Annotated in this window: 52 protein-coding genes (2 of these 52 running past the window's edge); 23 read left to right on the top strand and 29 right to left on the bottom strand. The window is 61.2% G+C overall.

What is annotated here, in order from left to right; all coding sequences use genetic code 11:
• The 9 genes from QMK52_RS22930 to QMK52_RS22970 all read right to left on the bottom strand — a co-directional run.
• A protein-coding gene (locus QMK52_RS22930) for a sugar ABC transporter substrate-binding protein (RefSeq protein WP_005787737.1) crosses the window boundary here: on the bottom strand, positions 1-627 show its 5' portion. Its footprint begins 309 nt before the window's first position; 627 of the gene's 936 nt are visible here — the first part of the coding sequence; the start codon lies at positions 625-627; the stop codon falls past the left edge of the window.
• Between the two features lie 49 nt (positions 628-676).
• Positions 677-853 carry a hypothetical protein gene (locus tag QMK52_RS22935; protein ID WP_005787736.1) on the bottom strand — a complete coding sequence of 59 codons (177 nt, stop codon included), beginning with the start codon at positions 851-853 and terminating at the stop codon, positions 677-679.
• 126 nt (positions 854-979) lie between these two features.
• Complete coding sequence (locus QMK52_RS22940; RefSeq protein WP_320403467.1) at positions 980-2,008, bottom strand: Gfo/Idh/MocA family oxidoreductase; 1,029 nt, start codon at positions 2,006-2,008, stop codon at positions 980-982.
• A gap of 150 nt (positions 2,009-2,158) precedes the next feature.
• Positions 2,159-3,169, bottom strand: coding sequence for a Gfo/Idh/MocA family oxidoreductase (locus QMK52_RS22945; RefSeq protein WP_320403468.1), 1,011 nt, complete (start codon positions 3,167-3,169; stop codon positions 2,159-2,161).
• 19 nt (positions 3,170-3,188) lie between these two features.
• The gene (gene iolD, locus QMK52_RS22950; RefSeq protein WP_320403469.1) at positions 3,189-5,120 is read right to left on the bottom strand and encodes a 3D-(3,5/4)-trihydroxycyclohexane-1,2-dione acylhydrolase (decyclizing); all 1,932 of its coding nucleotides are present in this window, start codon (positions 5,118-5,120) and stop codon (positions 3,189-3,191) included.
• A gap of 10 nt (positions 5,121-5,130) precedes the next feature.
• Complete coding sequence (locus tag QMK52_RS22955) at positions 5,131-5,946, bottom strand: TIM barrel protein (protein WP_005787730.1); 816 nt, start codon at positions 5,944-5,946, stop codon at positions 5,131-5,133.
• Between the two features lie 26 nt (positions 5,947-5,972).
• Complete coding sequence (iolB, locus tag QMK52_RS22960; protein WP_005787728.1) at positions 5,973-6,761, bottom strand: 5-deoxy-glucuronate isomerase; 789 nt, start codon at positions 6,759-6,761, stop codon at positions 5,973-5,975.
• 3 nt (positions 6,762-6,764) lie between these two features.
• A complete protein-coding gene (gene iolE, locus QMK52_RS22965; protein ID WP_320403470.1) occupies positions 6,765-7,652 on the bottom strand; it encodes a myo-inosose-2 dehydratase in 888 nt (295 codons plus the stop codon).
• Positions 7,653-7,739: 87 nt separating this feature from the next.
• Positions 7,740-9,677 carry a bifunctional 5-dehydro-2-deoxygluconokinase/5-dehydro-2-deoxyphosphogluconate aldolase gene (locus QMK52_RS22970; protein ID WP_320403471.1) on the bottom strand — a complete coding sequence of 646 codons (1,938 nt, stop codon included), beginning with the start codon at positions 9,675-9,677 and terminating at the stop codon, positions 7,740-7,742.
• A gap of 284 nt (positions 9,678-9,961) precedes the next feature.
• Here QMK52_RS22970 and QMK52_RS22975 point away from each other — a divergent pair, with 284 nt between their 5' ends.
• Positions 9,962-10,870 (top strand): MurR/RpiR family transcriptional regulator, encoded by a 909-nt coding sequence (locus QMK52_RS22975; RefSeq protein ID WP_005787722.1) that lies wholly within the window; start codon positions 9,962-9,964, stop codon positions 10,868-10,870.
• Positions 10,871-10,877: 7 nt separating this feature from the next.
• Here QMK52_RS22975 and QMK52_RS22980 read toward each other — a convergent pair whose 3' ends face one another.
• The gene (locus QMK52_RS22980) at positions 10,878-12,290 is read right to left on the bottom strand and encodes a PLP-dependent aminotransferase family protein (RefSeq protein ID WP_320403472.1); all 1,413 of its coding nucleotides are present in this window, start codon (positions 12,288-12,290) and stop codon (positions 10,878-10,880) included.
• A gap of 92 nt (positions 12,291-12,382) precedes the next feature.
• Here QMK52_RS22980 and QMK52_RS22985 point away from each other — a divergent pair, with 92 nt between their 5' ends.
• A complete protein-coding gene (locus tag QMK52_RS22985) occupies positions 12,383-13,618 on the top strand; it encodes a multidrug effflux MFS transporter (protein WP_320403473.1) in 1,236 nt (411 codons plus the stop codon).
• 101 nt (positions 13,619-13,719) lie between these two features.
• Here QMK52_RS22985 and QMK52_RS22990 read toward each other — a convergent pair whose 3' ends face one another.
• Complete coding sequence (locus QMK52_RS22990) at positions 13,720-14,625, bottom strand: hypothetical protein (RefSeq protein WP_005787714.1); 906 nt, start codon at positions 14,623-14,625, stop codon at positions 13,720-13,722.
• A gap of 392 nt (positions 14,626-15,017) precedes the next feature.
• Between QMK52_RS22990 and QMK52_RS22995 the strand changes: the two genes are divergently transcribed.
• Entirely contained in the window at positions 15,018-15,701 is a 684-nt protein-coding gene (locus QMK52_RS22995) for a response regulator transcription factor (RefSeq protein ID WP_005787712.1), read from the top strand.
• Positions 15,679-17,070, top strand: coding sequence for a HAMP domain-containing sensor histidine kinase (locus QMK52_RS23000; protein WP_320403474.1), 1,392 nt, complete (start codon positions 15,679-15,681; stop codon positions 17,068-17,070). The genes QMK52_RS22995 and QMK52_RS23000 overlap by 23 nt, the downstream gene beginning before the upstream one ends.
• 36 nt (positions 17,071-17,106) lie before the next feature.
• Here the strand turns inward: QMK52_RS23000 and QMK52_RS23005 are convergent, their stop codons facing one another.
• On the bottom strand, positions 17,107-18,702 hold the full coding sequence (locus QMK52_RS23005; RefSeq protein WP_194440548.1) for a L,D-transpeptidase family protein: 1,596 nt from the start codon (positions 18,700-18,702) through the stop codon (positions 17,107-17,109).
• A gap of 40 nt (positions 18,703-18,742) precedes the next feature.
• Between QMK52_RS23005 and QMK52_RS23010 the strand changes: the two genes are divergently transcribed.
• Positions 18,743-19,456: a murein L,D-transpeptidase catalytic domain family protein gene (locus tag QMK52_RS23010; protein ID WP_005787707.1), complete on the top strand. Its 714-nt coding sequence runs from the start codon at positions 18,743-18,745 to the stop codon at positions 19,454-19,456.
• A gap of 30 nt (positions 19,457-19,486) precedes the next feature.
• Complete coding sequence (locus QMK52_RS23015) at positions 19,487-20,233, top strand: creatininase family protein (protein WP_005787706.1); 747 nt, start codon at positions 19,487-19,489, stop codon at positions 20,231-20,233.
• Between the two features lie 76 nt (positions 20,234-20,309).
• Here QMK52_RS23015 and QMK52_RS23020 read toward each other — a convergent pair whose 3' ends face one another.
• The gene (locus QMK52_RS23020; protein WP_320403475.1) at positions 20,310-20,651 is read right to left on the bottom strand and encodes a hypothetical protein; all 342 of its coding nucleotides are present in this window, start codon (positions 20,649-20,651) and stop codon (positions 20,310-20,312) included.
• Positions 20,652-20,696: 45 nt separating this feature from the next.
• On the bottom strand, positions 20,697-21,341 hold the full coding sequence (locus QMK52_RS23025) for an ATPase (protein ID WP_122733506.1): 645 nt from the start codon (positions 21,339-21,341) through the stop codon (positions 20,697-20,699).
• A gap of 137 nt (positions 21,342-21,478) precedes the next feature.
• Between QMK52_RS23025 and QMK52_RS23030 the strand changes: the two genes are divergently transcribed.
• Positions 21,479-21,763, top strand: a complete 285-nt coding sequence (locus QMK52_RS23030; RefSeq protein ID WP_005787700.1) for a hypothetical protein — start codon at positions 21,479-21,481, stop codon at positions 21,761-21,763.
• Here the strand turns inward: QMK52_RS23030 and yfcF are convergent.
• Positions 21,722-22,354 carry a glutathione transferase gene (yfcF, locus tag QMK52_RS23035; RefSeq protein ID WP_005787698.1) on the bottom strand — a complete coding sequence of 211 codons (633 nt, stop codon included), beginning with the start codon at positions 22,352-22,354 and terminating at the stop codon, positions 21,722-21,724. The two genes, QMK52_RS23030 and yfcF, sit on opposite strands and share 42 nt — an antisense overlap.
• A 94-nt stretch (positions 22,355-22,448) precedes the next feature.
• Complete coding sequence (locus QMK52_RS23040) at positions 22,449-22,991, bottom strand: DUF924 family protein (protein ID WP_032803862.1); 543 nt, start codon at positions 22,989-22,991, stop codon at positions 22,449-22,451.
• A 71-nt stretch (positions 22,992-23,062) separates the two neighbouring features.
• Here QMK52_RS23040 and QMK52_RS23045 point away from each other — a divergent pair, with 71 nt between their 5' ends.
• Positions 23,063-24,217, top strand: coding sequence for a DUF1624 domain-containing protein (locus QMK52_RS23045; RefSeq protein ID WP_005787694.1), 1,155 nt, complete (start codon positions 23,063-23,065; stop codon positions 24,215-24,217).
• 297 nt (positions 24,218-24,514) lie between these two features.
• On the opposite strand, the gene metE is transcribed toward QMK52_RS23045, so the two are convergent.
• Positions 24,515-26,803, bottom strand: a complete 2,289-nt coding sequence (metE, locus tag QMK52_RS23050; protein WP_320403476.1) for a 5-methyltetrahydropteroyltriglutamate--homocysteine S-methyltransferase — start codon at positions 26,801-26,803, stop codon at positions 24,515-24,517.
• A gap of 288 nt (positions 26,804-27,091) precedes the next feature.
• Here metE and QMK52_RS23055 point away from each other — a divergent pair, with 288 nt between their 5' ends.
• The 3 genes from QMK52_RS23055 (at position 27,092) to mddA (ending at position 30,419) form a co-directional block, all read left to right on the top strand.
• Entirely contained in the window at positions 27,092-28,189 is a 1,098-nt protein-coding gene (locus tag QMK52_RS23055) for a carboxynorspermidine decarboxylase (RefSeq protein WP_320403477.1), read from the top strand.
• Positions 28,190-28,217: 28 nt separating this feature from the next.
• Positions 28,218-29,462, top strand: coding sequence for a saccharopine dehydrogenase family protein (locus QMK52_RS23060; RefSeq protein ID WP_320403478.1), 1,245 nt, complete (start codon positions 28,218-28,220; stop codon positions 29,460-29,462).
• 189 nt (positions 29,463-29,651) lie between these two features.
• The gene (mddA, locus tag QMK52_RS23065) at positions 29,652-30,419 is read left to right on the top strand and encodes a methanethiol S-methyltransferase (protein WP_320403479.1); all 768 of its coding nucleotides are present in this window, start codon (positions 29,652-29,654) and stop codon (positions 30,417-30,419) included.
• A 235-nt stretch (positions 30,420-30,654) separates the two neighbouring features.
• Here mddA and glsB read toward each other — a convergent pair whose 3' ends face one another.
• Together glsB and QMK52_RS23075 are read right to left on the bottom strand one after the other, a co-directional pair.
• A complete protein-coding gene (gene glsB / locus QMK52_RS23070) occupies positions 30,655-31,563 on the bottom strand; it encodes a glutaminase B (RefSeq protein ID WP_005787684.1) in 909 nt (302 codons plus the stop codon).
• 55 nt (positions 31,564-31,618) lie between these two features.
• Entirely contained in the window at positions 31,619-31,963 is a 345-nt protein-coding gene (locus QMK52_RS23075; RefSeq protein WP_005787683.1) for a hypothetical protein, read from the bottom strand.
• A gap of 301 nt (positions 31,964-32,264) precedes the next feature.
• On the opposite strand from QMK52_RS23075, the gene QMK52_RS23080 reads away from it, so the two are divergent.
• Entirely contained in the window at positions 32,265-33,347 is a 1,083-nt protein-coding gene (locus QMK52_RS23080) for an LLM class flavin-dependent oxidoreductase (protein ID WP_194440668.1), read from the top strand.
• 73 nt (positions 33,348-33,420) lie between these two features.
• Here QMK52_RS23080 and QMK52_RS23085 read toward each other — a convergent pair whose 3' ends face one another.
• On the bottom strand, positions 33,421-34,215 hold the full coding sequence (locus QMK52_RS23085) for a class II aldolase/adducin family protein (protein ID WP_005787679.1): 795 nt from the start codon (positions 34,213-34,215) through the stop codon (positions 33,421-33,423).
• Positions 34,216-34,321: 106 nt separating this feature from the next.
• Positions 34,322-35,227: a LysR family transcriptional regulator gene (locus QMK52_RS23090; RefSeq protein WP_005787677.1), complete on the bottom strand. Its 906-nt coding sequence runs from the start codon at positions 35,225-35,227 to the stop codon at positions 34,322-34,324.
• Between the two features lie 213 nt (positions 35,228-35,440).
• Here QMK52_RS23090 and QMK52_RS23095 point away from each other — a divergent pair, with 213 nt between their 5' ends.
• From QMK52_RS23095 to QMK52_RS23115, 5 genes are all read left to right on the top strand, one after another.
• A complete protein-coding gene (locus QMK52_RS23095; protein ID WP_005787676.1) occupies positions 35,441-36,052 on the top strand; it encodes a cysteine dioxygenase in 612 nt (203 codons plus the stop codon).
• Positions 36,049-37,632, top strand: coding sequence for a rhodanese-related sulfurtransferase (locus tag QMK52_RS23100; RefSeq protein ID WP_320403480.1), 1,584 nt, complete (start codon positions 36,049-36,051; stop codon positions 37,630-37,632). The genes QMK52_RS23095 and QMK52_RS23100 overlap by 4 nt, the downstream gene beginning before the upstream one ends.
• 82 nt (positions 37,633-37,714) lie before the next feature.
• A complete protein-coding gene (locus QMK52_RS23105) occupies positions 37,715-38,689 on the top strand; it encodes an ABC transporter substrate-binding protein (RefSeq protein WP_005787673.1) in 975 nt (324 codons plus the stop codon).
• Positions 38,690-38,750: 61 nt separating this feature from the next.
• Positions 38,751-39,920, top strand: coding sequence for an acyl-CoA dehydrogenase family protein (locus tag QMK52_RS23110; protein ID WP_320403481.1), 1,170 nt, complete (start codon positions 38,751-38,753; stop codon positions 39,918-39,920).
• Positions 39,917-40,861 carry a D-isomer specific 2-hydroxyacid dehydrogenase family protein gene (locus tag QMK52_RS23115; RefSeq protein WP_005787669.1) on the top strand — a complete coding sequence of 315 codons (945 nt, stop codon included), beginning with the start codon at positions 39,917-39,919 and terminating at the stop codon, positions 40,859-40,861. The genes QMK52_RS23110 and QMK52_RS23115 overlap by 4 nt, the downstream gene beginning before the upstream one ends.
• A gap of 44 nt (positions 40,862-40,905) precedes the next feature.
• Here QMK52_RS23115 and QMK52_RS23120 read toward each other — a convergent pair whose 3' ends face one another.
• The 5 genes from QMK52_RS23120 to QMK52_RS23140 form a co-directional block, all read right to left on the bottom strand.
• Positions 40,906-41,787, bottom strand: a complete 882-nt coding sequence (locus QMK52_RS23120; protein ID WP_005787668.1) for a LysR family transcriptional regulator — start codon at positions 41,785-41,787, stop codon at positions 40,906-40,908.
• 240 nt (positions 41,788-42,027) lie between these two features.
• Entirely contained in the window at positions 42,028-42,645 is a 618-nt protein-coding gene (ycaC, locus tag QMK52_RS23125; protein WP_005787666.1) for an isochorismate family cysteine hydrolase YcaC, read from the bottom strand.
• Positions 42,646-42,669: 24 nt separating this feature from the next.
• Positions 42,670-44,508, bottom strand: a complete 1,839-nt coding sequence (locus tag QMK52_RS23130; RefSeq protein ID WP_005787664.1) for an amidohydrolase — start codon at positions 44,506-44,508, stop codon at positions 42,670-42,672.
• Positions 44,505-45,095 carry an antibiotic biosynthesis monooxygenase gene (locus tag QMK52_RS23135; RefSeq protein ID WP_005787663.1) on the bottom strand — a complete coding sequence of 197 codons (591 nt, stop codon included), beginning with the start codon at positions 45,093-45,095 and terminating at the stop codon, positions 44,505-44,507. Before QMK52_RS23135 ends, QMK52_RS23130 begins: the two co-directional genes overlap by 4 nt.
• Before the next feature lie 124 nt (positions 45,096-45,219).
• Positions 45,220-46,125 carry a LysR family transcriptional regulator gene (locus QMK52_RS23140; protein WP_005787661.1) on the bottom strand — a complete coding sequence of 302 codons (906 nt, stop codon included), beginning with the start codon at positions 46,123-46,125 and terminating at the stop codon, positions 45,220-45,222.
• 203 nt (positions 46,126-46,328) lie between these two features.
• Between QMK52_RS23140 and QMK52_RS23145 the strand changes: the two genes are divergently transcribed.
• Positions 46,329-46,727, top strand: coding sequence for a helix-turn-helix domain-containing protein (locus QMK52_RS23145; RefSeq protein ID WP_005787660.1), 399 nt, complete (start codon positions 46,329-46,331; stop codon positions 46,725-46,727).
• A 58-nt stretch (positions 46,728-46,785) separates the two neighbouring features.
• Positions 46,786-49,557, top strand: coding sequence for an ATP-binding protein (locus tag QMK52_RS23150; RefSeq protein ID WP_005787658.1), 2,772 nt, complete (start codon positions 46,786-46,788; stop codon positions 49,555-49,557).
• Here QMK52_RS23150 and QMK52_RS23155 read toward each other — a convergent pair.
• Together QMK52_RS23155 and QMK52_RS23160 are read right to left on the bottom strand one after the other, a co-directional pair.
• The gene (locus QMK52_RS23155; protein ID WP_320403482.1) at positions 49,504-51,009 is read right to left on the bottom strand and encodes a winged helix-turn-helix domain-containing protein; all 1,506 of its coding nucleotides are present in this window, start codon (positions 51,007-51,009) and stop codon (positions 49,504-49,506) included. The genes QMK52_RS23150 and QMK52_RS23155 overlap by 54 nt on opposite strands.
• A 95-nt stretch (positions 51,010-51,104) precedes the next feature.
• Positions 51,105-52,055 (bottom strand): GlxA family transcriptional regulator, encoded by a 951-nt coding sequence (locus tag QMK52_RS23160; RefSeq protein WP_005787655.1) that lies wholly within the window; start codon positions 52,053-52,055, stop codon positions 51,105-51,107.
• A 181-nt stretch (positions 52,056-52,236) separates the two neighbouring features.
• Here QMK52_RS23160 and QMK52_RS23165 point away from each other — a divergent pair, with 181 nt between their 5' ends.
• Together QMK52_RS23165 and QMK52_RS23170 are read left to right on the top strand one after the other, a co-directional pair.
• The gene (locus QMK52_RS23165; protein WP_005787654.1) at positions 52,237-52,959 is read left to right on the top strand and encodes a pirin family protein; all 723 of its coding nucleotides are present in this window, start codon (positions 52,237-52,239) and stop codon (positions 52,957-52,959) included.
• Between the two features lie 145 nt (positions 52,960-53,104).
• Positions 53,105-53,491 carry a hypothetical protein gene (locus QMK52_RS23170; RefSeq protein ID WP_194440538.1) on the top strand — a complete coding sequence of 129 codons (387 nt, stop codon included), beginning with the start codon at positions 53,105-53,107 and terminating at the stop codon, positions 53,489-53,491.
• Between the two features lie 128 nt (positions 53,492-53,619).
• Here QMK52_RS23170 and QMK52_RS23175 read toward each other — a convergent pair whose 3' ends face one another.
• Entirely contained in the window at positions 53,620-54,579 is a 960-nt protein-coding gene (locus QMK52_RS23175; RefSeq protein WP_194440537.1) for a GlxA family transcriptional regulator, read from the bottom strand.
• Between the two features lie 109 nt (positions 54,580-54,688).
• Here QMK52_RS23175 and QMK52_RS23180 point away from each other — a divergent pair, with 109 nt between their 5' ends.
• Both QMK52_RS23180 and QMK52_RS23185 read left to right on the top strand, forming a co-directional pair.
• Positions 54,689-55,231, top strand: coding sequence for an acyl-CoA thioesterase (locus QMK52_RS23180; protein WP_320403483.1), 543 nt, complete (start codon positions 54,689-54,691; stop codon positions 55,229-55,231).
• 175 nt (positions 55,232-55,406) lie between these two features.
• A protein-coding gene (locus QMK52_RS23185) for a hypothetical protein (RefSeq protein WP_320403484.1) crosses the window boundary here: on the top strand, positions 55,407-56,538 show its start. 2,645 nt of this gene lie beyond the right edge of the window; only the first 1,132 of its 3,777 coding nucleotides appear in the window; it begins with the start codon at positions 55,407-55,409; the stop codon falls past the right edge of the window.

Consider the following 56,538-nt stretch of genomic DNA (forward strand, 5'->3'; position numbering starts at 1 on the left):
CAGCCAGTCGTTGACCAGGGTCATGCCCCGGTCACGCAGCCAGGCGCCGGTCTGCTCCTGCTCGATCTTGATGTCCGGGTACTTGGCCAGCACTTCCTTGACACCCTTGGTGCGGTTGGTGGTGGAGTTGTTCGCCAGGTCACCCAACAGGATCACGACCTTGCCCTTGCCGCCGAGTTTTTCGGCGATGTACTGCATTTGCAGGCGCCCGGCCTCGACGTCATCGGAGGTCACTGCCACCACGTCCTTGGGCAAGTCTTTCTGGTCCGGGCGGCGGTTGACGAACACCAGCGGAATGCCCGCCTTGGTCGCAGCCGCAATGATGTTCTTGGTCGAAGCGGTATCGACCGGGTTGACGATAATGGCGTCGACTTTCTGGCTGATAAAGTTCTCGACCTGGCTCAATTGCTTGACCACATCGGCCCGCGCGTCTTCAAACTGCAATTGCACGCCATCGCCCTTGGGGTAGGACTTGGCTTGCTTGTCCATGTCTTCGCGCAGATAGGTGAGGAAGGTGTCATCGAACGCAGACATCGTGACGCCCACCTTCAGATCGGCGGCGCCGGCAACGCCACTGGCCAGCAGCATGGACAGGGCCAGCGCGGTAAAACGGATCGGGGTCTTCATGAACGGTCTGTCTCCACTTTTTTGTTGGTTTTTTTCGACGTTGCGTTTATCAGGACTCGGCTGTCAGTCGCACCACTGGCGCCCCTGGAATGCAGCACACCAGCGCGCCCTGGTTTTCGACGCACAGCACGTTAAGGAAGGAGAAGTAGAACGGCCGGGCGCGGGGCAGTCCGCGTGGCGCTTGGGCGGGGCGTAAAACTCGAAGTACAGCGTTGAAGATTTTCATCTGACGGTACCTGGTTGTTTTTGATCTTGTTTTTGTTGAGTCGCCCGCTGGGTCCGGGACGTACTTTATGCAACCTGGAAACGACTGTATTAGAAAATAATTTCCATATCAACATGTTTTAGAATTTTATTCTATTTTTGTCGAAACCACTTGCAGGCGCTCGGCGCTCAGGCGTGCGGCGTCCAATATACGGGTGGTTTCCAGCGCGTCATAGGCGCTTACCGGCAGCGGCCCCTGCCCTTGCACCGCCAACTGCAACTGGCGATAGAACTGTGTCCAGCAGCCCTTCTCCGACGGCACCCGCTCGCGTTCCGAGCCTTGTTCGAACCAGCCCCAGCGTCGATGCTCCTCCGCGCCCCAGTGCTCGCCTTCGGTCTTCGGCGATTTACCGGCGATCAGCGCTTCTTCCTGGCCATCCAACCCTTCGACGGTGTAGCAACCCAAGGTGCCACTGACACGAAAGCGCGGCGCCTGGCTGTTCTGCAAGGCGTTGCCCCACAGGTGGGAAATCACGCCGTTGGTGTGGGTCAGGGAAACAAAGAAGCCGTGATCCACGCTGGGGTGTTCAGGGGTGTAGTGCAGTTGGGCGAACACTCGGTCCACCGGGCCGAACAGTTGCAGCGCCTGATCCACGAGATGGCTGCCCAGGTCGCGCAACCAGCCGCCGCCACTGGAATTGCCCACGGCTTGTGGGCTGTAGCGTTCTACACGAGATTCAAAGCGGGTGATGGTGCCCAGGGCGCCGGCATCGATGAGTTTGCGCAGAGTCAGGTAATCCGAGTCCCAGCGCCGGTTCTGGTAGACGCTGAGCAGCGAGCCCTGGCGCTCGGCGGCAGTGATCAGGGCTTGGGCTTGTTCGGCGTTGGCCGCAAAGGGTTTGTCGCTGACCACCGCCACGCCGTGTTCGATGGCTTCCAGTACCAACGCCGGGCGACCTTTGAGGGTGGTGGAAATCACCAGGGCGTCGACGCCGGCTTCGACGATCTGGCCGATGGAGTCGAAGGCTTTGACACCTGGAAGATCAGTACTCAATTGCTGGCGACGTTCGGGTGAACGCGTCACCACGCCGACAAAGGTGGCCCCAGGCAGGGTGGCGATCAGCGGCGCATGAAAAAAGCGCCCGCCGTGGCCGTAGCCCACTAGTCCGATCCGCATGCTCAACTCCAGAATTGATTTGGGAACCCAAGCAACTGTGGGAGCTGGCTTGCCTGCGATAGCAGTGTGTCAGGCACTGAATCTGCCACTGATAGACCGCTATCGCAGGCAAGCCAGCTCCCACAATGTTAACCACATTTCTTCAGTGAGTTAGCCGTAGAAGTGTGGGCGATCCGGCAAGCTCACCAGCACAATCTGCCCGCTGCCCTGGGCTTCAATACACGCATCCGCCGCCACCGCCGCCGCATACCCATCCCACGCCGACGGCCCGCCGACCTGCCCAGCCCGTACGCTGTCGATAAACGCCTGCAACTCCACGTCATAGGCACCGATAAAGCGATCCTTCCAATCCATCAGGATCGCATTGGACAGCTTCGCACCGCTGCGCAGTTGCACCTGGGACGGCTCCGGCAACTTGGCGATGCCGGTCTCCCCCACCACTTCGCACTGGATGTCGTAGCCGTATTGGCAGTTCACAAATACCTCCACGTCGATACGCGTGCCCTTGGCAGTTTCCAGCAGCACGATCTGCGGGTCGCGCAGGTGGGCCAGGGCCTTGCTGGTCTTGCGCGGGAACACCACCTGCACGGACACATAGTCGTCATTGAGCAGCCAACGCAGCACGTCCAGTTCGTGGATCAGGGTGTCGGTGATCGCCATGTCGGTGTTGTAATTCTCGCCCACCGTCGGGTTACGGTGCGCGCAATGCAGCATCAACGGCTCACCGATCTGGCCGCTGTCGATCACGGCTTTCAAGGCACGATAGCCTTCGTCATACGGACGCATGAAGCCCACCTGCACCAGGCGCTTGCCATGGGCCACTTCGGCCTCGACGATCTTGCGACAACCTTCGGCGGTGACCGCCAGAGGTTTTTCACAGAACACCGGTTTGCCGGCGGCGATGGCGGCCAGCACGAATTCTTCGTGGCTCGGGCCCCATGAGGTCACAAGGATCGCTTCGACCTCTGGCGAGTTGATCAGCGCATGGCCGTCCGGGTACACCTCGGCGTCCAGCTTCAAGTCCGCCACCACCTGCGCGGCCTGCGCAAGGTTGATATCAGTGACCGCCACCACCTGGCTGTTGAGCAAGGTCTGGCTGCAACGACGGATATGGTCCCGGCCAATGGCGCCCGTACCAATCACTCCAAGCTTCAAAGACATGTAAACACTCCTCTTGTTGTTAGTACTGCCGGGCCTTGGCCAGGTGCTCATTGAGTTTTTTTGCCGCTGCATTAGTGCGTTCACTGGTGGACACCTGCGCCACACCTACCCGCCACCACGACAGGTAGCCGTGGACCATGGTCTTGGGCAGCACCTTGATATCGATCAGCGTCGAGACAGTTTGCGTGCGCGCGTCGGCCAGGGCCGCTTCCAGCTGCTCTACCGTGCTGACCTTGTAGGTCTTGCAACCATAAGCCGCCGCACTCATGGCGAAATCCACCGGCACCAGGCCGCCGTCGAGCTTGCCGCTCTCGGGGTTGCGGAAGCGAAATTCGGTGCCGAAGCTGTCCATGCCATTGCCGATTTGCAGGTTGTTGATGCAACCGAAGGCCATGTTGTCGAGGAGCACCACGTTGATCTTGCGCCGTTCCTGGATCGAGGTGGCCAGCTCCGAGTGCAGCATCATGTAGGAGCCGTCACCGACCAGGGCGTAGACCTCTTTGGTCGGCTCGGCGAGCTTCACGCCCAGGGCGGCGTTGATCTCGTAGCCCATGCACGAATAGCCGTATTCGACGTGATAGGTATTGACGCCCTTGCTGCGCCAGGCGCGCTGCAAGTCCCCGGGCAGGCTGCCGGCGGCAGCGACGATGATCGCATCGTCGGCGAGCGTCTGGTTGAGCACGCCCAATACGCGGCTTTGGGTCAGGCAGGAGCCGGTCAGCTCGATAAACTCGCGCAGTACGGCGCGGTCCAGCAGGTCGTCAACTTCCGGCACAAAGTCATCGCCTGAGTATTGCACCTGATGCACGCGATCCACTTCGGCATCCAGTTGCGCCCTGGCGTCAGCGATCTGCTCGCCCCAGCCGGAACGGTAATCGCCGAGGGCATCGGCCAGCGCTTCAAGCGCGACTCTGGCGTCCGCCACCACTTGCATACCGTCCAGCTTCAACGCGTCGCAGGTGCTGACATTGAGGTTGAGAAAAGTCACCTCGGGGTGCTTGAACAGCGATTTGGACGAGGTCGTGAAGTCGGTATACCGCGTGCCGATGCCGATGATCAGGTCCGCCTCGGGGGCCAGCAGGTTCGCCGCCAGGCAGCCGGTTTCGCCGATGCCGCCGACGTTCAGCGGATGGCTGGAGACCACCGCGCTTTTACCGGCCTGGGTTTCGGCAAAGGGAATCTCAAAGCGCTCGGCAAAAGCTTGCAGCGCCGCATTGGCGCCGGAGTACTTCACCCCGCCGCCACAAATGATCAGCGGTTTGCGCTTGCCGCGAAACGCCGCCAGCGCATCGCCGATCATCGCGGCGGTGGCCGGGCGCCGGTCGATACGGTGCACGCGCTTTTGCAGGAAGTAGTCGGGATAGTCCCAGGCCTCGGCCTGCACATCCTGGGGCAACGCCAATGTCACCGCGCCGGTTTCGGCGGGGTCGGTGAGCACGCGCATGGCGTGGATCGCCGCCGTCATCAACTGTTCGGGGCGGTTGATGCGGTCCCAGTATTTGCTCACGGCGCGGAACGCGTCGTTGGTGCTGATGCTCAGGTCGTGGAACTGCTCGATCTGCTGCAGCACCGGGTCGGGCTGGCGGCTGGCGTAGACATCGCCGGGCAACAACAGCAGCGGTATGCGGTTGGCCGTGGCGGTGGCTGCGGCAGTGAGCATATTCGCAGCGCCAGGGCCGACCGAGGCCGTGCACGCATAGATCTTGCGGCGCAGGTGCTGCTTGGCAAACCCGATGGCGGCATGGGCCATGCCTTGTTCGTTGCGGCCCTGGTGCACCACCAGGTCGCCGCTGTCCTGCTCAAGCGCCTGGCCAAGGCCCAACACATTGCCATGCCCGAAAATAGTGAACACCCCGGCAACGAACTTGCTCTGTACGCCGTCGACTTCGATGTATTGGTTATCCAGAAACTTCACCAGGGCCTGGGCCATGGTCAATCGTGTGGTGCTCATGTCGCGCCCCTTATCGTTTTTGCAGGTGGGCGATGCTTGCCCCCAATGCCTGCCGGATATCCGCCAACCCATGCACGCTTTCGGCAAACGGCTCGAACGACAGATAGCCGCTGTAGCCGGTGCTCAGCAAGGTGTCGATCTGCGCCGCATTCCCGAGAATATCGTCCTCGCCCACCAGCACGCGGTGGCCGTCGCGGATTGAGTCAAGCGGCGCCTCGCGGTCTTCCACCCCGGAGATATGCACCAGCCCGGTCAGTTCCGGGAAGAACTCATGCTCGCCGGCCAAATGATGGTGAAAGGTGTCATGCACCACACGAAATACATCCAGGCCACCGATGGCCTTGATTGCATCCACTGCCACGCGCTTGCGGCGCAGGGCGGATACTGCGAAGCCCAGGGGTTCGATGAAACCGAGAATCCCGTACTCACGCAGGATCAACGCCAGTTCGCTCAACGCGGTGCGCAAACCAGCGGCGCGCTGCGCGTCGTTACGCGTATCGCCAGGCTGATTGAACGGGCACATCACCAGGCCCTGGGCCCCGCACTCACGGGCGTAGGTGGCCAGTTCGATTGCCTGAGCGCGGCGTTCGTCGTTCCACACATCAAAAGGGTACAGCGCGTTGATCGACAGCACCTTGATGCCCTGCGCCGCGCACAACTCACGCACGCGGGCGGCGGACATGCCGTATTCGATTTCGCGGTTTTTGAGGTCGTTGCGAATCTCGATGGCATCGCACTGGAGGGCTTTGGCCAGCTGGATAAAATCCGCCAGGGGCAAGTCAGGCGCGACCATACGGTTAAGGGCAAAACGTAGCGGCGACTTCATTGTTGTTGTTCTCCGTCCAAAACCGTTTAAAGGTCCAGCAGCCAACTGTGCTGCGGGTCGTTATGGAAATGCCAGGCGCGCTTGGGGCCGGCCATGACATTGAGGTAATAAGACTCGTAGCCATACGGCACGCTGACCGGGTGATACCCCTTGGGCACCACCACCAGGTCGCTGTTTTCCACGGCCATGGCCTGGTCGATGCTGCGGTCATCGGTGTACACGCGCTGGAACACAAAGCCCTGGGGTGGATTGACCTGGTGGTAGTAGGTTTCTTCCAGAAAGCTCTGGTGCGGCAGGTCATCGGTATCGTGTTTGTGCGGCGGGTAACTTGAGGAATGCCCCGACGGTGTGCGCACTTCCACCACCAGCAGCGAATGGGCCGGCTCACTGTCGGGCAGGATGTCGCAGACGTAGCGGGTGTTGGCGCCTTTGCCGCGCACACTGCGTTTGCACTGCTCGGGGCGGATCAGGCGCGGGGCAAAACCCGCCGCACCCGGCGCCGCACACACGGCAATCTGTACATCGCTCAGGGCCGTGACCTGGGCGTCGGTGCCCGGCGGCAAATAGGCGGCGAACGGTGATTTGTCTTCGAACACCGACTGGCGATCACCCAGGTTCTGCCAATTGAAGCCTTCGCCTTCGATATTCACCCGACCGCTGAGCAGCACCAGGCACAGCTCCTGATCACCTGCGCTGACCGGCAAGGTTTCGCCCAGGCTCAAGCGGTAAGCGGCGAAGCCTACGTACTCCAGGCGCCCCGCCTCCAGGGCAACCATGGTTTGCCCGCGTTTGCTGCTTTTGACCAACAAGCTCATCACTCAAACCCTCTCGTTGAGAAGCGCACGCAAGGTGTCATAGCCCTTCTTCGCGTAGATATAACTGGGCGCCACGGCCGGGTCCTGCTCGGCTTCCACCACCAGCCAGCCTGTGTAGTTCGCAGCCAGCAGCACGTCCAGTAACGGTGCAAAGTCGATATCGCCGTCCCCGGGCACGGTGAAAGTGCCGTTGACGATGCAATCGGGAAAACTCCACATCTGATTGCGCGCCAATTGCACCACGGGTTTGCGCACGTCCTTGAAATGCACATGGCAAACGCGGTCGATGTGCTTGCGCAACACCTCCATGGGTTCGCCGCCGCCCATGTAGCAGTGGCCCGAATCGAACAACAGGCCGACTTCCGGCCCCGTGCGTTTCATCAACTGGTCGATGTCTTCGGGAGACTCGACGTAGGCGCCCATATGGTGGTGGTAGGCCAGGCGCACGCCTTGAGACAAGGTGAAACGCGCCAGCTCGGTGAGCTTGTCGGCGTACGCCTGCCAGGCCTGTTCGCTATGAAAACGCGGACGCTCTATCAGGCGAATGCGTGAACCCTGGATCGAATCGGCGACTTCGCCGTATACCAGTACGTTGGCGCCGTTTTGTTTGAGCAGTTCGACATGGCCGGCAATGGCCTCGATCTCCTCGGCCACCGAACGACGGGCCAGGCGGCTGGAGTACCAGCCCGAGACCAGCGCCAGGTCATAGGGACGCAGCACGTCGCCGACGCCCTTGGCATCCTTGGGAAACTTGCCATTGAGTTCAAAACCTTCGTAGCCGATGTCCTTGCCTTCACTCAAGGCCGTGCTCAGCGGCGTTTCACCGCCAAGGGCCGGGAGGTCGTCGTTGCTCCAGGAGATCGGGTTGATGCCAATTCGGATTGCGGGCATGGCTGCACCTTTTATTGTTTTCTCTAGAGATCACTGAGATCTGCTTTATGTGGGAGGGGGCAAGCCCCCTCCCACATTTGACCTAATTCAATTTCGAGCACTGCGCCAGGCGTTGATGAGTTGTTCGAAGGTAGCCTGTACCTGCTGGATCAAGGTCTCATCATCGATCTCCCCCGCCATCCACGCCCGGCTCGGCTCCTGGAAGATCGTGCGGCCGACGGCAAATCCGCGGCAGGTGGTGCTCATGCGCGCTTGTTGAAAACCGTCGGCAAGACATTCAGCCGACGCGTTCAGGCCAAGCAACACCACGCCACGGCAGTACGGGTCGCGCTCCTGGATCAGTTCGTCGAGCTTTTTCCAGTCAGCGGCCGACTGCGCTTCGATCTTCCACCAGGCCGGGTAGATGCCCAGGTTGTACAGGCGCTTGAGGCTGCGATACAAAACGTCGGGATAAGTGGAGGGGTGATCCTTGGGCGGGATGACTTCCAGCAGCAGTTCATGGCCGCTGACGATGGACGCCTCATACACCGCCTTGAGTTGCGCTTCCTGTTCCAGGCGCAGCATCGGCTCGTCATCGGGGTGAAATTGCACCAGGCATTTGATGATCTGTTCCTGGGGCCAGGCAATCAGGTTGCTGCCCACCGAGCGACCGTGTTCGAACGCCAGGGGCCGTGAGTTCTGCACTTCGACCGGGCGGGCAATCCACCAGCCTCGGCCGCTGGCGGCATTGAGGGCATCCTGGCCAAAACGCTGATCGGCAAGCAGGCCCACGTCGGCCTCGATGCCCTGCTCGGCGAGCTTGGTCTCCACACGTTCGATGGCCTGGATAAACAGCTGCTTGATGGCGCTGATTCGCGTCAAGTCCTGGCCGCCTTTTTGCGCCAGGTCCACCAGCTGCCAGCGGTGGTCGAAGGCAAACACGAACAGTTGCTGCCAAGCCTTGCGCGGCACCGTGACGCGGTGCAGGCGCTGCAGGGTCGCATCCTGGTCGGGACGGGTGACCGGCACCGGGCTGTTGAACAGGTAATCGAGTTCGGCGGGCGTGGGCATGGCCGGCGCACAGGCGTGCCGCGAGACCACCAGGCCGCCACAGGCATTGGCCAACTGGCTGCAACGCTCGTCGCTGGCGTCGTTGAGCCAGCCACTGAGAAAGCCTGACATGAAGGCATCGCCAGCACCCAGCACATTGAGCACTTCAACGCGCACACCGGGATAGATCGCACCGTCTTCCAGTCGGGCGGGAATCGCGCCGTGGATCACCGTGCAGCCTTGCGGGCCGAGCTTGACCACCAGGGTCGCCGGGGTCAGTTCACGTACCGTGCGCAGGGCGGTGAGCAGGTCTTCACTGCCACCGGCGATGAGGAATTCTTCTTCAGTGCCGACGATCAGGTCGAAACGCGCCAGGATTTTCTGCACATGCTGGCTGACATTCTGGTCGGCAACAAAACGGGTTTCACCATCGGCCTTGCCCGCCAGGCCCCACAGCACCGGGCGGTAGTCGATATCCAGCACCCGTTTGACGTTGTGTTTGGCCGCGTAATCCAGCGCCTGGATGCTGGCCTTGTACACACCGTCGGTAGAGAAATGCGTGCCAGTGATCAGCAGCGCCTTGCTCGATGCAACAAAGGCTTCGCTGATGTCTTCGGCGCGCAGGGCCATGTCGGCGCAGTTTTCGCGGTAGAACACCAGGGGAAAGGTTTCACGGTCTTTGAGACCCAGCAGCACCAGGGCGGTGAGGCGTTCGGGGTCGACCTTGATGCCGCTGACATCGCAACCTTCGCGGGCCAGGGATTCGATCAGAAAACGGCCCATATGGTCGTCGCCCACCCGGCTCAGCATCGCCGACTTGAGCCCCAGCCGGGCAGTGCCGAAGGCGATGTTGGCGGAGGAACCGCCGAGGTATTTGGCAAAGCTGGACACATCCTCAAGCCGCGCACCCACTTGCTGCGCGTAGAGGTCGACGCCTAGGCGCCCCAGGCAAATCAGATCCAATTGACGCCCACTGGCAAAACGAGTCTGGCCCATGCTGGCTCCTGTTATTTTTATCAGCCTGCGTTGTGCCGCCGTAGTGGCGGCAAACGCTCTTGGTGGGAGCAGACTAGAACGTCCGACGGCGGCAATCAATATTTATTCCATAATTATTTTTAGTGGAATATATTTTCCAATACGTCAGCATAGCGGCACGCCAGCGCCCGTGCATCGTTTCAGCAGGCCACGCGGGCCGTGATGCCGAGGTATTTTTTTGCGCCTACCCTGTAGACTTGCGCCACCCATCAGCGCATCAGACGAACACGCCAGAAGGATTGCCCATGTCCCGCACCGATCCCGAGACCACCCTGGAAGAAACTGTCGCCAGCCCTCCGATCAATGCCGAACGCCTGTTGCAGCTGATCACCGACGAATACGAAAGCCTGCCGCGCCAGCTCAAGCGCATCGCCAGTTACATGAGCCAGCAGAGCGACCGGATCATGGTCGATCGCATCAGTGACATCGCCCGTGAATGCGAAGTGCACCCCTCGGCCATCGTGCGGTTTTCCCAGCGTTTCGGCTTCAGCGGTTTCAGTGAAATGCAGGCGCTGTTTCGCGAGGCCTATACCCACAAGACCACGCCGGTACAGAACTACCAGCAGCGCATCCGCAGCATGATCGCCAACAAGTCGCAGAAAGCCAGCGGCGGCGACCTGGCGCGTGAGTGTGTCAACGCCACCCTGTCCGGCATCGAACGCCTGGGCCTGGAACTGGACGATGCGGCCTTCGAGAAAGCCGTGGACCTGGTGGTCAATGCCGACAACATCTATGTGGTCGGTGTGCGCCGTTCCTTTGCCGTGGCCGACTACCTGGTCTACAACCTGCAGCACACCAACAAGCGCATCCACCTGATCTCTGGCCTGGGCGGCAGTTATCGCGAGCAGATGCGCAGCGTTCGCGCCAATGACCTGGTGATTGCCATCAGTTTTACGCCCTACGGCAAAGAGACCCAGCACTGCCTGCGCATTGCCCAGCACCACCAGGCCAAGACCTTGATCATCACCGACAGCAACCTGTCGCCGCTGGCCAAGCGCGCGAATGCGGTGCTGTTGGTCAATGAAGGCTCATCGTTTGCCTTTCGCTCGCTGAGCGCCACCTTGTGCCTGTGCCAGGCGTTGTTTATTGCGGTGGCCTATCGGTTGGAATTGAAGGTGGATGAAATTCATGAGCAGGTCGGGTTCGACGACTGACGCGCTCCTACAGCAATTGCGCCAGAGCCCGGCCGTGGAAGCGGATCTGCGCGAGGGTCAATGCGGTGTAGCCGACAATCACGGCGGGCGGCAACGTTACATCGACACAAAACTTGCCCAGTGGCTGCAAGCTCAGCCCGGCGTCGGCGGCGCGGGCGCAGAAGTCCGCCTCTGGCACCCCTGCCGGTAACCACAGCACAAAATGCAGCCCGGCCTGCTCGCCAGTGACCGTGACGTCCGGCGGGAGGCAGGCGAGCAAGGCATCACGCCGTGCCTGATAGGCCTGACGCGAAGCGCGCAAATGCCGCACAAACGCACCGCTGCCCAGAAAGTCCACCAGGCCCGACTGATCGCTGGCGCCCACCGAATGCCCGGTCAGTTGCAGGGTGCGCAGCAGTGACGGACGCAGGGTTTTGGGCACCACCATGAAACCGACTCGCAACCCTGGAAACAGGTTCTTGTTGAAGCTGCCGCAGTAGAGCACGCGGCCGTTCGCATCCAGGGACTTGAGCGCGGCCAAAGGTGCGCTGTTGTAGTTGTACTCGCTGTCGTAGTCGTCTTCGACCACCCAGGCATCCGCTCGACTTGCCCAGTCCAGCAGCGCCAGGCGGTGCGACACCGACAGGGTCACGCCCAGCGGGGCCTGGTGCGCGGGGCTGACATACACCAGTCGTGCGTGGGCAGGCAACTGAGCGGTATCGAGCCCTTCGGCGGTGACCGGGATCGACTGCACCTGTGCACCGGCCAGGTTGAACAGACGCCGCGCCGGGGTGTAGCCGGGGTCTTCGACGCAGGCCAGGTCACCCGGTTGGAGCAGCGTGCGGGCGATCAGGTCAAGGCCATGACGAATACCCGTGGTGACAATCACTTCATCCGCCTCGCAGTGCATACCGCGATAACGGCGCAAGTAATCCGCAATGTGCTCACGCAGGGCCGGTAGCCCACCAGGATGCGCGGCCTCCAGTACACCAGGGCCTGCGGCCAACAACCCACGGGCGACGCAACGCGCCCAGGCTTTGAGGTCGAACAGGCCGGCATCCGGGCGCCGTGCGACAAAGGGCACATGGCTCTGTACCCCGGCGTGGGGTGGGTCGGGGTCAACCGGGCGGCGCAGCATTTGTTTTGACGCCGGGGCCGCAATGAATTGCTCGGGAATCACCGCGCGCACCCGCGTGCCAGAGCCCGCCACGCGCTGCACATAGCCTTCGCTGTGCAAGCGGTCGAACACGGCCTCAAGGGTGCCGCGCGAAACCTGCCAGCGCTCGGCCAGGCTGCGGGTCGATGGCAAACGGCTGTCGGCCGGCAACTGCCGAGTCAGGATCGCCCCCCGCAAAGCATCATAGGCGCCCTGCTGTTTACCCTCGCCCAAGTTGTCCGGGCGCGGCAAGTCAAGGTTGGAGGCGGCTTTTCCTCGGCTCATAGTGGTCCAGTCCTTCCATGCACAAGTGGTTCTGCGGATTAAACCACAACGCCGCTAGAGTCCGGGCTCTACCCCTCGCGAAGTAACCGCCCATGACGCAACGCATTCTCGCTCCCAGGTTCTGGCTAACGCTGCTGACGGTCCTGGTGGGCTTGCCGCGCCTCACCCTGGACCTGCACTTGCCCGCCCTGCCCGCTATGGCCGACTACTTCCAGACCTCCGATAGCCAACTGCAGCTGGTACTGACGCTCTACACCCTCGGATCGGCGATTTCCTTGCTGGTCAGCGGCCCGCTTACCGACCGCTTCGGCCGGCGTCCGGTGTTGCTGGCCGGGTTGACGATGTATGTACTGGCAACCCTCACCTGCGCACTGGCCGACAGCCTGGGGGTATTGATCATTGCGCGGCTGTTCCAGGCCCTCGGCGGGTGTTGCACCACGGTAATAGGCCGGGTGATCGTGCGCGACTATTTTGCCCCGCAGGAGCAGGCGCGCTTGCTGGGGTTGATCTCCATGGCAATGGCGGTCTCGCCCATGGCCGCGCCGGTGCTTGGCAGCGTGCTGTTGCCCCTCTTGGGTTGGCAGGGTTTGTTTGTGTTGCTGGCGGTGATTGGCAGCCTGTTGTGCCTGGTGGTCCAGCGCCGCCTTCCGGAAACCCGTCCGCCACAAGTGGCCGCCGCACCACCCACCCACTTGCTACGCATCTACGGCCAACTGCTGCGCGACCGCTATTTCCTGCGTTATGCCTTGGCGATCGGCTGCGTGTACAGCACCTATTTTCCGTTTATCAGCGAGTCTTCGGCGTTGCTGCAACGCGGCTTTGATTTATCGCCGAGCGCCTACGCCCTGGTATTTGCCGCAACGATCAGTGGCTATATGTTCGGCGCCAACCTGTTCCGCCGCCTGGTAGCGCGGTTCGAGGCAGACCGCTTGATCAGCTTCGCCATCGGCCTGAATGTGCTGGGCAGCGTACTGCTTGCGACGGCCACGACACTGCTGGCGCAGGATTGGCTGGCGATTGTGTTGCCGATGGTGGTGATCATGGTGTCGGTGGGGCTGACGATGCCCGCCTGCCAGTTGTCGGTGTTGCAGCCCTACGGCGCAATTGCCGGTACGGCGTCGGGGTTGTTCTTTTTTATTCAGATGTTTGTGACGGCTGTGAGCAGTTGGGCCACCGGGCTGCTATCGGATGGCACTGCACAACCGTTGGTAATCATGACATCGCTGGCCAGCACCTTGCTGGTCATCAGTTGGCTGACGTTGCGCAAAACGAAAAGTGGGAAGGAGCAAAGCCCTTCCCACCCTTTACCGAGCCAGGCCCGGGTTTAGTGCATGAAGATCGCGATCAGAATGATCACCGGAATCGGCACGCCGAGGAACCACAGCAGTAATGAGCGCATGATGCTTTCCTTAAATGAATGGGCCTTGAATTAACGAACGTAGTTTTCGGTTTCGACGTACACCACGGCATCCCGGCGGCGACCGCCGAAGGTGGCAGCGAAGCTGGCGAAGAATGCACCGATCAACAGCGCCACGAAGGTCCACAGCGAGGTATAGGCAGCCACTTTCGCGGCGGTCTCGGCGGCCTGCTTGGCTTTGAGCTTGGCGTCTTCGATGGCTTTACGGGCATCGCCGTACACTTTATCGATACGCGCTTCGGCATCGGCCTGGCTGAGGTTGGTGCGCTGGGTGATCAACTGGGCCAGGTAGGCACGGTCTTCGGCGGCCAGTTGACCGTCATTGCTCAGGGTGCGGGCGAAGATACGGCCGACCACGGCATGGGCCGCATCGTCGCTGACCGCGGCTGGGCGGTCATCGCGGAACAGGCTGTCGACGTAGTAGCCGAAGTCGCCGCTGTCGGCACCTTTGGCTGCGCTGCCGGCTGCTTGGGTCAAGCCACTGGCGGCGCCCGACGCAACGCTGGCACCGGCTTTCACACCACCACTGACGACACTGCTGACCGAACCGACCACCAGCATTGCCGTGATCAATGTGGCCACGGCCCACGCCAGGAAACCATGGGCGGTATCGCGAAAGTACACTTCATCGCCATGCATGTTGGCCCACTTCACCCGCAACCGGCCGGCGATGTAGCCACCCAGGCCCGAAGCGACGATCTGGGTAAAGGCCAGCCAGACAATCGTGGAAATGCCAAGGCCCTTGGCACTGATACCGCTATCGGCCCACGGCGACACCGCCGAAAAGCCCAGGCCGAAGCCCAGCAGCACCAGAATCAGTGACAGCGCAGCCGCCGCAGCGGCCCCGGCGAAGATCGCCCCCCAGGAAACCCCGGAGAGCGTGCTTGACTCTTGCAGCGCGGATGAGGATGTGATCATTGTTGTTTTGCTCCAGGCATGAAAAATAGTGTTACAAGTCTCAAAAGGGACAGTGCAGGCACCATGCCAGTCGGCCAATAATTTAAATTCCTTGCATTTCAACAAGTTAATTAAATTGAACTTACTAAGGTCATGCAAGTTGCAAGAACCGGCCGTTAAGGGCGGGCGATATGCATTCATGTGGGAGGGGGCTTGCTCCCGATAGCACCGTGTCAATCAACAAACTCTTGCCTGAGACACCGCTATCGGGAGCAAGCCCCCTCCCACATCGATTCGTGCCAGTCATGAACAGGTGGCAGTTTTGCCAAGATGAAGTTTTATTTAGGAAACATTCAGCAACTTCTTGGCAAAATGACCTCCACTTCTAGTGTGAACGCTCACCAGGTAATCCTATGACCCGCATTTTGACCATCGAGGATGACGCCGTAACGGCCCGCGAGATCGTCGCCGAGCTGAGTAGCCATGGACTGGACGTAGACTGGGTAGACAACGGCCGCGAGGGCCTGGTCCGCGCCGTGAGCGGCGATTACGACCTGATCACCCTCGACCGCATGTTGCCCGAACTGGATGGCCTGGCCATCGTTACCACCTTGCGCACGATTGGCGTATCGACGCCGATCCTGATGATCAGCGCCCTCTCCGATGTCGACGAGCGTGTACGTGGCCTGCGTGCCGGCGGTGATGACTATCTGACCAAGCCGTTCGCCTCCGACGAAATGGCCGCCCGTGTCGAAGTGCTGCTGCGGCGCAAAAGCACAGTCAAGGAGTTCGAAACCGCCCTGCGCGTGGCGGACCTGGAATTGAACCTGATCAGCCGCGAAGCCAGCCGCGCCGAGCAGCCGCTGACCCTGTTGCCCACCGAATACAAACTGCTGGAATTCCTGATGCGCAACACCGGGCAGATCCTGTCGCGGATGATGATTTTCGAGGAAGTCTGGGGTTATCACTTTGACCCGGGCACCAACCTGATCGATGTGCACATCGGTCGCCTGCGCAAGAAAATCGATCCCCCGGGCCTCACGCCGCTGATCCGCACGGTACGAGGTTCCGGGTATGTCATTGCTGAACCCCTCTAAGGGCTGGCGTTCCTCCAGCAGCCGCTTGCTGGCGCTGTACAGCTCGTTGTTCGTGGCGTGGAGTTGCATCCTCATGGGGGTGCTGTATTACGAGGTGTCGGGCTACCTCAGCGACCTCTCGCGCCATTCTCTTCTGCAACGCCAGCACTTGTTCCAGCGCTTCGACGGCGAAGCCCTGGTGGAAGCGCTGACCACCAGCATGACCTTCGACATGAAGGGCGTCGATGCTTATGGCTTGTTCGATGAGCAGTTTCGGCCCTTGAGCGGGCCGATCCGCACGTTACCGGCGGACCTGCCCCTGGATGGCAAGATCCACACCCTGGCCAATTGCGTCGAATCCGATGACCCCAAGCTGCCCAAGGACAGCTGCGACGCCGTGGCCACCCACACCGACGACGGGCGCTGGCTGGTGCTGGTGCGCGCCAACGGTTCGTTGTTCGGTGTGACGCGGATCATCTGGCATGCCCTGTTGTGGGCGCTGTCGTTGACCATCATCCCCGGCGCTGCGGGCTGGCACCTGCTGCGCCGGCGCCCGTTGCGGCGCATCCGCGGGATCCAGGCCAGCGCCGAAGCCATCGTCGCCGGCGACCTGACGCACCGCTTGCCGCTGTCCAATCGGCGCGACGAACTGGACATGCTCGCGGCCATCGTCAACGCCATGCTCGAACGCATCGAGAAACTGATGAACGAGGTCAAGGGCGTGTGCGATGCCATCGCCCATGACCTGCGTACCCCCCTCACCCGCCTGCGCGCACAGCTTTACCGCATCAAGCAGCAAGCCGAGGAAGACTCCGCCCACGCAGTGAAACTCGATGACGCCATTGCCGAAACCGACACGCTGATGGCGCGCTTTCGCGGGCTGCTGCGCATTTCCGAACTGGAAGATCACCAGCGCAGGTCAGGCTTCCTGGTGCTGGACCCGCTGCCGTTGCTGCGCGAATTGCATGACTTTTATCTGCCCCTGGCGGAGGAAGGTGAAATGGAGTTGGTATTGCAGGCTCCCGAATCGCTGCCGTGGGTAACGGGCGACCGCGCCCTGTTGTTTGAAGCCTTGGCCAACCTGTTGAGCAATTCGATCAAGTTCACTCCGCCCAATGGCAAGGTCATCCTGCGAGCGGTCAATGATATGGGCAGTACGCGCATTGAAGTGCTCGACTCGGGGCCCGGAATTCCGGTGGCTGAACGCGCGTCGGTGTTCCAGCGCTTTTATCGGGTGGATGAGAACGATCAGCAAGGTGGCTTTGGTCTGGGGCTGTCGATTGTGGCGGCGATCATCAACCTGCATGGCTTCAAGCTCGAAGTCGGTACCAGTGAACTGGGCGGCGCCCGACTGGTGCTGGAATGTCGCCAGCAGTTGATACCTGAATAGGTCAGATGGGGTCATGAAGACCCCTGCCCATTGTGCCTAGAGCACACTTCCCATGGCTTTGATCAACACCGGATCAAGCGCATAGATATCCGGCGCATAGACCAGGCTCCCCTGGCGATCCACTTCCACCGTCCAATACCCCAACAGCACCGGCACCGGCGTGGCCAGCCTGAATTCATGGGTCAAGCCGGTGGCCAACAGTTCATCGGTACGGGTGCGTTCGGCCGGGGTCACCAGCAGATCACGCAGCAGCAGCGGTTGCTCGACCCTCACGCACCCCGAACTGAACGCCCGTGGCCCCTTGGTAAACAGCGGCTGGCTGGGCGTGTCGTGCAGGTACACCGAGAACGGGTTGGGGAAGCGCATCACGATCTTGCCCAGCGGGTTGCGCGGGCCAGCCTGTTGGCGCAGCAGGATATTACCAGGGCGCGCCCAATCGACCTGCTCGGGGGTCAGCGGATGACCTTCGGCGTCGAGTACTTGCAGGTTTTGCTGGCGCAGGTACTCGGGGTTGAGGCGGATAGCCGGGAGTTTGTCCTCGCGCATGATGGTCGGCGGGATGGTCCAGGTGGGGTTGAGGGTCAGCCGGGTGATGCGCGACTTGAGCAGCGGTGTCTGACGTTCGGCGCGACCCACTTGCAGGCGGGTTTGCCACACCGGGATGCCGCTCTGGTAGACGCTCAATTGCGCGGCGGCCACATTGACCACTACGCCTTCGGGCTCCAGGTCCTGGGCCAGCCAGCGGAAACGCTCCAGGTTGATGCGCAGTTGTTCGCGGCGTACCGCCGGGCTGATATTGAGCTCGGCCACGGTGCCGGCGCCGATCACGCCATCGGCTTGCAACGAGTGGCTGAGCTGGAACGCCTTCGCCGCCTTGACCAGGTCGCCCTGATATTGCTTGCCGTTGGGCAACTTGGCCAGATAGCCACCACTGTGCAGGCGTCGCGCCAGTTCCGGCACGCGCGGGTCTTCCATGCCGGGGCGTAACAACGGGCCACTGCCCACCGCGTCCCAGTGCGGTAAAGGCTGCTGGCGCAGGCTGGAATAGACGTTGCGCAGGCTGCGGTACAAGTCTGCACTTGGGCGCGCCTGGTCAAACGCTTTGGCCATGTCCTGCAAGCCGGTGGCGGCAAATGCCAACACTGCGGTGTTCGGGTCCGTCGCAGGCGGTTGCGAATGCCAGAGCGGCTCATAGCGCGATTGCAGCAGGCGCCCGTAATGCAAATCGTGCAGGGCTTGCAGGTATTGCTGGCTGGTCGCGATATCGCTGCACAGCACGTTGGCCGTGGCATCTACCGCAGGCAAGCTATAGTGGGTGGGGTCCAGGCCGTCGTCGGCCAGCATCAGTAACTGGGTTTGCAAGGCTTGCCGGGACTCGTCTGCCGACCATAACGGTGCATTGCCTTGCTGCTGGTAAAAGGCTTGCAGGCGCACTTGGGCGGTGGCATCGACCCGCGAGACCAGGTGGGGGCAGACGCTGGGCAGTTGCGCCAACGCCTGCTGTATCGGCGCCAGATCGACGGGCGCAGGCGTGGTCACAGGCAGCGGCTCAGGCGCCAGCGCATCGGCTGTCGCGACCAATGGTGCAACGAGCAGGCAAATGCTCAAGTAACATGCGTGTTTTTTGAACAATTGACTTAGCTCCACTCCACAGCGGGGGAATCGACTGTAGATGCTGACTTTTATGCGCCACCTCGGCTTGATCACCGGGGGCCTGGCTTTACTGAGCAATTTTGCGCTCGCGGCCACTGGCACCCCACCTTCCTTGTATAGCAGCCTGGCGCGCTCGGCTCCAGAACTCAATCCCACTGTACTCAAAAGCGCCCTGAACGCGGTGCAGTGCGCTGTCAATAACGGCGAAGAACGTTCCGATCGCCTAGCGGTTATTGACTACTCCCAGCCCTCGACCGCCCGTCGGCTGTGGATCTTCGATTTGCGCAAACAGACCCTGCTGCTGCGTGACCTGGTGGCGCATGGCGCCAAGTCCGGGGAAAACTTCGCCACCCAGTTCTCCAATCTCGAAGGCAGCCATCAATCCAGCCTGGGTTTGTTCCGCACCCAGGAAAGCTACCTCGGTGCCCATGGTTACTCGCTGCGCATGGATGGCCTGGAGCCCGGCTTCAATGACCTGGCGCGCGACCGCGCCATCGTGATCCATGCCGCCGACTACGTCAGCCCGCTGTGGAGCAAGCGCGAAGGCCGCATCGGCCGTAGCCAGGGCTGCCCGGCAGTACGCCCGCAGGTCGCCCGTCAAGTGGTAGACAAGCTCAAGGATGGGCAGTTCATGTTTTCCTGGTACCCCGACCAGCGCTGGTTGAAGTCCTCGACGTACCTCAATTGCAAGCCCCAACAGGTAGCGAGTAGTCGTACAATCCGTGGCGGATAGCCTGTCCCCACAGATAAAAGAGAGCCTCGCATGCTTCTACACGCCAGCACCTGGATCGAAATCGGGCAGTTTCTGGAACGCAGCCGCACGGTCGTGATCCCCATCGGCTCCAACGAACAACACGGCCCCACGGGCCTGCTGGGCACCGACTGGATGTGCCCGGAGATCATCGCCCATGAGGCGCAAAAAAACGCCGACATTCTGATCGGCCCTACTTTCAATATCGGCATGGCCCAGCACCACCTGGGGTTTCCCGGCACCATCTCGCTGCGCCCTTCCACCTTTATCGCCGCGATTGGCGATTGGGTGCGTTCGCTGGCCGGGCATGGCTTCGAGAAAATCCTGTTCCTGAACGGCCACGGCGGCAATATTGCCACGATCGAAGCGGCGTTTTCCGAGCTGTACGCCGAAGCCAGCTTCGCCCGCCGCCCGGCCGGGTTTGCGCTGAAGCTGGTGAACTGGTGGGACCTGGAAGGCGTCACCGACCTGGCCCAGCGCCAATTCCCGGTCGGCCACGGCAGCCACGCCACGCCGTCGGAGATTGCGGTGACGCAGTGGGCTTACCCGCAGTCGATCAAGTCTGCCGATTACTCACCGCAAATTGCCAACACCGGGCCGATCCGCGAGGCGCTGGACTTCCGCGCGCGCTTCCCCGATGGCCGCATGGGTTCAGACCCTGCGCTGGCGACGGTGGAGAAAGGCGGTGAGTTGGTGGCGTTGGCGGCGCAGGGGTTGATCAAGACGGTCGATAGTTTCAGCAACGAAGCCAAACCCTGAGCCGAGTGTTGGTCCAAATGTGGGAGGGGGCTTGCTCCCTCCCACATTTTGAAATGCATTGCCTTTCAGAACGGGCTTACTTGCAGTCCTGGGCCGCTTGCTCGAGCCGCGACGGTTTGATCGCCGAGGCCAGCGGTTTGCGCTCATACAGGAACACCTTGGTGCCGTCCTGGGACTTGTAGGCTTCCAGCACATCATCAGCAGCAATCTTGCTGGTCAACAGCACCTTGGCGTGACGCGAATTCTGCGTCACGGTCGAGGTGATGCCATGTTTTTCCAGCTTGGGCAATACGCATTGCACATAGCCTTCGGGAGTCTTGGCGGTTTGCAGGGTCAGCGATGGGGCATTGGGAGCCGTGATACAACCGGTCAGCAACGAGGCTGCAAAAGCCAGGGCCGGGGCGAAAAAAGAGCGCATACAGATTCCTGAAAATAACCAATAGGGTTCACATCCACTCGCGAATCAACCTGCGCGAACCAGGGCCTTGAGCGACACATCGAACTGCTTCAGGGCATCTCGCTGTACATCTCGCTGCTGCTCGATCAGCGCGGCAATCTCCGGCGCCGCCTTGCCGTGCACCCACACTGACGGCACTTGCCTGTCCACCGAACCTTCGGCCTTGGCGATGTATTGCAGGTTCGCGTCATAGAAGCGTGCTGCAAAGCGTGCCTCGACCCGGTCGTTATGCTGGGTCAGCAATTGGTTATGGGTATCGAGCACCACCACTACATCCGGATGCGCCTGCACCATCTCATCCAGGCTGCCATAGACCGTCACCGAGAAAAAAGCGCCCTGCAGCGAGTTCATCAACCAGTCGATGGCCAGCTCCGGATCGGAGCTATTGACGAACGCCTGGCGAATCCGCCCATCCAGGGCATCCTTGGCGCCGTTAAGTGCCATGGCATGGTAGCGCTCAAGGTAGATGAGGTTGTCGCGGGTATTTTCGCTGAATAACACCCCTACCCTCTGGGTGCGTTGCAGGGATTCTACGCTAGCGGCCAGCGGCAGCAAATGGCCTGTACGCAGCTCATCGGCAATCGCCGGGGTGGTCATGAGGGTGGTGCCCAACATCAGGGCCATTAAAGCAAGCTGGATAATCGTCCTCATCGCGCATTTCCTTGAGCTGCGTCTGGATGAGCAGATTCTGCGCGCTTGGCGAAAAAACAGAACTTGTGATCCTTGATGGTGACTATCATTTGAACCGATAGTGTCAGGCAGCCCATAAAACCTATAAGGACCCCGCCATGAAGCCCTACCAGAAAACCTTCGACCGCATCCGCGATGCCGTACTGCCGGAATTTCGCGAGCGGGTCGCCGATTACCTGGTCGAGTATGAAGAAGTACTGCTGGACCCAGACGCCGACGCCAAACAACGCTCGGCCAGCGCCCAGCAACTGCGTGGTTACCTGCGGGGCTTGAACACCATGCGGGTGCTGGGCATGGCCCATTGGGAGGACCTGGACCGACGTGTCAAGGAAGAGTGGCAGCTAGAGCACAGGCCGTCGCAGGTTGACCCACTCCCGCACTGACGGCCGTTGCCACTGGCGTTGCGCATACATCACCAGCTCGGCCGGTAAGGGGTCGCCGTTGAGGATCAGGCGATTGAGCATCACCGCCAGGTCTACATCGGCGATCGACCACTCGCCAAACAAATGCTCAGGGTTGCCTGCCAGGAGAACCTGCGCCGCACCGATCAACTTACACGCAGCAGCCTGAGCCAGCGGCGATAAAGGTGGCATCTTCTGCCCGCAGAACACCACCAGCGTCGAGCGCTCCTGGCGAATCGCCAGCAAGTCGCTGCGCAACCATGCCTGAACCTGCCGCGCCCTCGCCCGCTGCTGCAGATCAGCCGGGTAAATGCTGATCTGGGGGTACGCCTGGTCCAGGTACTCAGTGATTGCCGAAGATTCCGACAGCGTAAAATCACCGTGCTCCAGAGTCGGTACCCGTTGGGTCAGGGAGCGCTGGGCGTAATCTGCCGACTGGTTTTGTCCTGCATCCAGGTCCAGGGGGACCATGTCGAACGCCAGGCCTTTTTCCCGTAGGGCAACGAACACCGACATGGCGTAGGGGCTTGTGAACAGCGAATCAACATAGAGGCGCAGCGGGGGTTGGCTCATGGGCTATCTCCGAGGATGAAACGCCACGCTACGAGATTCAGGTCGATAAGGACAATGCAGGGTTTTTATGGGGGCATTCCTGGTGGGAATAGCATCAACCAGCGAAACCACCCGCTTTGAGGAACAAATGCTCCTGCTCGGTGGTGACCCTGCCCAACACCGCATTGCGATGGGGAAAGCGCCCAAACCGCTGGATAATATCGGCATGTTCCCTGGCCCAGTGATAGGTGCTGGCATCCAACTGCTGGTTGAGCGTCAGCGAGCGTTGCTGGTCCTGCGGATCTTCCGAGTGTTCAAACGGCAAATAACAAAACGCACGCAACTGGGGTTCGATCTGTTGATCGAGCCCGGCGTCCACCATCTGATGTGCATACAGGCGTGCCAGCGGGTCGGTGGCGAACATATGCGCGGTGCCGCGAAAAGCGTTGCGCGGGTATTGGTCCAGCAGGATCAATAACGCCAGCGCGCCGTCGGCGCAGGCCAGCCAATCTTCCAGTTCGCGTCGTGCGGCCTGCATATGGGTGGCGTAGAAGGTGTCGCGAAAAACTGTGTCGAAGCCATCGTCCTTGGCGAACCAACGCTTGGGCCCCGCCTGTTTCCAGAATTCGATCACGGCCTCGGCTGATTGCGTCTTCATGCTGATCATCATGTGCCTCAATAAATGTTATAGGATAACGTCAATTATTTGCCCGCTTGTGATTCCCACTTATGACTGACGCTACTACCTTACGCCAACGCCTGCAGTCCATCGACGCCCTGCGCGGCCTGGTGATCCTGTTCATGCTACTGGACCATGTGCGCGAAACCTTCCTGTTGCATCGCCAGGTCAGCGACCCGATGAGCATCGACAGCACCGAGCCTGCGCTGTTTGTCAGCCGCACCCTCGCCCATCTCTGCGCGCCGGTATTTGTGTTGCTCACTGGATTGTCGGCGTGGCTGTACGGCCAGAAGTATCAGGGACGACGCGATGTGTCGGCCTTTTTGTTCAAACGTGGGCTGTTTCTGGTGGTGCTGGAATTCACCTTGGTCAATTTCGCGTGGACCTTCCAGTTGCCGCCCAGTGTGATCTATATGCAAGTGATCTGGGCCATCGGCGTGAGCATGATCGCCCTCGCAGCACTGGTGTGGTTGCCGCGCCCGCTGCTGATCAGCTTGGCGCTGGTGATCATCGCCGGGCATAACCTGCTTGACGGAGTGCACTTTGCCCAGGATTCGGCGTTGCAGACTGGCTGGTCAATCCTGCATGAGCGCAGCTGGATCCAGGCGTCGGAAAACCTGCGTCTGCGCGTGACTTATCCGGTGCTGCCGTGGATCGGTGTGATCGCCCTGGGCTATGGGCTCGGGCCATGGTTTGCCACTACCGCACTACCGGCTGTGCGTCAGCGGCATTTGCTGATCGCGGGTGTGGCGGCATTAATGGGTTTTGTGCTGCTGCGGGCAGTCAATGGCTATGGCGAGCAGCCTTGGTCCGTGTATGACAATGGCGTGCAGACCCTGATGAGCTTCTTCAACATCACCAAGTACCCGCCGTCGCTGCTGTTCCTGGCGTTGACATTGGGGGTTGGATTGTTGCTGTTGCTGGCATTCGAACGCGCCGGGCATAAGCGCTGGATTGGCGTGCTGGCGGTGTTTGGTGCGGCGCCGATGTTCTTTTATCTGCTGCATCTGTATGTGCTGAAGGTGCTGTATGTCGCCTGTGTGGAGTGGTTTGGGCTCAACCACGGCAACTATTTCGGCTTCGACAGCATCGGTGCGGTGTGGTTGGCAGCTTTGGTGTTGCCGCTGGTGCTATACCCGCCGGTACGTTGGTTTGCCGGGCTCAAAGCGCGCCGACGCGATATCGCCTGGCTCAAGTACCTCTGACCTGACGCGGCTCAAAATGTGGGAGGAGGCTTGCTCCCGATAGCGGTGGATCAGTATCCAATTCCTTGGCTGAACTACCGCAATCGGGGCATAGGTATCTACACAACTTTGTAGCTGCCGACCGTAACCACGATGCGAAGCGAGCCGCTCTTGATCTGCTTTTGATCTGCTTTTGATCTCAGGCGCCCCGTTAAACCACGCTGGCCGGAATTCGACAGGGATTTGGGGGGTAAACCGGCAGGGATGCCGGTTTAGCCGCCATCGGGGGCAAGCCCCCTCCCACACTTGCAGACAATATCAGGCCAATTCAGCGCGTAGTTGGCGGGCGGCGGTGACCATGTGAATGAGCGCCGCCTCCGTCTCCGGCCAACCGCGGGTCTTCAAGCCGCAATCGGGATTGACCCACAAACGCTCCGCCGGAATCCGCTTGGCAGCCTTGCGCAGCAAGTTAGCCATCTGCGATACATCGGGCACCCGTGGCGAGTGGATGTCATACACGCCGGGGCCGATGTCGTTCGGGTAGTCAAAGGCCTCAAAGGCATCAAGCAACTCCATGTCCGAGCGCGAAGTTTCGATGGTAATCACGTCGGCATCCATCGCCGCGATGGACTCGATCACATCGTTGAACTCGCTGTAGCACATGTGAGTGTGGATCTGGGTCTCGTCTCGCACACCGCCGGCGCACAGGCGGAATGCTTCGGTGGCCCAGTCGAGGTAGTGTTGCCACTGTGCCTGGCGTAACGGCAAACCTTCGCGGAACGCGGCTTCGTCAATCTGCACGATCTTGATGCCGGCGGCTTCCAGGTCCACCACTTCGTCACGAATCGCCAGGGCCAGTTGCCGGGCCTGCACTTCGCGGCTCACATCTTCCCGCGGGAACGACCACATCAGCATCGTTACCGGGCCGGTCAACATGCCCTTCAATACCTTGTCGGTCAGCCCCTGGGCGTAGCGGATCCACTCCACGGTCATGGCTTTCGGGCGGCTCAGGTCACCGAAGATCACTGCCGGCTTCACGCAACGAGAACCGTAGCTCTGCACCCAGCCGAAACGAGTGAACGCGTAGCCATCCAGTTGTTCGGCGAAGTACTCGACCATGTCGTTACGCTCGGCCTCACCGTGCACCAGCACATCCAGGCCGAGGTTTTCCTGCACCTGGACAGCGTGCTTGATCTCGCTGTGCATGGCTTCGACGTATTCGGCTTCGCTCAACTTGCCAGCCTTGTACGACTGGCGCGCCAGGCGGATCGCCGCGGTCTGCGGGAACGAACCGATGGTGGTGGTCGGGAACAGTGGCAGGTTCAGGCCGGCGCGCTGCTTCTCGATACGCTGGGCAAACGGCGACTGGCGCTGGCTGTCCTGCTCGGTGATAGCGGCAACGCGGGCTTGTACGGCAGGCTTGTGGATCCGTGTCGATGCCTGGCGAGCAGCCTGTACGGCACGGTTTTCAGCCAGGGCGGCAAGTACAGCGGGTGCCTCGGGCTGGTCGACAGCTTGGGCCAGCAGCGCCACTTCTTCGCACTTTTGCACGGCAAAGGCCAGCCAGCTTTTCAACTCGGTATCCAGCTTGTCTTCACGGCCCAGGTCAACCGGGCTATGCAGTAACGAGCAGGACGGCGCGACCCACAGGCGATCGCCGAGCTTCTCTTGGGCATGCTGCAACGTGGCCAGGGCCTTCTCCAGGTCGCAACGCCACACGTTGCGGCCATTGACCACCCCCAGGGACAACACCTTATAGGCCGGCAAGCGATCCAGGATGGTCGGGTACTGTTCCGGTGCTCGCACCAGGTCGATGTGCAGGCCATCCACCGGCAAGTTGGCCGCCAGGCCGAGGTTTTCTTCCAGGCCACCGAAGTAGGTAGCCACCAGTTTTTTCAGCGGGTCCCGCTGGATCAGGTTATAGGCACGCTCGAACGCATTCTTCCAGTCCTGCGGCAAGTCGAGCACCAGGATCGGCTCGTCGATCTGCACCCACTCCACGCCCAGGTCCGCCAGGCGCTGGAAGATCTGCCCGTACAGCGGCAGCAAGCGCTCAAGCAGATCAAGCTTGTCAAAAGCGTCGCCCTTGGCCTTGCCCAGCCACAGGTAGGTCAGCGGGCCAATGACGACAGGCTTGACGGTGTGGCCCAGGTCACGGGCTTCCTTGACCTCTTCGAACAGTTGATCCCAACCCAGATGGAACTGCTGATCGGCGCTGAACTCCGGCACCAGATAGTGATAGTTGGTATCGAACCACTTGGTCATCTCCTGGGCGTGAGCACCGCCGCAGCAGGTGTCACTGACGCCACGAGCCATGGCGAACAAGGTGTGCAACGTGGCGTGGCCATCGGCCGGGCGGAAACGCTCGGGGATCACGCCAAACATCAGCGAGTGAGTCAGCACCTGGTCGTACCAGGCGAAATCACCAGCGGGCAGCAGTTCAATACCGGCCTGTTTTTGCAGCGCCCAATGGGTCTTGCGCAGGTCACGGCCAACGGCGCGCAGGCCGGCTTCGTCGAGCTCGCCTTTCCAGAACGCTTCCTGCGCTTTTTTCAGTTCACGATCGCGTCCAATGCGCGGAAATCCGAGGGAATGAGCGACTGCCATGACGTAAAGCTCCAATGTCGATGTTTATGGCGCTCATTGTCGGCAGTCGGCAATAGTGAGACAAACTCATTTAATTCTAGATCATCACAAGATCCATTCATGTTTGTACGGCTGCGCATTGCCCATAACCGGACTGGCAGTTATTACCGTCATCCTAACGAACGGTCACACTCGTTCCGTATGCTTAAACGCAAGCGCGCAATTTCCGCCCGCTAACCTTTCGATCTGCCCCAAGTGCGGGCACAATGCGTGTCCTTTTTTGGCAGGCACCGCCGCAGGCTCTCAAAAATGATCAAAACGCCGTACTACCTCATCGATAAACAGAAGCTTCTGGTCAACATGCAGAAGATTGCCTACGTGCGCGAGCAGTCCGGCGCCAAGGCTCTGCTGGCGCTCAAGTGTTTTGCCACTTGGTCGGTGTTCGACTTGATGCAGCAATACATGGACGGCACCACCTCGTCGTCGCTGTACGAGTTGAAGCTCGGTCGCCAGAAGTTCGAAGGTGAAGCGCACGCCTACAGCGTGGCCTGGGCCGACGATGAAATCGAAGAGATGCTCGAGAACTGCGACAAGATCATCTTCAACTCCATCAGCCAGCTGCAGCGCTTTGCCGAGCGCAGCGAAGGCAAGACCCGTGGCCTGCGCGTAAACCCGCAGGTGAGCAGCTCCGATTACCTGCTGGCCGACCCTGCGCGCCCGTTCAGCCGCCTGGGCGAGTGGGACCCGGTGAAGATCGATGGCGTGATCGATCAGATCTCCGGCTTCATGTTCCACAACAACTGCGAGAACGGCGACTTCAGCCTGTTCGACAAGATGCTCGGCACCATCGAGGAACGCTTCGGTGGGCTGCTGCACAAGGTCAAGTGGGTCAGCCTCGGCGGCGGCATCCATTTCACCGGTGAAGGCTATGCACTGGACGCGTTCTGCGCGCGCTTGAAGGCGTTTTCCGAGAAGTATGGCGTGCAGGTGTACCTGGAACCGGGGGAAGCTGCGATCACCAACAGCGCCTCCCTGGAAGTCACCGTGCTCGACACCCTCTACAACGGCAAGAACCTCGCCGTAGTAGACAGCTCCATCGAAGCCCACCTGCTGGACCTGCTGATCTATCGCCTCAACGCCAAGCTGGCGCCGAGCGAGGGCGAACATACCTACATGGTGTGCGGCAAATCCTGCCTGGCCGGGGACATCTTCGGCGAGTATCAATTTGATCGTCCGCTGGCCATCGGCGATCGGCTGTCGTTCATCGACACCGCGGGCTACACCATGGTCAAGAAAAATTGGTTCAACGGCCTGAAAATGCCGTCCATCGTAGTGAAACAACTCGACGGTACAGTCGAGGTGGTTCGTGAATTTGGTTACGACGACTACCTGTCCAGCCTTTCCTAAGCTGGCGGATATAGGAGAAATAAAGCAATTGAAAAAGAACGTTCTTATCATTGGTGCAGGAGGTGTCGCCAAGGTGGTGGCCCACAAGTGCGCGCAGCACAACGACGAACTCGGTCGTATTGCTATCGCGTCGCGCAACATCTCCAAATGCCAGGCCATCATCGACAGCGTCAAGGCCAAGGGTAGCCTCAAGGTACCCGCCGATATCCAGGCCTTTGCGCTGAACGCCCTGGACGTGGAAGCGACCAAGGCCCTGATCCGCGAGACCGAGTCGCAGATCGTCATCAACGTAGGTTCCGCGTTCCTCAACATGTCGGTGCTGCGTGCCTGCATCGACACGGGCGTTGCCTACCTCGACACTGCCATCCACGAAGAGCCGGGCAAGGTCTGCGAGACCCCGCCGTGGTACGGCAACTACGAATGGAACCACCTGCAAGAGTGCAAACAGAAGAACATCACCGCCATCCTTGGCGTGGGCTTCGACCCAGGTGTCGTCAACGCGTACGCCGCGCTGGCGCAGCAACAGCATTTCGACCGCATTGATTCGATCGACATTCTCGACGTCAATGCCGGCTCCCATGGCAAATACTTCGCCACCAATTTCGATCCGGAAATCAACTTCCGCGAATTCACCGGGCAGGTGTGGAGCTGGCAGAACAGCCAGTGGACCAGCAACACCATGTTCGAAGTCAAACGTACCGACGACCTGCCGGTAGTCGGCTCGCAAAACCTCTACCTCACCGGCCACGATGAAGTGCACTCGCTGTCGAAAAACCTCGACGTGCCCAACGTGCGGTTCTGGATGAGCTTTGGCGAGCACTACATCAACGTGTTCACCGTGCTGAAAAACCTCGGCCTGCTCTCGGAAAAACCGGTCAAGACCGCCGAAGGCCTGGAAGTGGTGCCGTTGAAAGTGGTCAAGGCCGTGCTGCCCGACCCGTCATCGCTTGCCCCGGGCTACACCGGCAAGACCTGCATCGGCGACCTGGTCAAAGGCACCAAAGGCGGCCAGCCACGCGAGATGTTCATCTACAACGTGGCTGATCACGAAGAGGCGTATGCCGAGACCGACAGCCAAGGCATCTCCTACACCGCAGGCGTTCCACCCGTAGCCGCTGCGCTGCTGGTTGCCCGTGGCGAATGGGACGTGAAGCACATGGCCAACGTTGAGGAACTGCCGGCTGAGCCGTTCCTCAAGGCGCTGGATGTGATGGGGTTGCCGACTCGGATCAAGGACGAGAACGGTGATCGTGCCTGGGATGCGATTGCCTGACAGGCGATAGCTGACTGACAAAAGAATGCGCCCTCAGGGGCGCATTTTTTAGGCTCGCACACCTCTCAAACTCGTGAAAACTCATCGCCAATCCGTCTAAGCAACTGTCAATTCTCACAGGTTACGGGCAGGGCAAACTCCACTAGCCTGACTCACTTCCCCCGTCACCATGTGCGAAAGGAGTCGTCCATGCGCCCGCAAAAACAAACCAACAGCCTGACAGTGCATCTGCTCTGTCTGCTCTACAGCATCGCCTGCTACCTGATTTTCCTGGCCGCAGTTTTATACCTCATAGGCTTCACAGGTGGCGTGCTGGTGCCCAAGAACATTAACGATGGGCCAGCTGTCGACTGGCCGACTGCTGTGCTGATCAACGGGCTACTGTTGATCCTGTTCGGTGTCCAGCACAGCCTCATGGCGCGTAGAAGCTTCAAGGATAGAATGATCGCGCTCATTGCACCTGTGGCTGAACGCTCCACCTATGTGCTGCTCAGTAGCCTGGTGCTTGGGGTGACGTTCTGGCTGTGGCAACCCATTCCATACACCGTCTGGGAGGTTGAAGCGGCTTGGGCCAAGGCACTGTTGTCAGGTCTGTTCTGGCTGGGCTGGGGCTTGGTGTTGCTGGCAACCTTCCTGATCAGTCACTTCGAACTGTTCGGGTTAAAACAGGCCTTTGATCATTGGCGAAACGCCCCACAAAAGGCGGCGATATTTAAAACGCCGCTGCTCTACCGGGTCGTGCGTCACCCGATGTACCTGGGGTTTTTGATCGCGCTCTGGGCAACCCCGCATATGACGGCAGGCCATCTGTTGTTCGCACTGGGGATGTCGGTTTATTTGTTCGTGGGTGCCCGTTTCGAAGAAAGGGATCTGGTGCAGCTGTTTGGTGAGCCCTATCAACGCTACCAGCGTGAGGTGGGCATGATTGTGCCGCAACTCAAAAAGCGGCGCTGCTAGCCTCCTGAAGCGAGCTTGCTCGCGAAGATCGTCAAGGATGACGCAGGCAGCCTGGATGAACGCTGGGCATCTGCCGGATGCTGAAGGCGCGCAGTTGCGGGTAGACAAAGTCTTGGTGAAGCCTGCCCCGCCACATAAAGCCAGGCCGTACATCACTCCCCAGAACACTGAAGATGCAAGCCCCCTCCCACATTCCGTTTTTATGGCGCCTGTTATTCAGCGTTCCACCGCGCCCCTAAAACACCGACCACCCAATCCGCTCACTCAACAATTCCAACGCCTTCATCCCCGCCAGCGAGTTCCCCGCCGCGTTCAACTCCGGCGACCACACACATACCGTGAACTGCCCAGGCACCACCGCGACGATCCCCCCGCCTACCCCGCTCTTGCCCGGCAACCCGACGCGATAGGCAAAATTGCCCGCCTCGTCATACAGCCCGCTGGTGGCCATGATCGAGTTGACCTGCTTGGTCTGCCGCGCCGTCAAGATCTGCTCGCCACTGTGGGCGCTCACGCCTTCATTGGCCAAGAAACTGAAGGCCCGGGCCAGGTCCAGGCAGCTCATCTGCAACGCGCAGTAATTGAAGTAACTGTGCAGCACTGCATGCACGTCGTTATGGAAGTTACCGAAGGATTTCATCAGGTAGGCCATGGCCGCATTGCGCGCACCGTGCTGGGCTTCGGATTCGGCGACCACGCTGTTGACCAGGATCTGCGGGTTACCCGACAGGCGCCGTACAAAGTCGCGCATCGACAAGATCGGCACCGCAAAGCGCGATTGGTTGATGTCGCAGATCACCAGGGCGCCGGCATTGATAAACGGATTGCGCGGGCGGCCGCGTTCGAATTCCAGTTGCACCATGGAGTTGAACGGTTGCCCCGAGGGCTCATGGCCCAGGCGTTCCCAGATGCTTTCGCCGCCGTGATCAATGGCCTGCACCAGGCTGAAGACCTTGGAGATGCTTTGTACCGAGAACAGCGTGTCGGCATCACCGGCGCTGTAGGCCGTGCCATCGTTGCCGTAGACCGCAATGCCCAGTTGGTCGGCGGGCACGTCGGCCAGCGCAGGGATGTAGTCGGCCACTTTGCCGAGGCCGATCAGGGGGCGCACTTCGTCGAGAATCGACTCCAGCAGCGCCTGCATGTCTTGTCCTGTCATCTTTGTTTAAATCAGTGATAAGCGAGGCGCGGAGGATACGTTAATGAGCGCGGAAGCCCCACACAATCTCTACCACCCGCTCTGCAATCACCACATACACCAGGATCAATAACACTTGCAGCGCCAGGTGATAAGGCAACCTGGCGAGTCGGCGGATACCGTCACTGACATTCAACAACATCAACAACGCCGACAGGATAATCAGCCCCCAGCCAGCGACGTTGGAGGCGAACACCCCGATAAATAACTCACGTCGCCCCATCAACGTATCGGTACCCGCCGCAAACAACAGCGCGCACACCAACAGGTTCTTCACGTTGTCGAAAATCTGGGTGCTCAGGTCGTTTTCCAGCAACGCCAGATACCGCGTCCATAAGCTGCGCATACTTGAGTACCGATTGGGAGGGCTCGTCACTCAAGGTAGTTCATTTGCAGGCGCTGTCGAGCCAAGGCGAGGCATTAGAAATGCGCCACGTTTTAGAGGCCTTATCTATAAACGCTCTCCATTTGAGATCAAAGCCAAAAAGCATCTTCTATAATAATCAATCATAATTATTCTTTAATTTTATAATTAGGTTAGAACCAATCGGCATTTTACAGATTGGCCCGTGAGCCCTACTTTCATGCGACGGACCGACCCCCTGCCCGGTGGAGGCTTGTTTACCGACCTCGACAAGGACCTGACCATGAGCATCGAATTCATCGGCTATATCGGCGGCCATCACGCCTCGGAAATCCACCCGCGCAGCGGCCCGACTCTGCAACCGGACTACGTTGAAACCGTCGCCCGTGCCCACGAAACGGCGGGGTTCGACCGCGCCCTGGTGGCATTCCATTCCAACAGCCCGGACAGCACGTTGATCGCGGCCCATGCGGCCAGCGTCACCACCCGACTGCAATTTCTTATCGCCCACCGCCCGGGTTTTGCCCAACCCACATTGGCTGCTCGCCAGTTCGCCACGCTGGATGTGTTCAACGGAGGGCGTACCGCCGTGCACATCATCACCGGTGGCGATGACCAGGAACTGCGTGCCGATGGCAGCCATATCGGCAAGAACGAGCGCTATGCGCGCACCGAAGAGTACCTGGACGTGGTGCGCCAGGAATGGACCAGCGAGCATCCCTTCGACTTCACCGGCACGTACTACCAAGTGCAAGGCGCGCACTCCACGGTGAAGTCGCCGCAACAACCGCATATTCCACTGTACTTTGGCGGTTCCTCAGCTGCTGCGATCGCAGTGGCCGGCAAGCACGCGGATGTGTATGCGCTGTGGGGGGAGACCTATGAACAGGTACGCGAAGTGGTGACCCAGGTGCGGGCAGAAGCGGCCAGGCATGGGCGCACGATTCGCTTCAGCCTGTCATTGCGCCCGATCCTCGCCGAGACCGAGGAACTGGCGTGGCAACGTGCCGAGCAGATTCTGCAGCAGGCCACGGCGCTGGCCGAGCAGCATGGTTTTGTGCGCCGTGAACCGCCGAATGAAGGCTCGCGGCGCTTGCTGGCGGCGGCGGCGCAGGGGTCGCGGCTGGATAAGCGCTTGTGGACGGGAATTGCCGGGTTACTTGGGGCGCAGGGTAATTCCACCTCGCTGGTGGGCACGGCGGAGCAAGTGGCCGAGGCGCTGCTGGATTATTACGACCTGGGGATTACCACTTTCCTGATTCGCGGGTTTGATCCGCTCAATGATGCGATCGACTATGGCAAGAAGTTGATTCCCCTCACCCGCCAGTTGGTCGCAGAGAGAGAACAGGCCCAGCAAGTGGCTTAGGCACACAGCAAGTCGTAAAAAATGTGGGAGGGGGCTTGCTCCCTCCCACATTTGATTTGCTGTGCACTCAGGATCAGTTTTTGTAGTCGGTATCGGTGCGCTCCAACTGCCGCACCAGCGCATTCCAATGCCGTGCCACGCCCGGCCCTTCCCCATTGCTGAACACCTTGGCCTGCTGCTCGACCTTGGCTACCACCTCTGCGGGCGGGAAAACCAACTCGGCATTCCCCGCCGCCTGCGCAGCAATCTGGATATTGCACGCGCGCTCCAGGCCTTGCAGTTGCTGAAAGGCGTGCTCGACGCTGACACCCGCCGTCAACAAGCCATGGTTGCGCAGGATCATCACGCTCTTGTCGCCCAAATCCGCGACCAGCCGCTCGCGCTCGTCCAGGTCCAGGGCCACGCCTTCATAGCCGTGGTAGGCCACGCGCCCTGAGAACGCAATGGCGTGCTGGGAGATCGGCAGCAAGCCGCCCTTCTGCGCCGACACGGCAATGCCGTCGCGGGTATGGGTGTGCAGCACCGCTTGCAAATCGTGGCGCGCGCCGTGAATGGCACTGTGGATCACATAACCGGCGTAGTTGATGCCAAGGCCCGTAGGATCATCGACGAGAGTGCCGTCCAGATCGACCTTAACCAGGTTGGACGCAGTGATTTCATCGAACAACAGCCCAAAGGCGTTAATCAGGAAATGCTCATCGGGCCCCGGCACACGGGCCGAGAAATGGGTATAGATATGGTCGGTCCACTTGTACAGGGCGGCCAGGCGATAGGCGGCGGCCAGTTTGACACGCACCTCCCATTCCTCTGGCGTAACACGTTGGCGGACAGTATTGGAAACACTCGATAGCGAGGTGACGCTGCTCATGACAAAACTTCCTGGATGGCCTTAAGGACGTCAGGCCAGCCTAGGGGAAGCAAAAAAATAATAAAAAGCACATTTTAATCTAAGCTAATTATTATTTTTTTTCATATCACGCCACTGCGCGAACCTTGTGCAAAGAAGCCGCCACCCATTGCCCGAACGCATCCACCGGTCCTTGCAGGTTGCCGAGAAAGTGCGGATAGATCAGCCACAAATCCATCACCGGTTTGAAATCCTTGAGCGGCATCACTGCCAGGTGCTCGCGCTGAGCGCTGCGTTCCAACAACGGACGTGGCACCAGGCCAAGGCCCAGCCCATCCGCCACCAGGCCCAGTTGCAACTCCGTGCCGAAGGTTTCCAGGTTGACCCGCAACGCCAGGCCCTGGTCCGACAAGGTGCGTTGCAACCCGGCACGGAAGCCGCAACCATCCGGGTTGAGGATCCAGCCGTTCTGGTATACGTCCGCCAGTTTGCACGGCTTCTTCGGCAGCTGCGCCTTGGCACAGACCACCACCAGCTCCATCTTGCCGATGGACTCGCCGACAACGTTGTCCGGGAAAATCTTGCCCGCCGGGAACAACGCCACCGCCGCATCCAGTTCGCCGCGTTCGATCTTGCCGACCAGTTGGCTGCCCCAACCGGTGGCAACCTGGGCGCGCAGGTCGGCGTATTCAGTGCGCAGGTGCTTGAGCGCATCCAGCAACACCACATCGCCAATGGTTTGCGGGACGCCCAGGCGTAACACGCCGGTGGGCGGTGCATCGGTGGCCACCAGTTCGCGCAGGGCATCCATCTCGCGCAGGATCAGCCGGCATTGTTCATAGACGCGAGTGCCGATCAGCGTCGGCTTGAGGGGTTTGGTGTTGCGGTCGAACAGCTCCACCCCCAGTGCCTGCTCAAAGTTCTGCACACGGCGGGTAATAGCCGGCTGGGTCAGTTGCAACGACTCGGCGGCATGGCTGATGGACTGGCAACGAATCACTTCGACAAAGGCATCGATATCGTCAATTTTCATTTGGGCCGCACATAGAGATCAGTCATTAAGATGTGCGTGAAGCATAGTTGTCGCGCACCGCTCTGGATAGCCCGCCTTGGGATCGATAACGTCTAACGCTATTCACGGCGGTTCTAAATTACCTGTGGCTATAAGCTAATCATTAAAAAATAGCATATTAACTATAAACATTATGCTTATATAAACCCATCACAACAGCACGATGGAATGGTCATGCCCCAGGCCCGACACCCCGAAAGACTCAGAGCCTTCATAGGCGCCCTGGCGGAATTGATCGACGCCAACCCACGTGAAGGTGACCTGCTGCACCGCGGCGGCAAGCTGCTGGCGCAACTGGTCAGCCATGATGACTGGCTCCCCGACGAGTTCGCCCAGCCCGATCCCGAGCGCTATCAGCAATTTTTGCTGCATGCCGATTCGCGCCAGCGTTTCAGCCTGGTCAGTTTTGTGTGGGGGCCAGGGCAAAGCACGCCGATTCATGACCATCGGGTGTGGGGGCTGATCGGCATGTTGCGGGGCGCTGAGTTTTCCCAGGGCTTTGCACGTGCGCCCGACGGCAGCCTGGTGGCGCAAGGCTCACCCGTCCAGCTGCTGCCGGGCCAGGTCGAGGCGGTATCGCCCAAGATCGGCGATATCCATCAGGTCAGCAATGCCCACCGCGATCAGGTATCCATCAGCATCCATGTATACGGCGCCAATATCGGTGCGGTACGCCGTGCGGTGTACCAGCCCGACGGCAGCGAAAAATTGTTTATCTCCGGTTATTCCAACGCCTCGCTCCCGAACATCTGGGACCTGTCCAAAGAAAAGAGCCCTGCCCTATGACCACCGTATCGACCCGCAGCTTTGCCCAGATTCGCCAGGCCCTGTTGGACCGTGAGGAGCTGGCGTTGATCGACGTGCGTGAAGAGGCGCCGTTTGCCGAGTCCCACCCGTTGTTCGCCGCCAATATCCCGCTGTCCAAGCTGGAACTGGAGGTGTACGCACGCATTCCACGCCGCGATACCCAGGTCACCCTGTATGACAACGGTGAAGGGCTGGCCAGCCGCGCTGCCGAACGTCTACTTGAGCTGGGCTACACCCAGGTCAGCCTGCTTGAGGGGGGACTGGACGGGTGGCGCCGCGCGGGTGGCGAGCTGTTTATCGACGTCAACGTGCCGAGCAAAGCCTTTGGCGAGCTGGTCGAAAGCCAGCGCCACACGCCGTCCCTGGCCGCCGAAGAAGTCCAGGCCCTGCTCGACAGCCAGGCCGATGTGGTGGTGCTCGATGCCCGCCGTTTCGACGAATACCAGACCATGAGTATTCCCACCGGTATCAGCGTGCCGGGTGCGGAGCTGGTCTTGCGCGCCCGCGAACTGGCGCCAGACCCGGCCACGCGCATTATCGTCAACTGCGCCGGGCGCACCCGCAGCATTATCGGTACCCAGTCGTTGATCAATGCCGGCCTTCCCAACCCGGTTGCGGCGCTACGCAACGGCACCATCGGCTGGACCCTGGCCGGGCAAACACTTGCCCACAACCAAGCCCGCCGCTTCGCGCCAACGCCAGAGGAACATCGCCAACTCGCCGCCGAGGCTGCACGCCGTGTCGCCGACAAGGCCCGCGTCGGCCGCGCCACCCTTGACGATCTACACCACTGGCAGCAGGACACGACGCGCACCACCTACCTGTTCGATGTGCGCACCCTTGAAGAATTCGAAGCCGGGCACCTGCCCGGGGCACGCGCCACACCCGGCGGGCAACTGGTGCAGGAGACCGATCATGTCGCCAGCGTCCGCGGTGCGCGCCTGGTGCTGGTCGATGACGACGGCGTGCGTGCCAATATGTCCGCCTCCTGGCTGGCTCAGTTGGGTTGGCAAGTGCATGTGCTGGATGACCTGCAAGCCGAGCACTTCAGCGAACGCGGCGGGTGGGTCGCGCCAGTGCCTGCGCCACCCCAGGCCGAACTGATCAGCCCGCACACCCTCGCCGACTGGCTGGGCCATGGTGACACCGTGGTGCTGGACTTCACCGCGAGCGCCAATTACGTCAAACGCCATATACCCGGTGCCTGGTGGGTGCTGCGTGCGCAACTGCCTCAGGCCCTGGCCAAGGTGCCGCGTGCCCAGCGCTACGTATTGACCTGCGGCAGCAGCCAATTGGCGCGCCTGGCGGTGGCCGAGGTACAAGCGCTGACCGGCCAGCAGGTGTTCGTGTTGCAGGACGGCACTGCCGCCTGGATCGCCGCGCAACTGCCCCTGGAGGAAGGCGAAACCCACCTCGCCTCACCGCGTATCGATCGCTACCGTCGCCCCTACGAAGGCACCGACAATCCACGGGAAGCCATGCAGGCTTACCTGGATTGGGAGTTCGGCCTGGTCGAGCAACTGGCCCGCGACGGCACCCATGGTTTCTACGTGATCTGAGCTGCTGCTGCATCGTTTTCGCCTATCCGACCCCTTCTCCAGGTGGAGGTATCCCCCTTATCCAACGCCTGGAGTGTGTCCCATGCTGTACGCCATCCCTTTCAAACACCTGCTACTGGGCGCCGCCCTGGCCCTCGGCCTGCTGTCCAGCGTACAGGCTGCCGACCTGCAACCGCTGCGCGTGGCCAACCAGAAATCCACGATCAAGGCGCTGCTGCAAGCCTCTGGCGAAACCCGCAACGTGCCCTACGAAATCAAGTGGTCGGAATTCCCCTCGGCCTCGCCCTTGGGCGAAGCGCTGAATGCCGGCGCCGTGGATGTCGGCGCGCTTGGTGACGCTCCTTATGTGTTCGCTCTGGGCGCCGGCGCGTCGCTCAAAGTGATCAGCATCATCCATGCACAAGGGCGTAACACCACCGCACTGCTGGTGCCCAAGGACTCGCCGATCAAGACCGCGGCCGATCTCAAAGGCAAGAAAATCGTCACCGGGCGCGGCTCCATCGGGCATTACCTGGCGATCAGGGCCCTGAACGATGCGGGCCTGAGCACTCAGGATGTGCAGTTCATATTCCTGCTGCCTGCCGAGTCGCGGCTGGTGCTGGACAACGGCACTGCAGACGCCTGGGCCACCTGGGACCCGTACACCACCGTGGTCACCTCACAGAGCAACGCTCGCGTGCTGGTCAGCGGTAAACACCTGCTGAGCAATCATCTGTACTTCGCTGCGACCGGCCAGGCCATTGCCGACAAGCGCGCGCAACTGGACGACTTTGTCGCACGGGTTGACCGCGCCTACGCCTGGGCCAACGCCCACCCCGATGAGTATGCCGCCGCCCAGGCCAGGATCACCGGCTTGCCGCTGGCCGTGCATATCGAAGTGGCCAAGGACACTCACCTGTCGCCGGTCGCGATTGACGACGCGGTGATCAGCGGCCTGCAAGCCACCGCCGACACGTATGTAAAAGAGGGGCTGCTGCCCAACCGCATCGATGTCTCCCAGGGCTTCGACCCAAGCTTTAACGCCAAGCGTGCCACCCTCGACCAAGCCTCGCGCTAAAGAGGGATGCAGTGCGAGCCCCGGCCCAGCCCCCCTCCCACACTTGACCGAGTACATGCTGATGACTCACTCGTCTCTACGCGCTGTAGACGTCGTCGATTTCGACACCACGCTCACCCGCCTCAGCGCCGAACTGGCCGGGACCGCTCATGCCTATGACGAAAGCGGCGCCTTCCCCCACGCCAACTTCAACCTGTTGCACCAACACGGCCTGGTCGCCCTCACCGTCCCCAGCGCCCTCGGCGGCGGCGGTGCCAGCCTGGCCCAGGCGCGCAAGGCCATCAGCGCCGTCGCCAAGGGCGAGCCCTCCACGGCGCTGATCCTGGTGATGCAGTACCTGCAACACGCCCGCCTGCAAGACAGCAAAACCTGGCCCCGGCACCTGCGCGTACGCGTCGCCGAGGACGCGGTGCGCAACGGTGCGCTGATCAATGCCCTGCGCGTCGAGCCGGACCTGGGCACACCGGCCCGTGGCGGTTTACCCGCCACCACCGCCGTGCGCACCGTTGACGGCTGGCGTATCAGCGGGCGCAAACTCTACTCCACCGGCAGCCATGGCTTGAGCTGGTTCAGCGTATGGGCGCGCAGCGACGACGCAGACCCGCTGGTGGGCGCCTGGCTGGTGGCCAAGGACAGCCCCGGCGTGAGCATCATCGACACCTGGGATCACCTGGGTATGCGCGCCACTTGCAGCCACGAGGTGGTGCTCGACAACGTACTGGTGCCACTGGACCACGCCGTCAGCGTCAGCCCCTTTAGCGCGCCGCAGCCGGAACTGGATGGCGAAGGCTTGCTGTGGATGTCAGTGCTGCTGTCGTCGGTTTACGACGCGGTGGCCCAGGCGGCGCGGGACTGGTTGGTGAACTGGCTGCAAGAGCGCAAGCCATCCAACCTGGGGGCTGCGCTGTCCACTTTGCCGCGCTTTCAGGAAACCGTCGGCCATATCGACACCTTGCTGTTCGCCAATCGCAGCCTGCTTGAGGCTGCCGCCCAAGGCCACACGCCGGCCGCCAACGCCGCACAATTGAAATACCTGGTGACCGGTAACGCGATCCGCGCCGTCGAGCTGGCCATCGAAGCCTCGGGCAACCCAGGCTTGTCACGCCATAGCCCACTGCAACGGCATTACCGCGATGTGCTGTGCAGCCGCGTGCATACCCCACAAAACGACGCCGTGCTGCAAGGTGTCGGCAGAGCCGTGTTCACCCAACACCAGAAGGAGCGCCCATGAGCCACGTGATAATTGCCAGCCAGTTGGACGAAGACTTCAACCAGGTCATTCGCGAACGACTGGCGCCGCTGCACCCCCAAGCTCAGGTGATCGGTGTGCCGGTGGGTGCGCCGAACGACCTGCCACCCCAGGCCAATATCCTGCTGTTGCGCCCGATCAATGTGCGCGGCTATATCGCCCCCGACACGCCCCCACCGGGCTGGCCGTACGGCGCGCAATGGGTGCACCTGGTGTCATCGGGCATCGACTTTTACCCGCAGTGGCTGTTCAACGGCCCGCCTGTGAGCACGTCCCGGGGCAGCGCGGCCGACAACCTGGCCGAATTCGCCCTGGCAGCAATCTTTGCCGCCGCCAAACACCTGCCGGACATCTGGGTGAAAGACTCGCAGTGGAATTTCACCGCCCTGCGCCCGCTCAAAGGGACCACCCTGGGTATCTTTGGCTTTGGGGCGATTGGCGAAAGCCTGGCGCAAAAAGCCCTGGGCCTTGGCCTCAAGGTGATCGCGCTGCGTCAGAGCCAGGCTCCGTTCAGCGCCGGCGTGGAGGCCGCCACTGACATCCACGACCTGTTCGCCCGCGCCGACCATCTGGTGGTGGCGGCACCACTGACCGAGGCAACGCGGCACGTTATCAACCGTGACGTACTAGGCAGCGCCAAGCCGGGGCTGCACCTGATCAACATCGCACGCGGTGGCTTGCTGGATCAGGAGGCGCTGCTGGAGGCGCTGGATAACGGGCAGATCGGGCTGGCATCGCTCGACGTGACCGAGCCAGAGCCATTGCCGGACGGGCATCCGCTGTATACCCATCCCAGGGTGCGGTTGTCGCCGCATACGTCGGCGATTTCTACCAACAGCAAGGAGGAGATTGCGGATACGTTCCTGGCGAATCTGGAGCGGTATGTGGCAGGCCTTGAATTAACCAACGTAGCAAACGCCTGACGCTATTCAAATTACAGGAGCTGGCCTGCCTGCTCCCACACGTATCAGCAGCCGCCAGCCAGGCGTTCACGCAGGAACTCGACCAACGCCTGTACCGGCCGTGAACTCTGCCGGTGCTGGGGGTACACCGCCGACAACGTCAGGGCTTCGGGCGCGAACTCGTCCAATACGCTGACCAGGCGACCGTCCTTCAATGCCTCGCCGACTATGAACGTCGGCAGGTAGGTAACCCCCAGCCCGGCAATGGCGGTGTCACGCAGCAAATCGCCGTTGTTGACCCGCATGCGCCCGCTCACATTCAGCGCTTGCAGCTTGCCCTTGAAGCGCCATTGCACCTGGCGGCCGTGACCGTAGGGCAGGCAATCGTGGTCGGCAAGGTCGTCAGGTTTTTGCGGCGTGCCGCGCAAAGCCAGGTAATCGGGGCTGGCGCAATACACCCTCGGGATGCTGGCGATACGACGGGCGATCAAGGTGGAGTCTTCCAGGGTGCCGATCCGCAGCACCAAGTCGTAGCCTTCGCCGATCAGGTCTACCGGGCGGTCGCTGAGATCTACCTCCACCGACACGTCGGGATAGCGCTGCAGGAACAGCGGCAGCAGGCAACCCAAGTGCGCCATGGCAAACGAAAGCGGCGCACTGAGGCGAATCGTGCCGCGCGGTTCGCTGTTCTGCCCGGCAATGCCCTGCTCCACCTGCTCGACATCACTGAGCAGGCGCAAGGCGGATTCGTAGTAACTCTGGCCCAGCGGCGTGACATCCAGGCGCCGCGTGGAGCGATTGAGCAGGCGCACGCCCAGGCGTTCTTCCAGCTGGATCAGGCGGCGGCTGACAAATTGCTTGGACAGGCCCAGTTGCTCGGCGGCGGCGGTGAAACTGCCGGACTCCATGACCTGACAGAACAGGCGCATGTCTTCGAAGGGGTTCATTGTCGCTACTCGGTGGACGATGGGCTGTTTTATAGCGGGTTCAGAGGCACACCACAAACCTGATGTGGGAGGAGGCTTGCCCCAACGCTCCCCCGTAGGAGCGAGCTTGCTCGCGAAAAACGTCAACGATAACGCGTGTTTCCTGAATGAACGCGGCGCCTATCAGTTTTTCGCGAGCAAGCTCGCTCCTGCAAAAGCATTACCCTCCCACAGGGGATTACTTACACCTGGCAGATCCGCTTACTTGGCAGTAAACGCCGAGTAGCTGTTCATCAGGTTGCGGTAGTTGGGGATGCGCGGCGACAGCAGGTTGGCCAGGCCTTCCATGTCGTTGCGCCAGTCCACTTGCAGCTCGCAGGCCACCGAGAACCAGTTCACCAGTTGCGCACCGGCGGCGGTCATACGTGCCCAGGCAGCTTGTTGCACGGTCTCGTTGAAGGTGCCGGAGGCGTCAGTGACCACAAACACCTCGAAGCCTTCGGCCAGGGCGCACAGGGTCGGGAAGGCAACGCACACATCCGTCACCACACCGGCAATGATGATCTGCTTGCGGCCCGTGGCCTTGACGGCCTTGACGAACTCTTCGTTGTCCCAGGCGTTGATCTGGCCAGGGCGAGCGATGTACGGCGCGTCCGGGAACAGTGCCTTGAGTTCCGGAACCAGTGGGCCGTTGGGGCCGCTTTCAAAGCTGGTGGTCAGGATGGTCGGCAGGTTGAAGAACTTGGCTACATCGGCCAGGGCCAGCACGTTGTTCTTGAATTCGTTGGGGGAAAAATCCTGCACCAGGGAGATCAGACCGGTCTGGTGATCGACCAGCAGGACAACGGCGTCATCTTTGTTCAAGCGCTTGTAAGTCATGGGGTAACTCCTTGGGTTTCTGGATTAAAAGGCAAAGCATGAGCAGCCAAACGCACCCCAGAAGCCCTGGAAGTCGCTGACCGGCACGCTGGAAAGACGGGCTTTTTCATGGCTGTGGGCGTGCACGCCGCACGGGCCGCTGCACTGATGTACCTGCGCCTGCATCGGCGAAGTCGGGCGCCAGTGCCCCGGCACCTTGGCCACCGGCGACCAGTCCGGCAGCACCGGCACGCGCGGCGGTGCGTAATCTTCGAAGTCGCCAGTGCCGTAGACGACCTTGCCGCCGACCACGGTGAGTACCGACTCGATCCACTTGATGGCCTCTTCATCGACACTGAAAAAGTCCGCCGACAGCGCTGCGACATCGGCCAACTGACCGACCTTGATCTGGCCTTTCTTGCCCTGCTCGGACGAGAACCAGGCGCTGCCGTGGGTAAACAACTCCAGCGCGGTAAGGCGCGGCAAGCCCTCGGCATGCAGCTCCAGGCCGCCGACCGTGCGCCCGCTGACCATCCAGTACAACGAGGTCCAGGGGTTATAGCTGGAGACCCGCGTGGCATCGGTGCCCGCCCCTACCGGCACGCCTTCGGCCAACATGCGCTTGATCGGTGGCGTGGCTTCGGCGGCCTTGGCGCCATAGCGCTCGACAAAGTACTCACCCTGGAACGCCATGCGATCCTGGATCGCAATACCACCGCCGAGGGCGCGCACCCGTTCGATGTTTTTCGGGGTGATGGTTTCGGCGTGGTCGAAGAACCACGGCAGGCCATTGAACGGAATGTCACGGTTGACCTTCTCGAACACGTCGAGCATACGCGAGATGGATTCGTCGTAAGTGGCGTGCAGGCGGAACGGCCAGCGCTGTTCCACCAGGTGGCGCACCACCGGTTCCAGCTCCTGTTCCATGGTCAGCGGCAGGTCCGGACGTGGTTCGAGGAAGTCTTCGAAGTCCGCAGCGGAGAACACCAGCATCTCCCCGGCACCGTTGTGGCGCAGGTAGTCGTCGCCCTGATGCAGGGTCACGCTGCCGGTCCAGTTCTTGAAGTCGCTGAGTTCTTCCTTCGGCTTCTGGGTGAACAGGTTGTAGGCGATGCGCACCGTCAACTGCTGGTCCTTGGCCAGTTGCTCGATCACCGCGTAATCGTCCGGGTAGTTCTGGAAACCACCGCCGGCATCGATAGCGCTGGTCAGGCCCAGGCGATTGAGTTCGCGCATGAATTGGCGGGTGGAGTTGACCTGGTATTCCAGCGGCAGTTTTGGGCCTTTGGCCAAGGTCGAATACAAAATCATCGCGTTGGGCCGCGCCACCAGCATCCCGGTGGGGTTGCCGTTGCTGTCACGTACGATCTCGCCGCCCGGTGGGTTCGGCGTGTCCTTGGTGTAGCCGGCCACGCGCAGCGCCGCACGGTTGAGCAAGGCGCGGTCGTACAGGTGCAGCACGAACACCGGGGTATCCGGCGCGGCCTGGTTGAGTTCTTCCAGGGTGGGCATACGTTTTTCGGCGAACTGGAATTCGTTCCAGCCGCCGACCACGCGTACCCATTGCGGTGTGGGCGTGCGATCGGCCTGGTCCTTGAGCATGCGCAAGGCATCGGCCAGGGACGGCACGCCCTCCCAGCGCAGTTCGAGGTTGTAGTTCAGCCCGCCACGGATCAGGTGCAGGTGCGAGTCGTTGAGGCCGGGGATGACGGTGCGGCCCTTGAGGTCGATCACCTGGGTGCCACTGCCGCGCAGGGCCATGGCCTCGCCGTCAGTGCCGACAGCGACGAAGCGCCCGTCGCGAATGGCGACGGCGCTGGCGCGTGGGTTTTCCCGGTCCACGGTGTGGAACTGGCCATTGAACAGAATCAGATCGGCGTTCATAGGGTTTCCTTTACAGAGGCTTCAAGCCAGGGAGCGAACAAGCGGGTGGCTGCCGGCATCAGCAGGTACACCACCAACAGCACGATGGTGAGGGTGACCAAAAAGGTCGAAACCACGTAGTTGGACAAAAACGGATGCAGCCGCAGGATCGGCCCCCAGATAATGGGCAGCAGCAAGGTTTGCGGCAGGATCACAAACAGGCTCACCACCGCCTGCTTCCAGCGCGGTGGCTTGGCGGCGCCGTCGGCCTGAGGGGCGAACCAGAACTCATTGGCGCCGCCGATTTCAGTCTGGTCGCCGTCAGCCAGCATCGGCGCGGCTTCGTCGATCAGGGCCTGGCGTTGTGGGGAGTCGAGCCACAGTTCCAGGGCATCGGTGGAGCTATAGCGCAATACGCAGGTGAACAGGGCCGTGCCGTTTTGCTGGCTGCGCACCACGTCGACGCCCAGGTGGCCGGGGCGTTCGCCAGCGATACGCACGATGCGGCGTAGCCAGGCTTCGTACTCGGTTTCACGGCCGGGCTTGACCCGGTGCTTGACGACCAGCGTGACGACTTCGTCAGAGCTGGTTTTAGGTGTTGGGTCCATGATTGGGTGACTCCCCCGCAGGATTGAGCGATGGGAGGAGTTTGCCGGGCCGGGGGTACTGGGAATTGGATGTATGTGCTGTCTGGGTTTCTGTGGGAGGAGATCACCGACAGTCACTTGGCATTCAGTTCGCCGCCATATGCTCGGCAATCCGCCCGCGTAGCCAGCGCTCCGCCGGATCATTGTCATGCACCCCGCTCCAGACCATCGACAGTTCCGCCGCATCAATCGCAAACGGCGGATCCTCGGCCCGCAAGCGGGTGCCTTCGGTCAACGCGCACGCTGCGTAGTCCGGCACGGTCGCGATGATCTGCGTTCCCGCCAGCAACGCGCGCAACCCGCTGAACTGCGGCACCGCCAGCACCACCCGCCGCGAGCGGCCGATGCGCGCCAGGTCCAGGTCGATATTGCCGCTCAGGTCACCCGAGAATGACACCATCGCATGGGGCCTGGCGCAGTAGTCATCCAGGCTCAGCGGCGCCTCACCGTCATCCCCGCGCAACACCTTGCAGGGAATATCCCGCAGTTTCTTGCGCTTGGCATTGGCCGGCAGTTCGGTGGTGTAGCTCACCCCGACCGAAATTTCACCGCTGGCCAGCAGCGATGACATCAACAGGTAATTGGCCCGGCGCACCACCACGATGATGCCCGGGGCCTCTTCGCGCAGTTGGCTGAGCAACGCGGGAAACAGCCCGAACTCGGCGTCATCGGACAGGCCAATGCGAAACACCGCGCAACTGGTGGAAGGGTCGAAATCCTTGGCGCGGCTGACGGCGCCGGAGATGGTGTCCATGGCCGGTTGCAGCTCCTTGAGTATTGCCACCGCCCGTGGCGTGGGCTCCATACCGCGACCGTTGCGCAGCAACAACGGGTCGTCGAACAAATCGCGCAGACGGCCCAGCGCCGCGCTGACCGCCGGTTGGCCCATGAAGAGCTTCTCGGCAACCCGGGTCAGGTTTTTTTCGAACATCAGGGCCTCGAAAATCACCAGCAGGTTCATATCGACGCGACGCAGGTCGTTGCGGTTCATGGCGGTATCCAGACAATTTGCAGAGGGCAAGCAAAGCATGTCCCGCACGCCTGCGATTGCATAGCCGTGCTGTCTTTTATGCGACGGCACCTGGCGAAATTAACAACGATTAACTCGTCAGCCAGGCGGCTCGGCAACAAGATAAGCCGCGTCTACACTGCATCCATTCACGGGAACGCTCCCATCGACTGCGGATATTTGTCATGGCCCGACTTGAGCAATATGCCCCTCGTTTGTCCGCCACCGGTGGCCTGTGCCCCCGGCGCGAGCGCATCGCAAAGCAATTGATCCTCGCCAACCTCGGCGAAAGCCTGGCCATCGCCGACCTGGCCCAGGCCTGCGCCTTGTCGCGCAGCCATTTCTCCCGCGCCTTCAAATGCACCACCGGGGTGTCGCCCCAGGAATGGATTCGCCAGCAGCGGATTCTGCGGGCCAAGGAATTGATCACCGGTTCGTCCCTGAGCCTCACGCAAATCAGCCTGGAATGTGGATTCTGCGACCAGGCGCACTTCTGCCATATGTTCACGCGCAGCGAAGGCGTGAACCCGATGACCTGGCGAAATCACCACTCGCGCTCCAAGCCTGCCGTGATCGCCGCCTAGTGGTCTTGACGCAGCTGGAATATGCTGGCCCAACCCCTACTCCAGAACCTGGGCAACCATGACAGACCTGAGCGACCAGGCCGTGCACTTCGGCCCCTACTGCATCCACCCGCGCCAGCGCCTGGTGCTGGAGGCCGGTCGCCCGTTGCGCCTGGGGCGGCGGGCGGTGGATATCCTGCTGATCCTGCTGGAGCAGGCCGGCAATGTGGTAAGCAAGCAGGAGCTGATCGCGCGGGTCTGGCCCACCAGCGTGGTGGAAGACGGCAACCTGCGGGTACACATGGCGGCGCTGCGCAAGGCGCTGGGTGACGGCCAGGCCGGGCAGCGCTATATCGTCACAGTCGCCCAGCGCGGCTACAGCTTTGTTGCGCCACTGAGCATCGAACCGATGACGCTACCCACCGACGGCGCCCCCCAGCGCCCGCGCCATAACCTGCCGCTGCGACGCACGCGAATGATCGGCCGCCAGGCCCTGATCGACGCGCTGGTGCAGCAACTGCCGCAGCAACGCTTCATCACCCTGACCGGCGCCGGTGGCATCGGCAAGACCACCGTGGCCCTGCGTGTCGCCGAATTGCTGATCGGGCATTACCGCGATGGGATTCATCTGCTGGACCTGGCGCCGCTGAGCGCCGCGTCAATGATCCTGCCCAATCTCGCCGCCCTGCTCGGCCTCACTCCCGGCGAAAATGCGCCACTGGTCAGCTTCGCCCGCAGCCTGCAGGCGCGTCAGATGCTGCTGGTGATCGATAATTGCGAGCACCTGCTCGACGACATTGCCCTGATCAGCGAAACCCTGTTGCGCCATGCGCCGCACCTGCACATTCTCAGCACCAGCCGCGAAGCCCTGCGCGCCGAGGGTGAACATGTACAACGCCTCGAACCGCTGGCCTGCCCGCCCGCCACCGGCAACCGTGCCCAGGCCCTGGGTTACCCGGCCATGCAGTTGCTGATCGAGCGGGCGATGTCTCATCAGGACAGCTTTGCCCTCAGCGAAGCCGAACTGCCGTTGGCAATCGATATTTGTCAGCGCCTGGACGGCATTCCCCTGGCGATCGAACTGGTCGCCGCGCAGATCGAACGCTTTGGCTTGCAGGGGCTGCTGGTGCAGATGGAGGACAACTTCCGTCTGCTGACCCGCGGGCGACGCAGTGCCCTGCCCCGCCAGCAAACCCTGCGAGCTACGCTCGACTGGAGTTTTGATTTGCTCACCGAATGCGAAAAAATCTGCCTGCGCCGGCTCGCGGTGTTTCGCGGTGGTTTCAGCCTGGTCAGCGCGGCGGCGGTGATCGCCGGGGAAAACATTGCCCCGGCCCAGGTGCTGGGCTCCATCACGCAACTGGTGGCCAAGTCGCTGTTGAATGTGGAAGCCAGCGATGACGAGGTGGTTTATCGCCTGCTGGATATTACCCGCACCTATGCCCTGGAAAAGCTCAGCCAGGCCGGCGAGCTGCACGCCACTCGCGAACGCCACGCCGCCAGGTGCCTGGCGCTGATGGAACAGGCGCAAGGCGACTGGGAACTGATCGCCACGCAGCCCTGGATCGACCGTTACGCACCGCTGCGCGAGGACGTGCGCGCCGCACTCGACTGGAGCTTTACCGAGGAAAACGAGCACCTGTTGGCCATTCGCCTGACGGTCAGTGCGATGCCGCTGTGGCAGGAGCTGTCGTTACTGCGCGAGCACGGCGGTTATGTGCACAAGGCGCTGGCGCTGATTGATCAGGTCAAGGCCCCTTGCACCCAATTGACCCTGCAATTGCAGTTGGCCTTGGGCAGTCTCTCGTACCATGCCTTGGGCCCCGCGCCCCAGACCGTCGCAGCCTTCGTGGGTGCCGCACGCCTGGCCGAAATGAATCAGGACCTGGCCGGCCAGTTGCGTGCGGTCTCAGGCCATATGGCCGTGAACCTGTGTGCCGGACGCTATGCCGAGGCGCTGGAGCAAAGCGTACAGTTCGAGCGCCTCGACCCGCGCACCGAACCGCTGCTGGACCTCAGCGTCCAACGCTTGCGCGCGCTGGGCCAGCACTACATGGGCAATCAGCCGCTTGCTCGTCACCATGCCGAGCAGGTGCTGCAGCGCATGACCCACAGCGGCCACGTGAACCGCTTCGCCCATGGCGTTGGCGTGCAATACGACCAGAACGTCGCATCCCTGACCGTCCTGGCGAGGATCCTGTGGCTACAGGGCTTTCCCGAGCGCGCCTGGCGCACGGCCAGCCAGGCACTGGAACTGGCACTGCAGATCAATCACGGCACGTCGATCTGCTACACCCTGGCGTTGGCCGGCGTGGTAATCGCCCGCTACAACGGCGCCGAAGACGACGCACACGCGTTGCAAACGCTGCTGCTGGAGCAATCCCACAAGCATTCAGTGCAACTGTTCCAGACCTGGGCCGGGCATTACGCCGGCATCCTGGGTGACAACCATTTGCAGGGTTTGGGACTGATCGAGGATACCTTGATCACACTCGGCTCCCGTGAAGCCGACGCGGCCGCCGTCGAAAGGGCACGCAGTGGCGCTGCCGGCTGGTGCGCCACGGAAATCCTGCGGGTGCGCGCCGAACAGTTGGCGCGTCAAGGTGATATGCGCGTCGCTGAAGACCTCTTGCTCCAGGCCCTTGGCCTGGCGCGCCAGCAAGGCGCGCTCGCCTGGGAGCTGCGATGTGCGCACTCCCTGGCGCAACTGTGGCAACAGCAAGGGCGCAGCCTGGCTGCCAGGAACCTGCTGAGCCCGATCCACGCGCAATTTACCGAAGGCTTCGCCACCCAGGACTTAATGCGCGTGCGCGGCCTGCTCGACCAGTTGCAAGACAAACGGCCGGCCTGAACACGCATCCAGGCAGTCTCCATAACCTTGCTGCAACCGCTGCACCTGGCTCGGATCACGCAGTTGCGCCAAAGCATAGCTGCGCACGCAGTTGAGCAACCGGTAGCGCCGCGGGCCAAGCCCAGGCTCGATGACCAGCAGCGAGGTATTGACCAGACGCGCCAACAGATAAGTCAGGTCGGCGTGCTCAAGCTCGGTACCGCGTACCATCTCACTCAACGTGGGCAAGGTCACCGCCATCTTGAACAAGCCCAACTGCAAGAACAGCCAGCACTGCGGCAGGCTCAGACGCGCGTAGCTCCAATCCAGGGCAGCGGTCAATGAGCGATGGTGCTCTACCGCTGTGCGGCGACCGCGCGTCAGCCCCTGCAGGCCGCTGCGCAACTGCTGCTGCACTGCGCCGATGCCCAGCGCATCGACCTGGGCGGCCGCCAGTTCGAGGGCCAATGGGATACCGTCCAGGCGTCGACAAATATCGCGCAACGGCGCCAGGTCCTGCGGCCGCAATACAAAATCCTGCTGACTGGCGCGGGCGCGGGCGACAAACAGCTGCACCGCGGCACACTCCATGGCCTGCTCGACACTACGGCACGCCGACGGTGAAGGCAGTGCCAGCGCAGGTACACGCAACACCCACTCGCCGGGCGCCAGCAAGGGTTCGCGGCTGCTGATCAGGATACTCACCTCGGGCGCTCTTTCGCGCAGTGCGCGCACCAGCTTTCGACAGGCGCCGAGCAACAGGTCGGCACCGTCGAGCACCAGTAGCAGTTGGTGCGAGGCCAACTGGCGAGACACCTCATCGAGGCTGTAAGTGGGCTTGAACTGCATGACCGTGGCAACGCTGGCAAGCAGTTCGCCAAGGGTTTGCACCTGGGTCAGGTCGAGCCACCACACCCCGTCGCGATAGCGCGGCAACACGCGCTCGGCCAGGACCAGGGCCAGCGTACTTTTGCCGACGCCGGCCACACCGGTGAGGGTGAGCAAGCGTTGCCCGGACAAGCGCCGCGCCAGCAGGCTCACCAGCTCTTCGCGACCGAACACCGGGCTGAGCCGGGCAGCCAGGTTATGCGCGGCCGGCAGCGTCGGCACAGTGGCTTGCACGGGGCCGACGAAGCAATAACCACGCTGGGGGTGATTGAGGATCAGGCGTTGTCCGTCCAGCGCCCGACGCAACGCGGCAATATGCACGCGCAGGTTATTGTCTTCGACGACGCTGTTGGGCCAGACCCGCTCGATCAAGGTGGCCTTGCTGATGAAGTGCCCCGGCGCTTCCAGCAGTACCGCAAGAATATCCAACGCCCGCCCGCCCAACGGCACCGGCCAGCCAGACTTGCTGACCAGGCGCTGTTGCCGATGAAAGGTGTAGGGGCCGAAGCTCAGCGTCTCAGAATCTTGCATGTCCGTAACTGCGCTGAAACACCCGTGCTTGAGTGCCTGCGCATCCTTTTCCATGGGCTCGGCCCTATCTTGCCAGCTAGCGATGACAGGACAATGCTGGCACGGGGAGCGATACGGACAATCGAGTGCCTCAGACGGACATTGTGTCGTTAACTGAACTGTTGTCGGTATTGGGTCGGGTTCAGGCCCAGTTTTTCACTGAACAGAAAGCGCATATGCCGCACGCTGCCGAAGCCTGCGTGAAACGCCACGGTCTTGAGCGGCAGGTCGGTGGTTTCCAGCAGTTGCCGGGCACGGTCGATGCGCGCGCCCTGCAAGAACGCCATGGGCGTCATCTGCACGTCCTTGGCGAACAGCCGCGCAAAATGGCGTGCACTCATGCCGGCCAGTTCGGCCATGGACTCGATGGTAAACGGCTGCTCAAGATGCGCCAGCACGTGGTTCTGCACGCGGGTGATCGCGGTTTCCTGGGGCGCTACCGCAGCCGTCATGGGGCTGAACTGGGCCTGGCCACCCTGGCGCTTCATCACCACCAGCAAGACTTTGGCCACGTCCACCGCCACTTGCTTGCCATGGTCCTGGGCAACCACCGACAGGGCCAGGTCGATACCCGCAGTGACGCCGCCGGAGGTAATCAGGCGCCCGTCCTGCAAGTAGATCCGGTCGGTCTCGACGATGGCCTTGGGAAAAGCCTTGATCAAGCGCTCGGTGTAGTGCCAGTGGGTGGTCACGCGGTGCGCGTCGAGCAAACCTGCATGGCCGAGCACAAAGGCCCCGGTGCAGATCGAGCCGAAGCGCCGGGCACGCGGCGCGGCGGCCTTCAGCCAAGGCAGCAACGCGGGATGGCATTCGTTATAGGCACCTGGGCCACCCGGCACCAGCAACAGGTCATAAGCCGCCTGGGCCTGTTCCAACAGCAGATCGGTCTGGACCACCACACCATTGGATGCCCGCAACGGACCAGGCTCAGTGCCAATGGTCAGGATCTGGTAGTGATCGGCCGCCGGCAGGTAGCGGTTGGCAATCGAAAACACTTCAAGCGGCCCGGCCATGTCGAGCAGCAGGAAGTCCGGAAACAGCGCCATGGCCACGGTTTTCATAAGCGGGAAATGTCCATCGAGAAGAAGTGCGACGGGCATTATGGCACGACTTTTACTGTCAACTTGAGGTTGACAGTTATTCTATTTTCATCTTCTTAATCAATCATTCGTTAACCATTAACCTTCTTCTCAACCCAAGCGCCCTGCATCTCGCAGCCCGCGCTCACTTGAGGACTGGACCATGCTGACCCTTCGCAAAGCTTCCGAACGCGGCGCCGCCAATCACGGTTGGTTGAAGTCGTTCCACACCTTCTCTTTCGCCAACTACTGGAACCCCAAGGAGCAGGGGTTTTCCGACCTGCTGGTGATCAATGATGACCGTGTCGCCGCGGGTAAAGGCTTCGGCCAGCACCCCCACCGCGACATGGAGATCTTCTCCTATGTGCTTGAAGGCGCACTGGAGCACAAGGACACCCTGGGCACCGGTTCGGTGATTCGCCCCGGCGATGTGCAACTGATGAGCGCCGGCAGCGGCGTGGCCCACAGCGAGTTCAACCACAGCCAGCGCCTTGGTGTGCATTTCCTGCAAATCTGGATCGTGCCCAACGAAGCCGGCGCCAAGCCACGCTATCAGCAGGAGCACTTCAGTGAAGCGCAAAAACGTGGGCGCTTGCAGTTGATCATCTCGCCGGACGGCGCCAACGGTTCGCTGAAAGTGCGCCAGGACGCACGGGTGTATGCCGGGCTGTTCGACGCTGACGAAAGTACCCGCCTGGAGCTGGCACCGGATCGCTACGCCTACGTCCATGTGGCACGCGGCAGCGTTGAACTCAATGGTCAGCGCTTGCAGGAAGGCGACGGTGTGCGAGTGCGCGACGAGCGCCAGATCCGCCTGAGCCATGGCGAAGACGCCGAGGTGCTGGTGTTTGACCTGCGCCCCAACGAACTGCCGCAGATGCCATGACGGCCACAGTGATGGCCCCGTAGGCGGGACCATCGCTGGCATCGATAGTCACCATCAGCGCAATGAAGTTCTCTTAAAACATGCAGCGCGTAACATCAAACCCATGCCAAACGGCACCCAACCAAAGCACTCGGAGCACACCATCATGAAACGCCAAATCCTGCTTAGCCTCGCTTTCTCGGTACTCGCTGCAAACGCTTTTGCCCACCCGGTAGTCGCTGAAGGCGGTGCCGACCGCCTGATGGAAACTCGTGTCGCCGAAGGTGGCGCGGATCGCTTGCAGGAACGTGGCCTGGCCGAAGGTGGTGCTGACCGCTTGCAGGAACGTGGCTTGGCCGAAGGTGGTGCTGACCGCTTGCAGGAACGTGGCTTGGCCGAAGGTGGTGCTGACCGCTTGCAGGAACGTGGCTTGGCCGAAGGTGGTGCTGACCGCTTGCAGGAACGTGGCTTGGCCGAAGGTGGTGCTGACCGCTTGCAGGAACGTGGCTTGGCCGAAGGTGGTGCCGAGCGTCTGCTGAGCTCCCACGTATAACCCCGCGCTGTTTGCGGGAGCCCCCAAACCGGCCTGATCAGCCGGTTTTTTTTCGTCTGCGATTTGCTCGGCTGTCAGGTCGCCTCCGGGGGAAGTCGAATCGTCGCACCGCCCCTTCCACATTTGGGTCAGCCCTGGACGATCAGGAATTTCTTGCGATACGCCGCCGGCAACATACCCACCCGCTGCTGAAACAGGCGTCGAAACGAATTGCTGTCTTCATAGCCAACGGCATAGGTAATGCTGTCGAGCGTCATGCGCGTTGACTCAAGCATCTGCTTGGCCCGTTCCAGACGCAGAGTTTGCAGGTAGCCGATTGGCGTATGACCGGTGGCGTCCTTGAAGCGGCGCTTGAAATTACGCACGCCAAAGCCGAAGCGCCGGGCCACCTCGTCGATCACCAATGACTCGGTAAAGTGCTGCTCCAACCAGTGCTGTACGCGCAGAATCTCGCTATCCCCGTGGCTTTTGGGCAACGACCACATGGCATACACCGACTGTTCGGTGCGCCCGGTATCGATCAGCAAATATTTGCCGCAGGTATAAGCCAGTTCCGCAGAGCCGAAGCGGCGGATCAGGTGCAGCATCAAATCCATCGCCGCCGTGGCGCCACCGCAGGTAATCAAGCGGTTTTCTTCGCAGAGGATCTGCCCCTCATCCAGGCAGACCTGGGCATAGCGACGACGGAAGAACTCGGTAAACGCCCAATGGGTGGTGGCGCGCAAGCCCTGCAACAGGCCCGTTTCGGCCAAGAGAAACGCGGCCGTGCACATCGAGGCCAGCACTGCGCCACGACCGTGCAGCTCACGCAACCAAGGGCCGTAAGCGGCAAACGTCGGCAAGACTTCCTTGAGGGTAAACAGAAAGCCTGGGATCAATACCAGGTCGGTCCGGGCCACCTGCGCCACGCTGCAATCCACCTCCAGGCGCTGGCCGCCCCATGTCACCACCGCCTGCCCATCCAGGGAAGCCAGCACCACCTCAAAGCACGGGCTATCCGCAAACAGGTTGGCCGCACTGAGTACTTCCATGGCGAGGGTGGCATTGGCAGCGGAACATCGGTCAGCCAGAAGCAAGGTAATGTGCATTTAAAAACCAGTTTGCGCTTTTCGCATGAAATAAGTCATTTGCGCACCTACCTTATCCGATTCCTCACCTTTACAGTGCGGTCATTGTTCAACTGTCTGGCGTCTTTTCATGAATCTCTGGTTTCGATTACTGCACATGCTGTTGCGCCGCCCCTGGCGCAAACCGGTCCACGGCCTGGCCACTACGGTGGTGCGCATGAGGGTTTGGCCGTTGGACCTGGATCTGAACCGGCATGTCACCAATGGTCGCTATTTCACCCTGGCAGATGTGGCGCGCATGGATTTTGTGCTGCGCACGGGTGCCTTTCGCGTGGCGCTGCGCCACAAGGCAGTGCCGATCGTGGGCGATACCTGGGGCAAGTTTCGTCGCGAGTTGAAACTGTTCGAGGTATTTGAAGTGCACACCCGAATGCTCGGCTGGGACCACAAGTGGAGCCTGATGGAGCACCGCTTCGTCAGCCATGGCCGAGTGATCGGCGTGGTGGTGATCCGTGGAGTGTTCCGCAGCGCCAAGGGCAACGTGCCGCCGTCGGATTTCGTGCGCGAACTGGGTCTGGAAGAAACGTCGCCACCTATGCCCCAATGGCTCAGTGACTGGGCGCGCAGTTGCGATCAGATGAGTGTGCAATTACGGGAACAAGAGCAAGCGTGAAGGCTGTTTAGCCCACAGGGGGTAATACGACCGCGTGTCGCTATTAGTCACACTCCATTCTCTGCCGGAGGGGAACCCTGGTGCCCCTTTCCTTCACCCAACTCGGCGTCTGAAGCTCAAGCGTACACCTTAGGAAACTTGCCTATTTGCTATTCGACTTACAGGTCCGCCATCCATGCTCAACCCGACTACACACGCCGAATCACACTGGTACAACAGACCCTTCCATACCCCCAAGCCTGATAGGCCGCCCCACCAGGCACCCGCAATCGAACCGGCAACCACCTTCCCTGCCGTCGACTCCGAGAAGCGTGCCATTGCGCCGAAAACCTTTAAGCAAGGGTTCGGCGACAGGCATGACCTGCAGCTGCTGGCAACGAAACTCGCAGCCATCGCGCCACAATTGGATGTAAACACCACGCCTCAAGCAATACTTGTCACCTTAAGAGCACCACTGGATATTCATCCTGACTCATCGTTTCCTATGCGCCCCAGTGAAGGGGCGACACTGGAGAGCTTTATCAGGGCCAAGGGTTGGTCGATACCGACCACCAAGCTTTCGCTGATTGAGCTGATAAATACGGTAAAACAGAAAGCCCTGGCGCAACCACTGGGGGATTTTGGTGGAGCGTTGTCATGGTCAACTCCCCTGAGCCAGGCTGAACAGAGTCGACTGCGCATTATCTCCATGAGGTCAGATTACCAGAACGCCCTGGAGGCTTTGCTGGCCGAGCACCCACTGCCCACTGAGGTACACAGTGATCCCGCCCAGGCGCTGGAGGCCTTGCTTAACGGTGCCGCTGGGCAAACGCTGGGCAAATACCTGCAGGAGCAGTCCGGCGGTATTGCCACGGCCAACAGCGCCACGGACTACCTGATGGCCGCCATTCACCTGCAATTGGACCCAGAATCCATCACCGCACCTCACCGCCATAAAGTGGCGGGATTCGATCTGGCGCACGAGAACCACTGGGGTAAACCTGCTTCCTCGGTCCTGGATGCATTGAGCAAGTACCTGATCGACAGCGCCAGGATCAGCCCTGCGCTGTCCAAAGTCGGCGCGTATGCATTACTGGCCAGGAAAGCGCCTGTCTATCTGATCAAGGACATCCCAGCCACTGTAAGGCCTGGCAGCCCCGCCTGGCTGAACCTGGTGATTGCTGCGGCAGCCATTGAAGCCGGTACGCCGGGAAAAGTCCCGAACATGACCTACGTCCAGGTGATGCAGGAAGGTGAACGTGCCAGGCTGGCGCAACCTGAGGCGGCTGAGCGAGCGCGCACGGCCGCACTGGTAGATTGGGGGGTTT

It is taken from the genome of Pseudomonas sp. P9_2, assembly GCF_034008255.1.
In the GTDB taxonomy this organism is placed as follows: domain Bacteria; phylum Pseudomonadota; class Gammaproteobacteria; order Pseudomonadales; family Pseudomonadaceae; genus Aquipseudomonas; species Aquipseudomonas synxantha_A.

What these genes read in the sequence shown, in the direction of transcription:
- QMK52_RS22935 (WP_005787736.1), bottom strand. Translation starts at nt 853, where the DNA reads ATGAAAATCTTCAACGCTGTACTTCGAGTTTTACGCCCCGCCCAAGCG.
- QMK52_RS22940 (WP_320403467.1), bottom strand. Translation starts at nt 2,008, where the DNA reads ATGCGGATCGGACTAGTGGGCTACGGCCACGGCGGGCGCTTTTTTCAT.
- QMK52_RS22945 (WP_320403468.1), bottom strand. Translation starts at nt 3,169, where the DNA reads ATGTCTTTGAAGCTTGGAGTGATTGGTACGGGCGCCATTGGCCGGGAC.
- iolD (WP_320403469.1), bottom strand. Translation starts at nt 5,120, where the DNA reads ATGAGCACCACACGATTGACCATGGCCCAGGCCCTGGTGAAGTTTCTG.
- QMK52_RS22955 (WP_005787730.1), bottom strand. Translation starts at nt 5,946, where the DNA reads ATGAAGTCGCCGCTACGTTTTGCCCTTAACCGTATGGTCGCGCCTGAC.
- iolB (WP_005787728.1), bottom strand. Translation starts at nt 6,761, where the DNA reads ATGAGCTTGTTGGTCAAAAGCAGCAAACGCGGGCAAACCATGGTTGCC.
- iolE (WP_320403470.1), bottom strand. Translation starts at nt 7,652, where the DNA reads ATGCCCGCAATCCGAATTGGCATCAACCCGATCTCCTGGAGCAACGAC.
- QMK52_RS22970 (WP_320403471.1), bottom strand. Translation starts at nt 9,677, where the DNA reads ATGGGCCAGACTCGTTTTGCCAGTGGGCGTCAATTGGATCTGATTTGC.
- QMK52_RS22975 (WP_005787722.1), top strand. Translation starts at nt 9,962, where the DNA reads ATGTCCCGCACCGATCCCGAGACCACCCTGGAAGAAACTGTCGCCAGC.
- QMK52_RS22980 (WP_320403472.1), bottom strand. Translation starts at nt 12,290, where the DNA reads ATGAGCCGAGGAAAAGCCGCCTCCAACCTTGACTTGCCGCGCCCGGAC.
- QMK52_RS22985 (WP_320403473.1), top strand. Translation starts at nt 12,383, where the DNA reads ATGACGCAACGCATTCTCGCTCCCAGGTTCTGGCTAACGCTGCTGACG.
- QMK52_RS22990 (WP_005787714.1), bottom strand. Translation starts at nt 14,625, where the DNA reads ATGATCACATCCTCATCCGCGCTGCAAGAGTCAAGCACGCTCTCCGGG.
- QMK52_RS22995 (WP_005787712.1), top strand. Translation starts at nt 15,018, where the DNA reads ATGACCCGCATTTTGACCATCGAGGATGACGCCGTAACGGCCCGCGAG.
- QMK52_RS23000 (WP_320403474.1), top strand. Translation starts at nt 15,679, where the DNA reads ATGTCATTGCTGAACCCCTCTAAGGGCTGGCGTTCCTCCAGCAGCCGC.
- QMK52_RS23010 (WP_005787707.1), top strand. Translation starts at nt 18,743, where the DNA reads ATGCTGACTTTTATGCGCCACCTCGGCTTGATCACCGGGGGCCTGGCT.
- QMK52_RS23015 (WP_005787706.1), top strand. Translation starts at nt 19,487, where the DNA reads ATGCTTCTACACGCCAGCACCTGGATCGAAATCGGGCAGTTTCTGGAA.
- QMK52_RS23020 (WP_320403475.1), bottom strand. Translation starts at nt 20,651, where the DNA reads ATGCGCTCTTTTTTCGCCCCGGCCCTGGCTTTTGCAGCCTCGTTGCTG.
- QMK52_RS23025 (WP_122733506.1), bottom strand. Translation starts at nt 21,341, where the DNA reads ATGAGGACGATTATCCAGCTTGCTTTAATGGCCCTGATGTTGGGCACC.
- QMK52_RS23030 (WP_005787700.1), top strand. Translation starts at nt 21,479, where the DNA reads ATGAAGCCCTACCAGAAAACCTTCGACCGCATCCGCGATGCCGTACTG.
- yfcF (WP_005787698.1), bottom strand. Translation starts at nt 22,354, where the DNA reads ATGAGCCAACCCCCGCTGCGCCTCTATGTTGATTCGCTGTTCACAAGC.
- QMK52_RS23040 (WP_032803862.1), bottom strand. Translation starts at nt 22,991, where the DNA reads ATGAAGACGCAATCAGCCGAGGCCGTGATCGAATTCTGGAAACAGGCG.
- QMK52_RS23045 (WP_005787694.1), top strand. Translation starts at nt 23,063, where the DNA reads ATGACTGACGCTACTACCTTACGCCAACGCCTGCAGTCCATCGACGCC.
- metE (WP_320403476.1), bottom strand. Translation starts at nt 26,803, where the DNA reads ATGGCAGTCGCTCATTCCCTCGGATTTCCGCGCATTGGACGCGATCGT.
- QMK52_RS23055 (WP_320403477.1), top strand. Translation starts at nt 27,092, where the DNA reads ATGATCAAAACGCCGTACTACCTCATCGATAAACAGAAGCTTCTGGTC.
- mddA (WP_320403479.1), top strand. Translation starts at nt 29,652, where the DNA reads ATGCGCCCGCAAAAACAAACCAACAGCCTGACAGTGCATCTGCTCTGT.
- glsB (WP_005787684.1), bottom strand. Translation starts at nt 31,563, where the DNA reads ATGCAGGCGCTGCTGGAGTCGATTCTCGACGAAGTGCGCCCCCTGATC.
- QMK52_RS23075 (WP_005787683.1), bottom strand. Translation starts at nt 31,963, where the DNA reads ATGCGCAGCTTATGGACGCGGTATCTGGCGTTGCTGGAAAACGACCTG.
- QMK52_RS23080 (WP_194440668.1), top strand. Translation starts at nt 32,265, where the DNA reads ATGAGCATCGAATTCATCGGCTATATCGGCGGCCATCACGCCTCGGAA.
- QMK52_RS23085 (WP_005787679.1), bottom strand. Translation starts at nt 34,215, where the DNA reads ATGAGCAGCGTCACCTCGCTATCGAGTGTTTCCAATACTGTCCGCCAA.
- QMK52_RS23090 (WP_005787677.1), bottom strand. Translation starts at nt 35,227, where the DNA reads ATGAAAATTGACGATATCGATGCCTTTGTCGAAGTGATTCGTTGCCAG.
- QMK52_RS23095 (WP_005787676.1), top strand. Translation starts at nt 35,441, where the DNA reads ATGCCCCAGGCCCGACACCCCGAAAGACTCAGAGCCTTCATAGGCGCC.
- QMK52_RS23100 (WP_320403480.1), top strand. Translation starts at nt 36,049, where the DNA reads ATGACCACCGTATCGACCCGCAGCTTTGCCCAGATTCGCCAGGCCCTG.
- QMK52_RS23105 (WP_005787673.1), top strand. Translation starts at nt 37,715, where the DNA reads ATGCTGTACGCCATCCCTTTCAAACACCTGCTACTGGGCGCCGCCCTG.
- QMK52_RS23110 (WP_320403481.1), top strand. Translation starts at nt 38,751, where the DNA reads ATGACTCACTCGTCTCTACGCGCTGTAGACGTCGTCGATTTCGACACC.
- QMK52_RS23115 (WP_005787669.1), top strand. Translation starts at nt 39,917, where the DNA reads ATGAGCCACGTGATAATTGCCAGCCAGTTGGACGAAGACTTCAACCAG.
- QMK52_RS23120 (WP_005787668.1), bottom strand. Translation starts at nt 41,787, where the DNA reads ATGAACCCCTTCGAAGACATGCGCCTGTTCTGTCAGGTCATGGAGTCC.
- ycaC (WP_005787666.1), bottom strand. Translation starts at nt 42,645, where the DNA reads ATGACTTACAAGCGCTTGAACAAAGATGACGCCGTTGTCCTGCTGGTC.
- QMK52_RS23130 (WP_005787664.1), bottom strand. Translation starts at nt 44,508, where the DNA reads ATGAACGCCGATCTGATTCTGTTCAATGGCCAGTTCCACACCGTGGAC.
- QMK52_RS23135 (WP_005787663.1), bottom strand. Translation starts at nt 45,095, where the DNA reads ATGGACCCAACACCTAAAACCAGCTCTGACGAAGTCGTCACGCTGGTC.
- QMK52_RS23140 (WP_005787661.1), bottom strand. Translation starts at nt 46,125, where the DNA reads ATGAACCGCAACGACCTGCGTCGCGTCGATATGAACCTGCTGGTGATT.
- QMK52_RS23145 (WP_005787660.1), top strand. Translation starts at nt 46,329, where the DNA reads ATGGCCCGACTTGAGCAATATGCCCCTCGTTTGTCCGCCACCGGTGGC.
- QMK52_RS23150 (WP_005787658.1), top strand. Translation starts at nt 46,786, where the DNA reads ATGACAGACCTGAGCGACCAGGCCGTGCACTTCGGCCCCTACTGCATC.
- QMK52_RS23155 (WP_320403482.1), bottom strand. Translation starts at nt 51,009, where the DNA reads ATGGAAAAGGATGCGCAGGCACTCAAGCACGGGTGTTTCAGCGCAGTT.
- QMK52_RS23160 (WP_005787655.1), bottom strand. Translation starts at nt 52,055, where the DNA reads ATGAAAACCGTGGCCATGGCGCTGTTTCCGGACTTCCTGCTGCTCGAC.
- QMK52_RS23165 (WP_005787654.1), top strand. Translation starts at nt 52,237, where the DNA reads ATGCTGACCCTTCGCAAAGCTTCCGAACGCGGCGCCGCCAATCACGGT.
- QMK52_RS23170 (WP_194440538.1), top strand. Translation starts at nt 53,105, where the DNA reads ATGAAACGCCAAATCCTGCTTAGCCTCGCTTTCTCGGTACTCGCTGCA.
- QMK52_RS23175 (WP_194440537.1), bottom strand. Translation starts at nt 54,579, where the DNA reads ATGCACATTACCTTGCTTCTGGCTGACCGATGTTCCGCTGCCAATGCC.
- QMK52_RS23180 (WP_320403483.1), top strand. Translation starts at nt 54,689, where the DNA reads ATGAATCTCTGGTTTCGATTACTGCACATGCTGTTGCGCCGCCCCTGG.